Source organism: Kitasatospora sp. NPDC058048, from assembly GCF_042885555.1.
Lineage (GTDB): Bacteria > Actinomycetota > Actinomycetes > Streptomycetales > Streptomycetaceae > Kitasatospora > Kitasatospora lactacystinica.
In genome coordinates this window covers 1-57,671 of the sequence record NZ_JBHVRT010000013.1, presented here as the reverse complement: position 1 = coordinate 57,671, position 57,671 = coordinate 1, and the positions used below count along the sequence as shown (strand labels likewise).

Here is a 57,671-nt window from a genome sequence, read left to right as displayed (position 1 = left end):
TCGTGCAGGATGCCGCCCATCCGGGCCGGTCCGGCGTCGCCGAGGTCGAAGGCCCGGTACCGGAGGCCGGCCGGCTGCCGGACGTCGGTCTTGCCCATCTCCAGGAAGCGCCCGCCCTCGGCGAGCAGCCGCAGCGAGGCGTCGGTGAACTCCCCGGCCAGCGAGTTCAGCACCAGGTCGACCCCGCGCCCGCCGGTCGCGGTGCGGAACCGCTCCTCGAAGGCGAGGTCGCGGGAGGAGGCGATGTGCGCCTCGTCCAGCCCCAGTTCCCGCAGCGTGCGCCACTTGCCCGGACTGGCGGTGCCGAACACCTCCAGGCCGAAGTGGCGGGCGAGTTGGACGGCCGCCATGCCGACGCCGCCGGCCGCGGCGTGCACCAGCACCGATTCGCCCCGCTGCGCGTCGGCCAGGTCGCGCAGCCCGTAGTAGGCGGTGGCGAACACCAGCGGTACGGAGGCGGCCTGGGCGAAGGACCAGCCCTGCGGGACGCGGGCCAGCAGCCGCCGGTCGGTGACGGCCCGGACGGCCGCGCCACCGGCGAAGAAGCCGAAGACCCGCTCGCCCGGGGCGAGGTCGGTCACCCCTGCGCCGACCTCCAGCACGACGCCGGAGGCCTCGGAGCCCATCGCGGCCGTCCGGTCCGGGTACATGCCCAGACCGATCAGCACGTCCCGGAAGTTGACGCCCGCCGAGCGCACCGCGACCCGGACCTCGTCCGCGCCCAGCGGCGCGTCGGCGTCGGGCGCGGGGACCAGCGCCACGTCCTCCAGTCCGGCGCCCCGCCCCGCGAGGCCGAGCCGCCAGGCGCCCGCGGGCTCCGGCGGGGTCAGCCGGGCGACGGTGGCTTCCCGGACCAGTCGCGGCACCCTGATGTCGCCGCCGCGGACCGCGAGTTGGGGCTCCTCGCCGCCCACCAGCGCGGGCCAGCCGGCCCACGGGTCGGCCGCGCCGCCCTGCGGTTCGACGTCCACCAGCACGATCCGGTCGGGGTTCTCGGTCTGCGCGGAGCGGACCAGTCCCCACACGGCGGCGCCGGCCGGGTCGGCCTCGCCACCGGTGCCGGACCCGGCCGGGGTCGCCCCGCGGGTGAGCACCACCAGCCGGGAGTCGGCGAACCGCTCCTCGGCCAGCCAGGCCCGTACCTCGCCGAGCACCCGGGCGGTCGCCCCGTGCACGGCCTCGGCCCCGAGCGCACCGGCGGCGGCGTCGACACCGGCGGCACCGGCGGAGACGGCAGAGACGGCAGAGACGGCCAGGACGGTCACCGACGGTACGGCCGCGCCCTGTTCCAGGGAGGCGACCAGGGCCGCCAGGTCGGTGTGGCGGCGGGCCGGTCCGCCCTCGGGGGCCGTCTCGCCGACCGCGGCCCACGCGGTCAGGTCCGGCTCGGCCGCACCGGCCGCCGGGGGCACCGGCCGCCAGTCCACCGCGAACAGCGCGTCCGGTCTGGCATCGGCGGTGGCGCCGAGCGCCTCCGGGGACACCTCGCGCATCACCAGCGAACGCACGGTGGCCACCGGGCTTCCGGCGCCGTCGGCCAGCCGCAGCGCGACGCCCTCGGCGGTCCGGGTGATCCGCGCCCGCAGCACCGAGGCGCCCACCGCGTCCACCCGCACGCCGGTCCAGGCGAACGGCAGGGCGGTGCCCTCGACCTCGCTCCCGCCGGCGAAGCCGACGGCGTGCAGCGCCGCGTCCAGCAGCGCCGGGTGCAGGGCGAAGCCGGCGGCCTCGTCCGCCGCCTCCTCGGGCAGCGCGACCTCGGCGTAGACCGCGTCCTCGGCCCGCCAGACGGCGCGCAGGCCGCGGAAGGCCGGCCCGTAGCCGTAGCCGCTGTCGGCCAGGGTGTCGTAGAAGCCGTCCAGCGGCACCGGCTCGGCGGCCGGCGGCGGCCAGGCCGCCAGTTCGAAGGCCTCGGCCGGTGCGGCCTCGGTCAGCAGGCCGGTGGCGTGGCAGGTCCAGGGCGTCCGGTCACCGGTGTCGGGCCGGGCGTGGATCTCCAGCCGGCAGTCGCCGCCGTCGTCGGGCGCGGTCACCCGGACCTGGACCTGGGCCTCGCCCCGTTCGGGGAGGGCGAGCGGGGACCGCACCACCAGTTCGTCCAGCACCGTACGGCCGACCTGCTCGCCGGCCCGCAGCGCGAGTTCGACCAGCGCGGTGCCGGGCACCACGGTCCGGCCCAGCACCGCGTGGTCGGCCAGCCACGGGTGGCTCGCCGTGGACAGCCGTCCGGTCAGCACCGCGCCGCCGTCCCCGGCCAGGGCCAGGACGGCGCCCAGCAGCGGGTGCCCGGCGGGCAGTTGCCCGAGCGCCGCGACGTCGCCGGCGCCGGCGACCGGCCGGGGCCAGTAGCGCTCGCGCTGGAAGGCGTAGGTGGGCAGTTCCGCGTGCGGACCGGCCGGCAGGGCCGCCGCCCAGTCGACCTGGGCACCGGCCGTCCAGAGCCGGCCGAGGCCGTGCCAGAGCGTGTCCACCTGGTCCCGCCCGGCCCGCTGGAGCGGGGCGAGCACGGCGTCGGGGAGGGTCTGCTGGGTCAGCCCGCAGAGCACGCCGTCGGGGCCCAGCTCCAGGAGGCGGGTCACGCCGTGCTCGCCGAGGTGGGCGACGCCGTCGGCGAAGCGGACGGCCTCGCGGACCTGGCGCAGCCAGTAGTCGGGGGTGGTGAGCAGCCCGGGTTCGGCGAGCGTCCCGCTGACGTTGGACAACAGCGGAATGCGCGGCTCGGCGAAGGTCAACTCCGCCAGGACGCCCGAGAATTCGGCGAGCATCGGCTCCATCAGCGCCGAGTGGAAGGCGTGCGAGACGGTCAGCCGGCGGATCCGGCGGCCCTCGGCCTTCCACCGCCCGGCCAGCTCCTCCACCGCCTCGACCGGCCCGGAGACCACCAGCGAGGTCGGGCCGTTGACGGCCGCGACGTCCAGCCGCTCGCCGATCGCCTCGCGGACCTCGGCCTCGGTGGCCTCGACCGCCAGCATCGCGCCGCCCTCGGGCAGCGCCTCCATCAACCGCCCGCGCGCCGCCACCAGGGCGCACGCGTCCGGCAGCGAGAACACCCCGGCGACGTGAGCGGCCGCCACCTCGCCGATCGAGTGCCCGAGCAGGAAGTCGGGCGTCACGCCCCAGGATTCGAGCAACCGGAACGAGGCCACCTCGACCGCGAACAGCCCGGCCTGCGCCCACACCGTACGGTCCAGGTTCTCGACGCCCTCGAACACCACGTCCTTCACCGGCCGGTCCAGCAGCAGGTCCAGCTCCGCGCAGACCGCGTCGAAGGCGTCCGCGAAGGCGGGGAAGGCCTCGTACAGCTCCCGGCCCATCCCGACCCGCTGCGCACCCTGACCGGTGAACAGGAACGCCGTCCGCCCCTCGGCGACCGTACCGGTGACCGCGCCCGCGCCGGGCTCGCCGGCGGCCAGCGCCGCCAGCTCCCGGTCCTGCTCGGCCCGGTCCGCGCCGACCACCACCGCGCGGTGCGCCAGCGCCGTCCGGCCGGACAGGGCCCGGGCCACCTCGGCCGGTCCGTCCTCCGGGCGGTCCGTCAGGTGCTCGGCCAGCCGGGCGGCCTGGGCCCGCAGCGCCGCCGGGGTCTGCCCGGACAGCGGCCACGGCAGCGGACCGTGCGGCCGACGCCCGGCGGGCTCGGCCGGGGCGGGCTCGCCCTGTTCGATGATGACGTGGACGTTGGTGCCGCTCATGCCGAACGAGGAGACGCCGGTGCGGCGCGGCCGTCCGGCCCGCGGCCACGGCCGGGCCTCGGTCAGCAGTTCGACCGCCCCGGTGGACCAGTCGACGTGCGGGGTGGGCCCGTCCACGTGCAGGGTCGCCGGAAGCGTGCCGTACCGCATCGCCATGACCATCTTGATGATCCCGGCGATGCCGGCGGCGGCCTGGGTGTGGCCGATGTTGGACTTGATCGAGCCCAGCCAGAGCGGCTCCCCGTCCCGGCCCTGCCCGTAGGTGGCCAGCAGGGCCTTCGCCTCGATCGGGTCCCCGAGGCGGGTGCCGGTGCCGTGTGCCTCCACGGCGTCCACCTCGGCGGCCGACAGCCCGGCGTTGGCCAGCGCCTGCCGGATCACCCGCTCCTGCGAGGGACCGTTCGGGGCCGTCAGACCGTTCGAGGCGCCGTCCTGGTTGACCGCGCTCCCGCGCACGATGCCGAGCACCCGGTGCCCGTTGCGCCGGGCGTCGGACAGCCGCTCCAGCAGCAGGATGCCGACGCCCTCGCCCCAGCCGGTGCCGTCGGCCGCGGCGGCGAAGGCCTTGCACCGGCCGTCGGCGGCCAGGCCCAGCTGGCGGCTGAACTCCACGAAGGCCGACGGGGTCGCCATCACCGTGGCGCCGCCCGCGAGGGCCATGGTGCACTCGCCGCGGCGCAGCGCCTCGGCCGCCGAGTGCAGGGCGACCAGGGAGGAGGAGCAGGCGGTGTCCACCGTCATGGCCGGGCCCTCCAGCCCGAACACGTACGAGATCCGGCCGGAGAGCACGGCGGCCGCGGTGCCGGTGCCCCGGTGCCCCTCGCTGTCGGAGGGGCCGGAGAGCAGCGCCGCGTAGTCCTGGCCGTTGGTGCCGATGAACACGCCGGTGCGGCTGCCGCGCAGCGAGCGCGCGTCCACCCCGGCCCGTTCGAACGCCTCCCAGACGGTCTCCAGCAGCAGCCGCTGCTGGGGGTCCATGGCCAGCGCCTCGCGCGGGGAGATGGCGAACAGCGCCGGGTCGAAGTCGGCGACGCCGGACAGGAATCCGCCGGCCCAGGTGGCGTCCGCGCCCGCCTCGCCGGAGGGCGCGCCGAGCGGCGGCCAGCCGCGGTCGCCGGGCAGCCCGGAGACCGCGTCCACCCGGTCGGCGACCAGCCGCCAGAGCTGTTCGGGGTTCTCGACCCCGCCGGGGTAGCGGCAGCTCATCGCGACGATCGCGATCGGCTCCTCCACCGCGGTGGCCTCGGCCCGCACGGTCTCGGCCGCCGCCGCGGTGCCGAGCAGCTCGCCGCGCAGCTGGGCGGCCAGTTCGCGCGGCGTGGGGTGGTCGAAGACCAGGGTGGCGGAGAGCCGCAGCCCGGTCTCGGCCGCCAGGGCGTTGCGCAGTTCGAGCGCGGTGAGCGAGTCGAAGCCGAGGCCCTTGAACGGGACCTCCGGCGGGACGTCGCCCGCCTCGCGGTGGCCGAGCACGGCCGCCGCCAGCCGCCGGACCAGGTCGAGCAGGGTCCGTTCCTGCTCGGCGGGCGGCAGCGCGGCGAGCTTCCCGGCCAGCGGGGAGGCGCCCTCGGCCGGCTCGGCGGCCGGGGCCTCCAGGGCCCGGAGCACCTCGGGCAGGTCCTCGATCAGCGGACGGCGGCGGCTGGCCGTGAACGCGGGGGCGAAGCGCTCCCAGCGGACGTCCGCCACCGCCACGCAGGCCTCGTCCCCGGCGACGGCCAGGTCGAGCGCCCGCACGGCGAGGGCCGGGTCCAGCAGGGCGAGCCCGCGGCGGCGCAGGAAGTCCTCCGACTCCCCCTGCACGGCCATGCCGGCCTCCGCCCAGGGGCCCCAGGCGACGGCCAGCGCGGCCCGGCCGGCCGCCCGGCGCTGTTCGACCAGCGCCTCCAGGTAGGCGTTGGCGGCGCCGTAGACGGCCTGGGCGCCGGAGCCCCAGGTGGCCGAGATCGAGGAGAAGACGACGAACAGCTCCAGGTCCAGCCCGGCGGTCAGCTCGTCCAGGTGCGCGGCGCCGTCGGCCTTCCCGCCGAGCACGGCGGTGATCTCCGCGGCGGCGGTGTCCATCAGCAAGGTCGCCTGGCCGACGCCGGCCGCGTGCACCACGCCGGTCAGCGGGAACTCGGCCGGGATCGCGTCGAGCACCGCCGCCAGCGCCGCCCGGTCGGCGGCGTCGCAGGCGGCAACGGTCACCCGGGCACCGAGCCCGGTCAGCTCGGCCACCAGCGCGTCCACGCCCTCGGCCGCCGAACCGCGCCGACTGGTCAGCACGAGACGGGGAACGCCCCGGCCGGCCAGCCAGCGCGCCACCTCCGCGCCCAGCGCCCCGGTGCCACCGGTCACCAGCACCGTGCCCGAGGGCGGCCCGAGCGGTTCGGCACCGTCCGGTCGGGCGGCCCGCACCAGACGGCGGACGTACGTGCCGGCGCCCCGGACGGCGACCTGGTCCTCGGTGCCGGTCAGGACGGCGGCCAGCCGGGCGGCCGTCCTGGCGTCCTCGGCGGGCGGCAGGTCGACCAGCCCGCCCCAGCGTTCCGGCAACTCCAGGGCGGCGGCCCGGCCGAGGCCCCAGAGCTGCGCCGCCACCGGGTCGGACGGACCGTCGGAGCGGCCCACCGACACCCCGCCCCGGGTGGCCAGCCAGAGCGGGGCGTCGATGCCCGCGTCGCCGAGCGCCTGGATCAGCGCGACGGCCGCCGGGACCGGCTCGGGGTGCCGGGCCGGGCAGGCGACCACGCCGGCCGGGGTGGCCGCGAGCTCGCGCAGCCGGGCGGCCAGGGAGGCCCGGGTGGCCCCGGGGCCGAACTCCAGCAGGACCACGTCGGCGCCGGCGGTGGCCAGCAGCCGCTGGGCGTCGCTGTCCCCCGGGGCCGCGACGACCAGCCAGGTGCCGGTGAGCGTGCCCGCGGCGGGCGCGTCGGCGAGCGGCTTCCAGCGGACCCGGTAGCGCCAGGAGTCGATGACGGCCTCGTCCCGGCGGCGGCGCCGGAAGGAGGACAGCGCGGGCAGCACGGCCCGCAGCTCCCCCTGGTCCGCGTCCACGCCGAGGGCGCCGGTCAGTTCGGACACGTCCTCGCGCTCGACGGCGGCCCAGAACCGGCCCTCGGCGGTGCCCTCCGCTCCCTCGGCCGCAGCAGCGGGAGAAGCAGCGGGACGGGCCCAGTAGGACTGGTGCTGGAAGGCGTAGGTGGGCAGCGCGACCCGCCCCTCGCCACGGCCCGCGAAGGCCGCCGGCCAGTCCACGGCGGCACCCGCCGTCCAGAGCGCGCCGACGGCGGCGTGGAAGGTGCGCACGCCGTCGTGGCCGGAGCCACGCAGCAGCGGCGCGAAGGCGCCCTCGACGCCGGCGTGCTGGGCCATCCCGCACAGCACGCCGTCGGGGCCGAGCTCGGCGAAGCGGGTGACGCCCCGTCGGCCCAGGGCGTCGACGCCGTCGGCGAAGCGGACCGCCTCGCGGACCTGCCGCAGCCAGTAGTCGGGGGTGGTGAGCAGGCCGGGCTCGGCGATCCCGCCGGTCAGGTTGGAGACGACCGGGATCCGCGGCTCGGTGAAGGTCAACTCCGCCAGCACAGCGGCGAATTCGGCGAGCATCGGCTCCATCAGGGCCGAGTGGAAGGCGTGCGAGACGGTCAGCCGACGGGTCTTGCGGCCCTGGGAAGCCCACTCGACCGCGAACTCCTCGACCACCTCGACGGGGCCGGAAACCACCACCGAGGTCGGGCCGTTGACGGCCGCCACGTCCAGCCGGTCGCCGATCTCCGAACGCACCTCGGCCTCGGTGGCCTGCACGGCGAGCATCGCCCCGCCGCTCGGCAGCGCGTCCATCAGCCGGCCCCGCGCCGCCACCAGCGCACAGGCGTCCGCCAGCGAGAACACCCCGGCGCAGTGTGCCGCCGCCACCTCACCGATCGAGTGCCCGAGCAGCACGTCCGGAACCACGCCCCAGGATTCGAGCAGCCGGAACGACGCCACCTCGGCCGCGAACAGCCCGGCCTGCGCCCACACCGTACGGTCCAGATCCTCGACGCCGTCGAGGACGACCTCGCGCACCGACCGTCCGAGCCTCGCGTCCAGCTCCGCGCAGACCGCGTCGAAGGCCCCGGCGAACACCGGGAACGCCTCGTACAGGCCCCGGCCCATGCCGACCCGCTGCGAGCCCTGACCGGTGAACAGGAACGCCGTGCGGCCCTCGGTCGCCACCCCGGTCAGCACGTCCTGGGCGGAACGCCCCTCGGCCAGCGCCGCCAGCCCCTCGCCGAGTCCTGCGGCCGAGTCCCCGAGGACCACCGCGCGGTGCTCCAGCGCCGCCCGGGTGACGGCCAGCGCGCGGCCCGCGGCCGCCGGGTCGGGCCCGGTCGCCGCGAACTCGGCCAGCCTCGCCGCCTGTCCGCGCAGCCCCTCCGGGCTCTTGGCGGACACCGGCCAGAGCACCGGGCCGCCGTTCTCCACCGGTTCCGGTGCGGGCACCGGTTCCGGTGCGGGCACCGGTTCCGGTGCGGGCAGCGGGTCGCCCTGCTCCAGGATGACGTGGGCGTTGGTACCGCTGATGCCGAAGGAGGAGACGCCCGCCCGGCGCGGGCGGTCCGCCTCGGGCCACGGCCGGGCCTCGGTCAGCAGTTCCACCGCGCCCGCCGACCAGTCCACATGCGGCGTCGGCTGCTCGGCGTGCAGGGTGGCGGGCAGCAGGCCGTGCCGCATCGCCTGCACCATCTTGATGATGCCCGCGACACCGGCCGCCGACTGGGTGTGGCCGATGTTGGACTTGATCGAACCCAGCCAGAGCGGCTCGTCGCCGCGGTCCCGGCCGTAGGTCGCCAGCAGCGCCTGCGCCTCGATCGGGTCGCCGAGCCGGGTGCCGGTGCCGTGCGCCTCCACCACGTCCACCTCGGACGGGGCGAGCCGCGCGGAGGCCAGCGCCTGCCGGATCACCCGGCGCTGCGAGGGGCCGTTCGGCGCGGTCATCCCGTTGGAGGCGCCGTCCTGGTTGACCGCGCTGCCGCGCACCACCGCCAGCACCTCGTGGCCGTTGCGGCGCGCGTCCGACAGCCGCTCCAGCAGCAGCAGTCCGACACCCTCGCCCCAGCCGGTGCCGTCCGCGCCGGCGCCGAAGGAGCGGCACCGCCCGTCCGAGGCCAGGCCCTGCTGGGCGCTGAAGGCGTGGAAGACCTCCGCGTTGGTCAGCACGGTCACCCCGCCGGCCAGCGCCAGCGTGCACTCGCCGGCGCGCAGCGCCTGGACGGCCAGGTGCAGCGCCACCAGCGAGGAGGAGCACGCGGTGTCCACGGTGACCGCCGGGCCCTCCAGACCGAACACGTACGCCACCCGGCCGGACAGGACGCTGGTCGCTCCGCCGGCCAGGACGTACCCCTGGTCGGCGTCGGCCGCACCGACGCCGTAGCCGGAGGAGGTCGCGCCGACGAACACCCCGGTCCGGGTGCCGCGCACGGTGTCCGGCGCGATCCCGGCCCGTTCGAAGGCCTCCCAGCCGCTCTCCAGCAGCAACCGCTGCTGGGGGTCCATGGCGAGGGCCTCGCGCGGGGAGATCCCGAAGAACGCGGCGTCGAAGCGCTCGGCGCCGTCCAGGAACCCGCCCTGGGCGGCGAGGTCGCTCGCCGCGGCGTCCGCGCCGAGCCCGTCCGCCCTCCAGCCGCGCTGCTCGGGGAAGGGCGCGATCGCGTCGCCGGCCCGTTCGACCAGCCGCCAGAGGTCGTCCGGCGAGGAGACGTCGCCGGGGTAGCGGCACGCCATCGACACGATCGCCACGGGTTCGCTGACCGCGGCGGTCAGTTCACGGTTTCGGGCGCGAAGCTTCTCCGTCTCCTTGAGGGAAGCTCGCAACGCTTCGACATAGTCCTGGGTAGAGGCCATCGCAAGCTCCGTACTGCGGTCAGGAATCACGTTCGCCGAGGGCCAGCCTCAGCAGGCTTTCGCCGTCCATCTCGTCGATCGACTCGATGGCGGTCACGGGTGCGGCGTCCTCGGTGGCGGGCGCGGACTCCTGCGAGGCGAGCCGCAGCAGCGGCTCCAGCAGTCCGGACTCGCGCAGCCGGGACACCGGGACGGTGAGCAGGGCGCGGCGCGCCTGCTCCGCCTCGTCGGCGTCGAGGGCGTCGTCGCCGAGCAGTTCGGCCGTGATCTGCTCGGCCAGCGCCCTCGGGGTGGGGTGGTCGAAGATCAGGGTGGCGGGCAGGGCCAGCCCGGTGGCCGCGGTCAGCCGGTCGCGCAGTTCGACCGCGGTCAGCGAGTCGAACCCCAGGTCGCGGAAGGCCTTGTCGGCGACGACCGACCCGGCCGCGCTGTGGCCGAGGACCAGCGCGGCCTGCTGCTGCACGGTCTCCAGCAGCAGGGCGAGGCCGTCCTCACCGGACAGCCCGGCGAGGCGCTCGCGCAGCGCGGTGCCGTCCTGCGGGCCGCCGGCGGCGCCCCCGGCGAGGACCTGCCGCACCTCGGGGACGTCCTCGATCAGCGGCTGCGGGTGGTACGCGGTGAAGCCGGGCACGAAGGCCTGCCAGTCCACGTCCGCGACGGTCACGCAGACGTCGCCGGTCCGGATCGCCGTGTCCATCGCCTCCAGGGCGAGGTCCGGGGCCATCGCCCGCAGGCCGCGGCGGCGCAGGAACTCCTCGGCGTCGGCGCCGCCGGCCATGCCCTCGCCCGCCCACGGGCCCCAGGCCACGGAGGTGGCCGCCAGCCCGCGGGCCCGGCGGTCGACGGCGAGGGCGTCCAGCGCGGCGTTCGCCACCGCGTACGCGGACTGCCCGCCGCTGCCCCAGACGCCGGCGATGGAGGAGAAGAGCACGAAGTAGTCGAGGGGGGTGTCCCCCAGCAGCTCGTCCAGGCAGACCGCGCCTTCGGCCTTGCCGTCCACGATCGCCGCGAACCCGGCGCGCGCGGTGCTGCCGAACGGCGTCGGGTCGCCGACGCCGGCCGCGTGCACCACGCCGCTCAGCGGGAACTCCGCCGGGACGGCGGCCAGTACCCCGGCCATCCCTTCCCGGTCGGCCGTGTCGCAGGCGGCGACGGTCACCCGGGCGCCCAGCGCCTCCAGTTCCGCGACCAGCTCCGCCGCCCCCGGCGCCGTCGGGCCTCGGCGGGAGACGAGCACCAGGTGGGGAACGCCCTGCCCGGCCAGCCGGCGCGCCACGGCGGCGCCCAGCGCTCCGGTACCGCCGGTGACCAGGACGGTTCCGGTGGTGGGGGCGGGATCGGCCGTCACCGGCCTGGTTCCCGCCGGGACCAGCCGGCGGGCGAAGGTCCCGGTGGCCCGGACGGCGACCTGGTCCTCGGTTCCGGACAGCACCTCGGCCATCCGGTCACCGAGCACCGGCCCCGCCGGACCGCAGACGTCCACCAGCCCGCCCCACAGGCCGGGCAGCTCCAGGCCGACCACCCGGCCCAGGCCCCAGATCCGGGCGTGTCCGGGCCGGACGGTCTCCTCCTCGCGCACGGTCACCGCGCCGGAGGTGACCCACCAGAGCGGCACCCTCAGGTCCAGGGCGGTGAGCGCGTCGATCAGGTCCAGGGCGTCGGCGACGGGGTCGGCGTCCGGGGCCGTGCCGGGGAAGGCCAGCACCCCGGCCGGGTCGGCGATCCGGGCGAGGTCGTCCGCCAGCCGCTCGGTCGTGGTCCGCACCACCCGGGCGCCCGCCCGCTCGACGGCGGACAGGCAGGCCTCGGCCAGGCCGGGGTCCGGTTCGCCGGACTCCGCCGCCCCGGCGGGCAGCACCGCCAGCCAGCTGCCGGTCAGCAGCGGCGGAACGGCCGCGGTGGGCACCGGCTTCCAGGTGATCCGGTAGCGCCAGGCGTCGGATCGCTCCTCCGGCCGGGCGGGGTGACGCGCGACGGGCGGCTGCGCCCAGTAGTGCTGCCGGTCGAAGGCGTACCGGGGCAGCAGCGCCCGGTGCCCGCCCCAGTCGGCGTAGACGGCCGGCCAGTCCACGGCCGTCCCGGCGGTCCAGAGCGCGCCGAGCGCGGCCAGGGCGCTCTCCGTCTCGTCCCGCCCGCGGCGCAGCAGCGGCGCGAAGGTGCCCTTGGCGTCGGCCTGTCGGGCCAGGGCGGACAGCACGCCGTCGGGGCCGAGTTCGGCGAAGCGGGTCACGTCCTGGCCGCCCAGGGTGGCGACGCCGTCGGCGAAGCGGACGGCCTCGCGGACCTGGCGCACCCAGTAGTCGGGGGTGGTGAGCAGGCCGGGCTCGGCGATCCCGCCGGTCAGGTTCGACACGATCGGGACCTGCGGCTCGGCGAAGGTCAACCCGCCGAGCACGGCGGCGAATTCGGCGAGCATCGGCTCCATCAGGGCCGAGTGGAAGGCGTGCGAGACGGTCAGCCGACGGGTCTTGCGGCCCTGGGAAGCCCACTCGACCGCGAACTCCTCGACCACCTCGACGGGGCCGGAAACCACCACCGAGGTCGGGCCGTTGACGGCCGCCACGTCCAGCCGTTCGCCGATCTCCGAACGCACCTCCGCCTCGGTGGCCTGGACGGCGAGCATCGCCCCGCCCTCGGGCAGCGCGTCCATCAGCCGGCCCCGCGCCGCCACCAGCGCACAGGCGTCCGCCAGCGAGAACACCCCGGCGCAGTGCGCCGCCGCCACCTCACCGATCGAATGCCCGAGCAGCACGTCCGGGACCACACCCCAGGACTCCAGCAGCCGGAACGACGCCACCTCGACCGCGAACAACCCGGCCTGCGCCCACACCGTACGGTCCAGATCCGCCGCACCCGCGAAGACGACCTCCCGCACCGACCGCCCGAGCCTCCCGTTCAACTCCGCACAGACCGCGTCGAAAGCCCCGGCGAACACCGGGAACGCCTCGTACAGCCCCCGGCCCATCCCGACCCGCTGCGAGCCCTGACCCGTGAACAGGAACGCCGTCCGCCCCTCGCCGGCCGGGTCGCCCGCGGCCAGCGCGTCGAGCGCGGCGGTGAACTCCTCCTGGTCGCCGCCGAGCAGGACCGCGCGGTGCTCCATGACGGTACGGGCGAGCAGCCCGCGCCCGACGTCCACCGGTCCGGCCTCCGGCGTGGCGGCCACGAAGGCCCGCAGCCGGCGTGCCTGGGCCCGCAGGCCGTCGGCCGTCCGGGCCGAGAGCGGCCAGGGCACGAGGGCCGGGGCGCTCGCCGGTTCGGGGGCCACGAGGGCCTCGCCCTGCTCGATGACCACGTGGGCGTTGGTGCCGCTCACCCCGAAGGAGGAGATCGCCGCCCGGCGCGCCCGGTCCGCCTCCGGCCACGGCCGGGCCTCGGTCAGCAGTTCCACCGCGCCCGCCGACCAGTCCACCAGCGGTGTCGGCTCGTCCACGTGCAGGGTGGCCGGCAGCACGCCGTGCCGCATCGCCAGCACCATCTTGATCACGCCCGCCACCCCGGCCGCGGCCTGGGTGTGGCCGAGGTTGGACTTCACCGAGCCGAGCAGCAGCGGACGGCCTTCGGGCCGGCCCTGGCCGTACGTGGCGAGCAGCGCCTGGGCCTCGATCGGGTCGCCGAGGCGGGTGCCGGTGCCGTGCGCCTCGACCGCGTCCACCTCGGCGGGCGAGAGTCCGGCGGCGGCCAGGGCCTCCCGGATCACCCGCTGCTGGGACGGCCCGTTGGGGGCCGTCAGCCCGCTGGAGGCGCCGTCCTGGTTGACCGCGCTGCCCCGCACCACCGCGAGCACCTCGTGCCCGAGCCGCCGGGCGTCGGAGAGCCGTTCCACCAGCAGCACGCCGGCGCCTTCGGCCCAGCCCATTCCGTCGGCGGCGGCGGCGAAGGACTTGCAGCGGCCGTCCGCGGCCACGCCCTGCCCGCCGCCCAGCGAGCCGAACACCTCGGGCGCGGCCATCACGGTCACCCCGCCGGCCAGCGCCAGGTCGCACTCCCCGCCCCGGAGGGCCTGCACGGCCAGGTGCAGGGCGACCAGCGAGGAGGAGCAGGCGGTGTCCACGGTGACGGCGGGGCCCTCCAGGCCGAGGGCGTAGGCCACCCGGCCGGAGACCACGCTGCCCGCGGTGGCGGTGCCGAGGTAGGCCTCGGCGCCCTCGCCCCCGCCGGGGAGGTAGTCGTGGTACATCATCCCGGCGAACACCCCGGTCCGGCTGCCGCGCAGCCGCTCCGGGTCCAGTCCGGCGTACTCGAAGGCCTCCCAGGAGGCTTCGAGGAACAGCCGCTGCTGCGGGTCCATCGCCAGCGCCTCGCGCGGCGAGATCCCGAAGAACGCCGGGTCGAACCAGCCCGCCTCGTGCACGAAGCCGGCCTGCCGCGTGCCGTCGCCGCCCAGGGCCGCGAGGTTCCAGCCGCGGTCGGTGGGCAGTCCCGACTGGCCCTCGCCGCCGGTGGCGACCAGCCGCCACAGCTCCTCCGGGGTGGCGATCCCGCCGGGCAGCCGGCAGGCCATCCCGACGATCGCGATCGGCTCCCGGGCCTTCTCGTGCACCTCGCGCAGCTCCTGGCGGGCCTCCTGCAACGCGGCCGTGGCCTGGCGCAGGTACCGGAGCAGCTCTTCTTCCCTGGTCACGCTCATGTCGTCTCCCCCGGATCTCACTGCGACTGGTCGAGGATCTGGAACAGCTCCTCCGCGGTCGCCGTCTCCAGGCTCGCCGCACTGTCGGTGGTGCCGAACTCGCCGAATCGGGCGGCCAGTTCGCGTAGCCGTCGGCCGACCTCGGCCCGCTCGGAGCCGTCGGTTCCGACGTTCTTCAGGACTTCCTCGAACCTGGCCAGCTCGTCCAGGGCGCTCGCGGCCGGGGCGGTCGGCGCCGGGGCGAGCTCGTCCCGGAGGTGACGCGCCAGGTCCAGCGGCGTGGGGTAGTCGAAGATCAGCGTCGCCGGCAGCCGCAGCCCGGTGGCCAGGGCCAGCCGGTTGCGCAGCTCGACGCCGGTGAGCGAGTCCATGCCGACCTTCAGGAAGCCCCGCTCGGCACCGACCGAGCCCGCCGAGTCGTGGCCCAGCACCGTGGCGGCCTGGGTGCGCACCAGGTCGAGCAGCGCCTCCAGCCGCTCCCGGTCGGAGAGGCCGGCCAGCCGCTCGGGCAGGTGCGCGTCGCGGGCCGCGGCCCCGGTCCGACCGCCCGCCCCGGACGCCGTCGGCGCCGCGGGGATCAGACCGCGCAGCAGCGGGGGCAGCAGCCCCTGGGTCCGCAGCGCGGCGGTGTCCAGGTTGATCGGCACGACCACGGCGGTACCGGCGGCCAGGCCCGCGTCGAACAGCGCCAGGCCCTCCGCGGTGGACACCGGCGTCATGCCGAGCCGGCGCACCCGGTTGACGTCCAGTTCGGTCAGGTTCCCGGTCATCCCGGTCGGCTGCGCCCACGGGCCCCACGCGAAGGAGACCGTGTCGAGCCCCTCCGCCCGGCGGGCCTGGGCGAAGGCGTCCAGGAAGGCGTTGGCCGCGGCGTAGTTGGCCTGGCCCGCGCCGCCGAAGGTGCCGGCCGCCGAGGAGAAGAGGTGGAAGCCGGACAGTCCGGTGCCGCGGGTCAGCTCGGCCAGGTGCAGCGCACCGCCGACCTTGGCGTGCAGGACCCGGTCGACGCGCGCCGGGTCGAGCCCGACGAGCACGCCGTCGTCCAGTTCGCCGACCGCGTGCACGACAGTGCGCAGCGGGGCGTCGGCCGGGATGCCGGCCAGCAGCGCGGCCGCCGCCGTGCGGTCGCCCACGTCGCAGGCCGCGATCTCGGCCTCGGCGCCCAGGGCGGCCAGTTCGGCGACCAGTTCGGCGGCGCCGGGGGCCTGCGGCCCGCGCCGGCCGGCCAGCACCAGGTGCCGGACGCCGTGCTCGGTCACCAGGTGCCGGGCCAGCGCCTGGCCCAGGGTGCCGGTGCCGCCGGTGATCAGCACGGTGCCGTCCGGGTCGAACACCGGGGTGTCCGGCCGGGCCGGTACGGCCAGTCGGGCCAGCCTCGGCACCCGCACGGCGCCGGACCGCAGCGCGGCCTGGGGCTCGTCGGTGCCGAGCGCGGCGAGCAGGGCGGCGGCGGTGTCCTCGTGGCCGTCCTCGTCGAGCAGCACGAACCGGCCGGGGTGCTCGGACTGGGCGGACTTCAGCAGGCCCCAGGCCGCCGCCGCGGGCAGGTCGGCGGGGGCCTCGGCCGGGTCGGCCGCGACGGCGCCCCGGGTGACCAGCACCAGGCGGGAGGAGCCGAAGCGGTCGTCGGCGAGCCACTGCTGGGCCAGCGCCAGCGCCGTGTGGGTGGCGGTGCGGACCGCCTCGGCCGGGTCGCCGCCGGTGGCGCCGGCGAGCGGGACCAGGACGGTCGCGGGCTCGTCGGTCCCGGTGAGCGCCGCCGCCACGGCGGCGAGGTCCCGGTGGCGCTCGGGCGGGGCGCCGGCGGCGGTGAGCCGCTCGGCGAGCCCGGACGGGTCGTCACCGGCCAGCAGCAGGCGGCCGGGCCGGGTGTCCCCGGCCGGGGCGGCCCCGGTCCACTCGACGTGGAACAGCGACTGTCCGGGGGCCGGGGCGGTGCCGAGGCCGTCCGGCACCGGCCGGGAGACCAGCGCCTCGACCGAGGCGACGGCGAGCCCGGTGTCGTCCGCGGCCTGGAGGGTGATCCCGTCCGCCTCGGCGAAGGCCAGCCGGACCCGCAGCGAGGTGACGCCCCGCTGGTGGCAGCCGACCCCGCGCCAGGCGAACGGCAGCTCGGCCCGGGCCCGTTCGCCGCGCTCGGACTCGCGCAGCGCCCGCAGCATGCCGATGCCGTGCAGCGCCGCGTCCAGCAGCGCCGGGTGGACGCCGAAGCGCTCGGCGTCCGGGCCCGGCTCCGGCAGGGACACCTCGGCGAAGATCTGCTCGTCCCGGCGCCAGGCGGCGCGCAGGCCCTGGAAGGTCGGGCCGTACGCGTAGCCGCGCGCCTCCAGCTCCTGGTAGAAGCCGCCGAGGTCGATCGGCTCGGCGTCCCGCGGCGGCCACTGGGCGAGGTCGAACGCCGGGGCGGGCGGCTCCGGGGCCAGGGTCGCGGTGGCGTGCCGGGTCCAGCCGTCGGTGCCGGCGGCGGCCGTGCCGTCGTCCGGCCGGGAGTAGACGCTCAGCATCCGGCGTCCCGCGGCGTCCGGGGCCTGGACGACGGCCTGCAGGCGTACCGCGCCGTGCTCCGGCAGGAGCAGCGGGGTCTCCAGGGTGAGCTCCTCGACGTGGTCGCAGCCGACCTGCGTGCCGGCCTGCACCGCGATCTCGACGAAGGCGGTACCGGGCAGCAGGACGGTGCCGAGCACGGCGTGGTCGGCCAGCCAGGGCTGGGAGCGGCGGGAGAGCCGGCCGGTCATCAGGACGGCGTCCAGCCCGGCGAGGTCGGCGGCGGCGCCGAGCAGCGGGTGCCCGGTGGCGCCGAGCCCGGCCGTGGCGGCCTCGGCCGCGCCGGAGCCGGCGCCGGAGCCGCCGAGCCAGTAGCGCCTGCTCTGGAAGGCGTAGGTGGGCAGGTCGACGGTGCGGGCGCCGAGGCCGCCGAGCAGCCGCGCCCAGTCCACGGCGAGGCCGCGCACGTGCGCCTCGGCGGCGGAGGTCCACAGCCGGTCCAGGCCGCCCTGGTCGCGCCGCAGCGAGCCGACCACGGCGCCGCCGCCGGTGACGGCCTCGTCCAGGTCGTCCAGGGTCTCCTGGATGCCGACGGTGTGCATCGGGTGCGGGCTGGCCTCGACGAAGTGCCGGTAGCCCTCGGCCGCGACGGCGCGCACGGCCTGCTCGAAGCCGACCGTGTTGCGCAGGTTGCGGTACCAGTACCCGGCGTCCAGCTCGGCGGAGTCCGTCCAGCGGCCGAGCGCGGTGGAGTAGAAGGAGACCGCGGAGGAGCGCGGGGTGATCCCGGCGAGTTCCGCGACCAGCCGCTCCTCGACGGCCTCGACCTGGGCCGAGTGCGAGGCGTAGTCGACTGCGATCCGGCGGACCCGGACCCCGTCCGCCTCGCAGCCGGCGAAGAACTCCTCCAGGGCCCCGGTCTCGCCCGAGACCACCACGGAGGAGGGCCCGTTGACGGCGGCGACGGAGAGCCGCCCCGCCCACGGGGCGATCCGTTCCCCGGCCTTCGCGGCGGGGAGCGCGACCGAGACCATGCCGCCCTTGCCGGACAGCGCGGTGATCGCCCGGCTGCGCACGGCCACCACCCGGGCGGCGTCCTCCAGCGACAGCGCGCCGATCACGCAGGCGGCCGCGATCTCGCCCTGCGAGTGGCCGATCACCGCGTCCGGTTCGACGCCCCAGGAGCGCCAGACCGCGGCGAGCGAGACCATCATCGCCCACAGGGCCGGCTGGACCACGTCGACCCGGTCCAGCGCGGCCGCGCCCTCGACGCCGCGCACCACGTCCACCAACGACCAGTCGGTGTACGGGGCGAGCGCCTCGTCGCAGGCGGCGATGTGCTCGGCGAAGACCTCCGAGGAGTCCATCAGCCCGGCGGCCATGCCGGCCCACTGGGCGCCCTGGCCGGCGAACACGAACACGGTGCGGCCGTTCACGGCCGAGCCGGTCGGGGTGCCTTCGGGGGTCTGCCCCGCGGCCAGCCCGGCGAGGCCGCCGCGCAGTTCGGCCCGGTCGGCGGCGAGCACCACGGCGCGCTCGGCGAACGGGGTGCGGGTGGTCGCCAGCGAGTAGGCGAGGTCGCCGAGGTCCGCCGCGGGCTCGGCGTCCAGGTGCGCCAGCAGCCGTTCGGCCTGCTCGCGCAGGGCCTGCGGGCCGCGGGCGGAGAGCACGAAGGGCAGCGCGCCGGCCTCGCGCTCCGCGCGCGGCTCCTCCTCGGGCTCCGGGGCCTGCTCCAGGACGGCGTGGGCGTTCGTGCCGGTCCCGCCGAAGGAGGAGACGCCGGCCCGGCGCGGGCCCTCGGTGCTCGGCCAGGGGCGGGCCTCGGTCAGCAGCTCGACCCGGCCCGCGCTCCAGTCGACGTGCGGGGTCGGCTCCTCGGCGAACAGGGTCGGCGGCAGGACGCCGGCGCGCAGCGCCATCACGGTCTTGATCACGCCGGCGACGCCGGAGACGGACTGGGTGTGCCCGATGTTGGACTTCAGCGAGCCGAGCCCGACCGGCCGGTCCTCGGGGCGGTCCTGACCGTACGTCGCGATGACGGCCTGGGCCTCGATCGGGTCGCCGAGCGAGGTGCCGGTGCCGTGCGCCTCGACCAGGTCGATGTCGCTCGGCCGCACCCCGGCGCTGGCCAGCGCCTGGCGGATGACCCGCTGCTGGGACGGCCCGTTGGGCGCGGTCAGGCCGTTGGAGGCGCCGTCCTGGTTGGTCGCCGATCCGGTGTACAGGGCGAGCACGGGGTGGCCGTTGCGGCGCGCCTCCGAGAGGCGCTCCAGGACCACCACGCCGACGCCCTCGCCCCAGTTGGTGCCGTCGGCGTCGGCGGCGAACGCCTTGCAGCGGCCGTCCGGCGCCAGGCCGCGCTGGCGGCTGAACTCGGTGAAGGAGACCGGGGTGGGCAGCACGGTGACGCCGCCGGCCAGGGCCAGCGTGCACTCGCCGTTGCGCACCGCCTGCCAGGCGAGGTGCAGCGCCACCAGCGAGGAGGAGCAGGCGGTGTCCACGGTGACCGCCGGGCCCTCCAGGCCGAGCGTGTACGCGAGCCGCCCGGACACCGCGGCGGTGCCCGTCCCGGCCAGGAAGAAGCCCTCGGAGGCGGCGATGCCGTCCTGCGCGTCCACGCCGTAGCCCTGGAAGGAGGTGCCGACGTAGACGCCGGCCTTGGCGCCGGCCATCGTCGCCGGGTTGATCCGGGCCCGCTCCAGGGCCTCCCAGGCCGCCTCCAGCAGCACCCGCTGCTGGGGGTCCAGGGTGATCGCCTCGCGCGGGCTGATGCCGAAGAACTCGGCGTCGAAGTGGCCGGCGCCCTCCAGGAAGCCGCCCTCGCGGACGTAGGTGGTGCCGGGCCGGTCCGGGTCGGGGTGGTAGAGCGCGTCCAGGTCCCAGCCGCGGTCGGTGGGGAACGGGGTGACGGCGTCCTGGCCGGCCAGCACCAGCTCCCACAGGTCCTCCGGGGAGCGGACGCCGCCGGGGAAGCGGCAGCCGATGCCGACGATGGCGATCGGGTCGTCGTCCGCGGGCACCGCGCCGTGCTCCGGCGCGGGGGCCGCGGTGGCCGGGGCGCCGAGCAGCAGGGTGGCCAGGTGGTCGGCGACGGCGGCCGGCGTCGGGTGGTCGAAGACCATGGTGGCCGGCAGCCGCAGCCCGGTGGCGGTGCGCAGCCGGTTGCGGACCTCGACCGCCATGATCGAGTCCAGGCCGACCTCGCGGAACGCCCGGGCGGGCTCGACGTCCCCGGGTCCGGGGTAGCCGAGCACGGCGGCGGTGTGGGTGCGGACCAGGTCGAGGACGACCCGGCCGCGCTCGCCCGCGGGGAGGGCGGCCAGCCGCTGGGCGAACTCGCCCTCGCCCGCGGGCGCCGCGGTCGGCGGCCCGGAGTCGGCGAGCGCCTCCCGGGCCTCGGGGATCTCGTCGACCAGCGGCCGCTCGCGGGCGGCGCTGTAGGCCGGGGCGAAGGCGGCCCAGTCGATGTCGGCGACGGTCAGCAGGGTCTCGTCGTCGGCGAGCGCCTGGCCGAGCGCGGTGACCGCGAGCTGCGGGTCCATCAGGGCCAGGCCCCGCCGGCCGAGGACGGCCATCGCCTCGTCGGTGGCCATGCCGCCGCCGGCCCAGCCGCCCCAGGCGACCGAGGTGGCGCGCAGCCCGAGCGAGCGCCGGTACTGGGCGAGCGCGTCCAGGCGGGCGTTGGCGGCCGCGTAGGCGGCCTGGCCGCTGCCGCCCCAGACGGCCGCGCCGGAGGAGAACAGGACGAAGGCCTCCAGGCCGTCCCCGGCGAGTTCGTGCAGGTGGACGGCGCCGGCGACCTTGGCCTCCAGGGTGGCGGCCAGTTCCGCGACGTCGGTGTGCAGCACGGGCGTGCTCTGGGCGACGCCGGCCGCGTGCACGACGGCGGTGAGCTCCGGCAGCCGCGCCAGCAGGGCGGCGACGGCGGAGCGGTCGGTGACGTCCACGGCCTCGATCCGGACCTCGGCGCCGAGCGCGGTCAGCTCCGCGGCCAGTTCCGCGGCGCCGGGGGCGGCCGGTCCGCGCCGGCCGGCCAGCACCAGCCGTTCGGCGCCGGCCCGGGCCAGCCAGCGGGCCACGTGGCCGCCGACGGCGCCCGTCCCGCCGGTGACCAGGACGGTGCCGCGGGGCTGCCAGCCGTCCGGGCCCGCGGCGTCCTCGCGCGGGGCCCGGACCATCCGGCGGCCGAAGACGCCGGCGGCCCGCAGGGCCACCTGGTCCTCGCCGGTGGCGCCGTGGAGCACGGCGGCCACCCGGGCGAGGGTGCGGTCGTCCGGGTCGGCGGGCAGGTCGAGCAGGCCGATCCGACGGCCGGTGAGCTCCAGTCCGGCGGTCAGACCGAGGCCCCAGGCGCCGGCCTGCTCCGGGCGGGTCAGCGGGTCGGCGGCCCCGACCGAGACCGCGCCCCGGGTGGCGATCCAGAGCGGTGCCGTGCCGCCGGCCGCCTCCACGGCCCGGACCAGGGCGAGGGTGCGGGCCAGCCCGCGGGAGAGCACCGGGTGGTCCGGGTGGGTCTCCTCGTCCAGGGCCAGCAGGGAGAGCACGCCGGCCGGCCCCTCGGCCACCGCCTCGGCGATCCGCTCGCCGAGGCCGTCGCCGGACGGGTCGTCGGCGGCGGGCGAGACGGTCACCACGCGGGCCCCGTGCTCGCCGAGCGCCCGGGCGCAGAACGCGGCGGTCCCGTCGTCCTCGCCGCCCGGGACGACCAGCAGCCAGGTGCCGGAGAGTTCGGCGCCCTCGGTGCGGGCGATGCGCCGCCAGCGCACCCGGTAGCGCCAGTTGTCGATGGTGGAGCCGTCCCGGCGGCGCGCCCGCCAGGAGGAGAGCACCGGCAGCGCGGGCGCGGCGGCGGCCAGCGCGGCGCGGGCGTCCGGGTCGTCCACGCCGAGCGCCTCGGCCAGCCCGGCCGGGTCGGCCTCGGAGACCGCCGCCCAGAACCGCTCCTCGGCCGGGTCGCGCAGGGCGTCGCCGGCCGCGGCGCCGTGCGCCGCCGGCAGGTCGAGCCAGTAGCGCTGCCGCTGGAACGCGTAGGTGGGCAGCTCGACGGGGGTGGCCGGGGCGCCGCCGAGGACCGTGGACCAGTCCGGGCGGGCGCCGTGGACGTGCGCCTCGGCGAGCGAGCGCAGGAACCGGGCCGGGCCGCCCTCGTCGCGGCGCAGGGTGCCGACCACGGTCACCTCGCCGGTGCCGGGGAGCTCCTCGGCGGCCTCCTGCACGCCGGGGCCCAGCACCGGGTGCGGGCTGGACTCGACGAAGGTGCGGTAGCCGTCCTCCAGCAGGGAGCGGACGGCGTGGGCGAACCGGACCGGCTCGCGCATGTTGCGGTACCAGTAGGCGGTGCCCAGCTCGGTGGTGTCGAGCGCACCGCCGGTCACGGTGGAGTAGAAGGCCGTCCGGGCGGGCCGCGGCTCGATGCCGGCCAGCGCCTCCAGCACGGCCTCGCGCAGCGGCTCGACCTGCGGCGAGTGGCCGGCGCCGTTGACCCGGACCTTGCGCACCCGCACGTCCTCGGCGGCCAGCGCCTCGACGAACCCGTCGACCGTCCCAGGGTCCCCGGCGACCACGATCGAGCGCGGGCCGTTGACGGCGGCGATGTGCAGTTCGCCCGGCCAGGCCTCGATCCGGGCGGCCACCTCGTCCTCGGGCAGCGAGACCGACGCCATGGCGCCCTGCCCGGCGAGCGCCAGGAGCAGCCGGCTGCGCAGCGCGACGATCCGCATCGCGTCGGACAGCGTGAGCGCGCCCGCGACGTGGGCCGCCGCGATCTCCCCCTGGGAGTGCCCCACCACGGCGGCGGGGGTGATGCCGTGCGAGCGCCAGAGCGCGGCCAGCGACACCATCATGGTGAACAGCACGGGCTGGACGACGTCCATCCGCTCGATCGGCGGGGCGTCCACGGCGCCGCGCAGCACGTCCTCCACCGACCAGTCGGCGTACTGGGCCAGGGCGGTGTCACAGGCCCGGACGGAGTCGCGGAAGACCTCGGAGGCCTCCAGCAGACCGGCGGCCATGCCGGCCCACTGGGTGCCCTGGCCGGGGAAGACGAACACGGTGCGGCCCCCGGCGGCGGCGACGCCGCGCACCAGGCCCTCGGCCGGCCGGTCCTCGGCGAGCGCCGTCAGCAGCTCGGTGAAGGACTCCCGGTCGTCGGCGAGGAGCACCGCGCGGTGGTCGAAGGCGGAGCGGCCGGACGACAGCGCTCCGGCGATCTGACCGTCCGTCAGTTCCGGCCGGGTGGCGAGGTGTTCGCGCAGCCGCTCGGCCTGCGCGCGCAGCGCGGCCTCGCCGCGGGCGGACAGCAGCCACGGGGTGGGGGCGCCGTCCAGGGACGGGGCGGCCGGCCCCGCCGGGGCCTCGGCCCGCTCCGGCGCCTCCTCCAGGATCACGTGGACGTTGGTGCCGCTCATACCGAACGAGGAGACGCCCGCCCGGCGGGTGCGACCGCCCCGCGGCCACGGCACCGGTTCGGTGAGCAGGCGCAGCGCGCCCGCCGACCAGTCCACGTGCGGGGTCGGCTCGTCCACGTGCAGGGTGGCGGGCAGCAGGTCGTGCCGCATCGCCTGGACCATCTTGATCACGGCGGCGACGCCGCCCGCGGACTGGGTGTGCCCGATGTTGGACTTGACCGAGCCGAGCCACACCGGGCGGTCGGCCTCCCGGTCCCGGCCGTAGACGGCCTGGAGCGCCCGTGCCTCGATCGGGTCGCCCAGCTCGGTGCCGGTGCCGTGCGCCTCGATGGCGTCGACGTCGCCGGGGGCGAGCCGGGCGGCGCTCAGCGCCTGCCGGATGACCCTCTGCTGGGCCCGGCCGCTGGGGGCGGTCAGCCCGTTGCTGGCGCCGTCGTGGTTGACGGCGGTGCCGCGGACCAGGGCCAGCACCCGGTGGCCGTTGCGGCGGGCGTCGGAGAGCCGCTCGACCAGCAGCATGCCGGCGCCCTCGCCCCAGCCGGTGCCGTCGGCGGCGGCGGCGAAGGCCTTGCAGCGGCCGTCAGTGGAGACCGCACCGCCCTGGGTGCCCTCGACGAACATGGTCGGCACGACCATCAGGGTCACGCCGCCGACCAGGGCGAGCGAGCAGTCGCCGCGCCCGAGCGCCTCGCCCGCCGTGTGCAGCGCCACCAGCGAGGAGGAGCAGGCGGTGTCGATGGACAGCGCCGGGCCCTCCAGGCCGAGGCTGTACGCGACCCGGCCGGAGGTGACGGAGGCGGCGGTGCCGAGCATCAGGTGCGGGCCGATGCCCTCGGGCACCTCGGTGGCGCCGACGCTGTAGCCGGTGGTGGCGTTGCCGACGAAGACGCCGGTCGGGCTGCCGTGCAGCGTGGTCGGGTCGATCCCGGCGCTCTCGATCGCCTCCCAGGCCGTCTCCAGCAGCAGCCGCTGCTGCGGGTCCATCGCCAGGGCCTCGCGCGGGCTGATGCCGAAGAAGGCGGGGTCGAAGTCGGCCAGGCCGTCGACGAAGCCGCCGTCGAGGCCGTCCGCGAAGCCCTCCGGGAAGGCGCCGAGGTCCCAGCCGCGGTCGGTGGGCACCGGGGTCATGGCGTCCACGCCCTGGCTGACGATCCGCCACAGCCCCTCGGGGGTGTCGGCGCCGCCGGGCAGTCGGCAGCTCATGCCGATGATCGCCAGCGGGTCGTCGGCCGGGCCGGTGGCGGCCACCGGGGCCGGGCCGGCGGTGGCGGTCCCGGACGCGGGCTCGGCCTCGGTCTCTCCGAGCAGTTCGCGACCGAGTTCCTCGGCGAGCAGCGCCGGGGTCGGGTGGTCGAAGACCAGGGTGGCCGGCAGCCGCAGGCCGGTGACGGCGGAGAGCCGGTTGCGCAGCTCGACCGCGGTCAGCGAGTCGACCCCGAGCTCCTTGAACGCCCGGTTCGGGTCGACCGGTTCGGGCCCGGCGAAGCCGAGCACGGCGGCGGCCTGGCCGCGCACCTGCTCCAGCAGCAGCCGGAGCCGGTCCTCCGCGCCGAGTCCGGCCAGCCGGCGGCCGAGGGTCGAACCGGCGGCGGCCGGGTCGGCGCCGGAGACGCGCCGGGTGCCGCCGCGGACGAGTTCGCGCAGCAGCGGCGGCAGCGACCCCGCGCCGGCGGCCAGGGCGGCCTGGTCCAGCCCGGTGGCGACCAGCGCCGGGTGGGGCAGGGCGAGCGCCGCGTCCAGGGCCGCGAGGCCGCGCTCGACGGAGAGCGGCGGGAAGGCGGAGCGGGCGATGCGCTCGCGCTCGGCCCCGGTGAGCCGGCTGGTCATGCCCGCGGTGTCCTGCCACGCGCCCCAGGCCAGCGACAGCGCGGGCAGCCCGGCGGCGCGCCGGCGGTGGGCGAGGGCGTCGAGGTAGGCGTTGGCGGCGGCGTAGCCGGCCTGCCCGGCGCTGCCCAGGGTGCCGGCGGCGGAGGAGTAGAGCACGAAGGCCGCCAGGTCGGCGTGCCGGGTCAGCTCGTCCAGGTGCGCGGCGGCGTCCGCCTTGGCGCGCAGGACGGCGGCGGCGCGCTGCGGGGTCAGGCCGGTGACCACGGCGTCGTCCACCACGCCGGCCAGGTGGAACACCCCGGTCAGCGGGCGGGTGAGCCCGGCCAGCACCGCGGCGAGCGCGTCCCGGTCGGCGGCGTCGCAGGCGAGCAGTTCGACCTGCGCGCCCCGTTCGGCCAGCGCCTCGGTGAGCGCGGCAGCGCCCTCGGCGGCGGGCCCGGTACGGCTGAGCAGGGTGAGGTGGCGGACGCCGTGGGCGGTCGCCAGGTGCTCGGCGAGGACCCGGCCGAGGCCGCCGGTGCCGCCGGTGACCAGGACGGTGCCGTCCGGGTCGAAGGCGCGCGGCAGGGTGAGGACGACCTTGCCGATCTGGCGGGCCTGGCCGACGTGGCGGAACGCCTCGGGGGCGGTGCGCACGTCCCAGGCGCGCAGCGGCGGCAGCCGCAGCTCGCCGGCGCGGAACAGCTCCAGCAGGCTGGCGAGGATCTCGCCGATCCGCTCGGGGCCGGCCTCGATCAGGTCGAAGGCCTGGTAGCGCACGCCGGGGTGGCGGGCGGCGACCTCGCCGGGGTCGCGGACGTCGGTCTTGCCCATCTCGATGAAGCGGCCGCCGCGCGGCAGCAGGTCGAGCGAGGCGTCGACGAACTCGCCGGCCAGGGCGTCCAGCACCACGTCCATGCCGCGGCCGTCGGTGGCCTCGGCGAAGCGCCGGGCGAAGCCGGTGTCCCGGGAGGAGGCGATCCGGTCGGCGGCGACGCCCAGGGCGCGCACCGCCTCCCACTTGGCCGGGCTGGCGGTGCCGTAGACCTCGGCGCCCAGGTGCCGGGCGACCTGGACGGCGGCGGTGCCGACGCCGCCCGCGGCGGCGTGGATCAGCACCGACTCGCCGGCCCGCAGGCCGGCCAGGTCCACCAGGCCGTAGTAGGCGGTGGCGTAGGCGATCGGGACGGCCGCGGCCTCGGCGAAGGACCAGTGCGCGGGCATCGGCGCGAGCAGCCGGTGGTCGGTGACGGCGACGGGGCCGAACGCGGCCGGGCAGAGGCCGAACACCCGGTCGCCCGGGCGCAGGCCCTCGACGTCCGGTCCGACCTCCAGCACCACGCCGGCGGCCTCGCCGCCGAGCACGACCTCGCCCGGGTACATGCCGAGCGCGCCCAGCACGTCGCGGAAGTTCAGGCCCGCCGCGCGCACGCCGAGCCGCACCGCGCCGGAGGCCAGCGGGGCGGCCGGGTCGACCGGCAGCAGTTCGAGGGCCTCCAGGGTGCCCGGGGCGCGGGTGTCCAGCCGCCAGGCCCCGGCTCCGGCCGGGGCCGGCAGGCCGGCGGGCACGGCCGCGCGGACCAGTCGGGCGGCGGCGAGTTCGCCGTCGCGCAGCGCCAGTTGGGGTTCGCCGCAGGCGACGGCGGCGGTCAGCACCTCGGTCGGCACCGGCGCCCCGGCGGGGGCGTCCAGCAGGACGAAGCGGTCGGGGTGCTCGGTCTGCGCGGTGCGCACCAGGCCCCAGGCGGCGGCGCCGGCCGGGTCGGCGACCGGGTCGCCGGGGGCGGCGGCGACCGCGTCGCGGGTGAGCACCACCAGGCGGGCGGGTGTGAAGCGGTCGTCGGCCAGCCAGTCCTGAAGCACCGTCAGCACCCGGGCGACGGCCTCCCGCGCCGAGCCGGCCGGGCATGGCAGCACCACGATTCCGGGCACGTGGCCGTCCTCGTCGACGGCCGCGGCCAGGGCGTCCTCGGCGTCCAGCAGCGCGAGGTCCGCGGGCACGGCGACCTCGGTGCCGCCGTCCGCCGGGCGCCGCCAGTCGACCCGGTACAGCCCGGCCGGGTCGGCGGACGGACCGGCGGGGGCGGCCGCGCGCAGCACGAGGCGCTCGACGGTGACGACCGGCCGGCCGTCGCCGTCCCAGGCCACCAGGGAGAGCGCGTCCTCACCCAGCGGGGTGATCCGGGCGCGGAGGCCGGGGGCGCCGGAGGCGCGCAGGGCGACCCCGGTCCAGGAGAACGGCAGTCCGGCGGTGAGCGGGGTGCCGTCGGCTCCCCCGTCGGCCGTCGAACGGACCGCGAGGGCGTGCAGGACGGCGTCCAGCAGCGCCGGGTGCAGGCCGTAGCGGCGGGCCTCGTCGGGGTCTTTGGCCCGGGCCTCCAGCAGGATCGCGTCACCGTGGCGCCAGGCGGCGGCCAGGCCGCGGAAGGCCGGGCCGTACGCCAGTCCGGCCGTGTCCAGCAGCTCGTACACGGCGTCCACGTCGGCCGGGGCGGCGTCGGCGGGGGGCCACTGCTGCGGCGCCCGCTCGGCCGCCGCGCCGTCGGCGGTGGGGGCCAGCACGCCGGTCGCGTGCCGGGTCCAGGGCCGGTCCGGCCAGTTGTCGTCGGCCCGCTCCTCGGGCCGGGCATGCACCGTGACGGTGCGGCGGCCGTCCGGGCCGGCGGCGCCGACCGCCACCTGGACCTGGACCGCGCCGCGGTCGGGCAGCGCCAGCGGGGCCTCCAGGACCAGTTCGTCGAGGTCCCCGCAGCCGGCCTGGTCGCCCGCGTGGACGGCGAGTTCGACGAAGGCGGTGCCCGGAACGACGACCCGGCCGTGCACCCGGTGGTCGGCCAGCCACGGGTGGGCGTCGGCGGACAGCCGTGCGGTGAACAGCAGTTCGTCCCCGCCGGCGAGCGAGATCCCGGCGCCGATCATAGGGTGGCCGATGGCGCTCAGGCCCGCCGCGGTGACGTCGCCGCGCCAGGAGGCGGTGTTGGGCCAGTACGGCGCGGTCTCGAAGGCGTAGGTCGGCAGGTCCAGCAGGCGTCCGTCACCGAAGACGGCGGCCCAGTCGACGGCGCCGCCGTGCACGTGCAGGCCGGCCAGCGCGGTGGCGACGCTCAGCGGCTCGGGCCGGTCGCGGCGCAGCAGCGGGGCCAGGAAGACGGTGTCCTCGCGGTGGGCGAGGCTCTCCCGGGCCATGGCGGTGAGCACGCCGTCGGGCCCGAGTTCGAGGTAGCGGGTGACGCCCTGCCCGTCGAGGTGCCGGACCCCGTCGGCGAACCGGACGGTCTCGCGGACCTGCCGGACCCAGTGGTCCGGGTCGGCCAGCTGCTCGGCGCCGACGGGGGCGCCGGTGAGGTTGGAGACCACCGGGATCACCGGCGGCCGGAACGCGAGCCCCGCGACGACCTCGCGGAACTCCGCCAGCATGCCGTCCATGTGCGGCGAGTGGAAGGCGTGCGAGACCCGCAGCTCGCGGGTGCGCAGGCCGCGTTCGCGCCAGGTGGCGGCGAGCGCCAGGACCGCTTCGCGGTCGCCGGAGACGACCGTCGAGGCCGGCCCGTTGACGGCGGCGACGGCGACCCGGTCGGCCACCGCGGCCAGGTCCTCGCGGACCCGCGCCTCGTCCGCGCCGACGGCGAGCATCGCGCCGCCCTCGGGCATCGCCTGCATCAGCCGGCCGCGCGCGGCGACCAGGGTGCAGGCGTCGTCCAGCGGGAGCACGCCCGCGACGTGGGCGGCGGCGACCTCGCCGACCGAGTGGCCGAGCAGGAAGTCGGGGGCCGGGCCGAAGGCGGTCGCCAGGCGGTACAGCGCCACCTCGACGGCGAACAGCGCGGCCTGGGTGTAGGCGGTCCGGTCGAGCAGCGCGGCGGTGTCGCTGCCGGGCTCGGCGTCGAGCACGGCGCGCAGCGGCGGGTCGAAGTGCGGGTCCAGCCGTTCGCACACCTCGGCCAGGGCCTCGGCGAACACGGGCTGGGCGGCGGCCAGTTCGGCGCCCATCCGGGCGCGCTGGGCGCCCTGGCCGGTGAACAGGAAGGCCAGCTTGCCGCTCCTGCGGGCGGCGGCGCCGCGCACCACCCGGCCGCTCTCGGTGCCGTCCTCCAGGGCGGCCAGGCCGGCCAGCAGGCCGGCGCGGTCGGCGGCGACGACCACCGCGCGGTGGCTCAGCGCGGCGCGGGTGACGGCCAGCGAGCGGCCGAGGTCCGCCGGGTGCACCGCCGGGTCGGCCGTCAGCAGGGCGCGCAGCCGCGCGGCCTGGCCGCGCAGCGCGGCCTCGCTCTTGGCGCCGAGGACGAAGGGGAGTTCCCCGCCGGCCGGGCCTGCCGCGGCCTCCGCCGCCCCGGGCTCCGCGGCCGCCGGCTCGTCGGCCGCGGGCTCGTCGGCCTCCTCCAGGATGATGTGGGCGTTGGTGCCGCTGATGCCGAACGAGGAGACGCCCGCACGGCGCGGCTCGGCGCCGCGCGGCCAGGGCCGGGACTCGGTGAGCAGTTCCACCGCGCCGGCCGACCAGTCCACGTGCGGGGTCGGTCCGTCGACGTGCAGGGTGGCCGGCAGCACGCCGTGCCGCAGGGCCATCACGGCCTTGATCACGCCGGCCACGCCGGCCGCGGCCTGGGCGTGCCCGATGTTGGACTTGACCGAGCCGAGCCACAGCGGACGGTCCTGCGCCCGGCCCTGGCCGTAGGTGGCCAGCAGGGCCTGGGCCTCGATCGGGTCGCCCAGCTCGGTGCCGGTGCCGTGCGCCTCGACCAGGTCGACGTCCCCGGTGGACAGCTTGGCGCCGGCCAGGGCCTGCATGATGACCCGCTGCTGGGACGGCCCGTTGGGGGCGGTGAGCCCGTTGGAGGCGCCGTCCTGGTTGGCCGCCGAGCCGCGCACCACGGCGAGCACCGGGTGCCCGAGCCGGCGCGCGTCGGAGAGCCGCTCCACCAGGAGCACGCCGACGCCCTCGGACCAGCCGGTGCCGTCGGCCGCGGCGGCGAAGGACTTGCAGCGGCCGTCCCCGGCCAGCCCGCGCTGCTTGCTGAACTCGGTGAACACGCCCGGGGTGGCCATCACGGTGACGCCGCCGACCAGTGCCAGCGAGCACTCGCCCTGGCGCACCGAACGGGCGGCCAGGTGGAGCGCGACCAGGGAGGAGGAGCAGGCGGTGTCCACGGTGATCGCGGGGCCCTCCAGGCCCATCGCGTAGGAGACCCGGCCCGAGATGACGGCGCTGGCGCCGCCGGTGAGCAGGTAGCCCTCGCCGCCCTCGTGCGGCGCCCCGGCGACCAGCGCGGTGTACTTCTGGTCGCCGGCGCCGATGAAGACGCCGGTGTCGCTGCCGCGCAGCGAGGTGGGGTCGAGGCGGGCGCGCTCGACGGCCTCCCAGCACGCCTGGAGCAGCAGCCGCTGCTGCGGGTCCATCGCCAGCGCCTCGCGCGGCGAGATGTCGAAGAACCCGGGGTCGAACTCGGTGGCCCCGGTGACGAAGCCGCCCTCGCGCACGTAGCTGGTCGCGGCCCGGTCCGGGTCGTCGTCGAAGAGGTGGTCGAGGGCCCAGCCGCGGTCCTCCGGGAAGGGGCCGATGGCGTCGGCGCCGTCGGCCACCAGCCGCCAGAGGTCCTCCGGTGAACGGACGCCGCCGGGGAACCGGCAACTCATCCCGATGATCGCCAGCGGTTCGGCGTCCGCCGCCTCGAAATCGGCCAGGCGCTGCCTGGTCCGGTGGAGATCGGCGGTGACCCGCTTCAGATAATCGCGAAGCGTATCCTTATCAACCATCTGGTGAAACCCTCTTCCACGGATGGCGCGACGAATAGACGGAGACGACCGGCCGGCCCGTTACGGGAATTCCTGGACTTTCGCCGCCGCCGCGTGCACCAGCCGCCCAATTCACCGGTCCCGCCCGACGCAGGCTAATCGCGGCCCGGCACCGTCAACCACCCCTAGCCTCAAGGATTCCCCCTTAACCAGCACGCCGCCGGGAAGGATAGGGGTTGACCCCTCATCACCGCCCGCCGGAGCCTGGGGGAAAAATTTCCTCGCGATGATTGGCCGGGTCATGGTGGAGCGGCAAAGGACCAGGGTTCTCTTCGACCTCAACGATCCGCAGCTCCATAGGAACAGATACGCCTACTATCGGCGGCTGCGCGAGACGGAACCCATTCACCATTCGCCGTACGGATTCTGGACGCTCAGCCGGTACGACGACGTGGACGCGTTCCTGCGCTCCCCGCAGGCGTCCTCCAGCGTCACCACGGATCCGGCGTTCGCGGAGCAGCGCGGCGGTCCCGACAGCCCGGCGATGCGCAGCCTGAGCCGCTGGATGCTGGTGAAGCACGGCGAGGAGCACCGCAAGCTGCGCCGCATCATCGCCCGGGCGGTGACGCCGCGCGCCGTGCAGCGCCTGGAGCCGGAGATCCTGCGCATCGTCAACCGGCTGATCGACGACATGGGCGAGGGCGAGGTCGACCTGATCGAGCAGCTCGCCGCCCCCGTCCCGGTCGCGGTGATCTGCGGTCTGCTGGGCATTCCGATCGAGGACGCGGACAAGTGCCTCAAGTGGACGAACGCGATCGCCAACATCATCGACCCGCTGATCACCCCGCGGATGCGGGACGCGATGAACCAGGCCGAGCCGGAGTTCAGCGCCTACATCCGGCACCAGATGGAGCTGCGCCGGGCCGAGCCCCGGGACGACGTCCTGACCATGCTGATGGCGAAGGACGAGGACGGCGAGGGGCTCAGCGACGAGGACGTGATCGCCCAGGTGCTGCTGCTGTTCAACGCCGGGCACGAGACCACGATCAACGTCATCGGCAACAGCCTGCACGCCCTGCTGACCAACCCCGACCAGCTGGAGCTGCTGCGGGCGAACCCGGGGATGATGGGCGACTGCTTCGAGGAGCTGGCCCGCTACAACTCCACGGTGCAGGTCATCCTGCGGCACCTGACCGACGACCTCGTCGTATCCGGGCAGCGCATCCCGGCCGGCGACGTCGTCCTGGCGATCCTCGGCGCCGCCCACCGCGACCCGGCGAGGTTCCCCGACCCGGACCGCCTGGACCTGCGCCGCGAGGGCGTGAAGTCGCTCGCCTTCGGCTCCGGGCCGCACTACTGCATCGCCGCGATGCTCGGCCGGACCGAGGTCTGCCTGACCATCACCGAGCTGCTGCGGCGCTACGGGAGGATCGAGCTGGCCTCCACGGAGCTGGAGTGGCACACCCGGTTCAACTTCGTGCTGGGCCTCAAGCGCCTGCCGCTGCGGGTCGCGTACCGCGCCTGAGCCGGCGGCCCGCGGACGGAACCGCCCGGGAGCGTACGAGACGCTCCCGGGCGGTTCCGCGTCCGGTCACCCTTCGGCGGCCCGCGCACCACCGGGCTCGACCAGGGTGTCCAGCCACTCCCGGACGGCCGCGGCGGTCGTGGCGCCGTGCTCCATCATCACCGTGAAGTGGTTGCCGGGGACGTCCACCGTACGGTGCGGCCGGTCCCAGGTGGCGCGCCAGTCGTCCTCCCGGGTCCACTCGCCGATCGGGTCCGAGGCCCGGACCACCAGGGTGGCGGCGGCGACCTCCTCGGCCCGGAAGCCGAGGTACATCCGGCCGTACCAGGCCTGCGCGGTGAGCCGGGTGTCGGTCATCGGTACGGCCAGCTCCTCACGCCCGAAGGTGCCCTCGGTCAGCTCCGACAGCCACTCCTGGTGCATCGGACGGTCCATCGGATAGGTGTCCACCAGGACCACGCCGGCCACCGGCACGCCCATCGCCTCCAGCCGGCGGGTCAGCGCGTGGGCGAGCAGCCCGCCGCCGGAGTGCCCGAGGAGCACGAACGGAGCGTCCCCGGCGACCTCGACCAGTGCCCTGGCCTGCCAGTCCAGCGAGGCCTCCAGGCCGGCCGGCAGCTGCTCCCCGTCCCGGTAGCCGGGCAGCGGCAGCGCGATCACGTCGTGGCTGCCGTTGAAGGAGGCGGCGAAGCGGGCGAACTCGTGCACGCCGCCCAGCGCCGACATGCCGGTGTGGCAGACCACCCGCGGCCGCTTCGGCCCGCGCGCCAGGAAGACCGGCGCGGGCGGCTCGGTGACCTCCTCGGGCGAGTCGAACATCGGCCGGTAGGAGGCCGCGTCGGACAGGAACTCCATGTACTTGTGGAGCTTGTTCTGCCGCATCGACTCGGCGTACAGGGTCCGCAGGATCCCGGTCCGCTCCTGCGGCTCGGCGGCGGCGGACCCGCCGAGGGCCGCCAGGACCCGCCGGGCCAGCTCGGCCGCGGTCCCGCTGTCGAACACCACGGTGCTCTCCAGCGGCACCCCGACGGCCGTCCGGAGCCGGTCGCGCAGCTCGATCGCGCTGAGCGAGTTGACGCCCAGTTCCAGGAACGGCCGCTCCGGTGCGACCGCCTCGGCGCCGTCGTGCCCGAGCACGCCGGCGGCGTGGGCGCGGACCAGGTCGAGCACGGCCCGGTGCCGCTCCTCGTCCGGCAGCCCGGCGAGCCGCTCGCGCAGCGCCGCCGCGTCCGCCGGCACGGGCTCGTCGGCCGTGCCGGCGGTGCGCCGTGCGGCCGGGACCCCGTCCAGCAGCCGGCGCGGCCGGCTGAGCGTGTACGAGGCGGCGAAGCGCTCCCAGTCGACGTCCGCGACGGTGAGGCAGGCCTCCCGGGGCAGACGGGCGAGCAGGTCGAGCGCCGCGTCCGGGTCCAGCGCCCGCAGCCCGGTGCGGGCCAGCAGGCCGGCGGCGTCGGCGGTCAGCCCGTCGGCGGCGGCCCACGGCCCCCAGGCGATCGAGGTGGCCGCCAGGCCGGCGGCCCGGCGGGCCTCGGCCAGCGCGTCCAGGTAGGCGTTGGCCGCCGCCCGGGCGGGCTGGGCGGCACCCCAGACCCCGGCCACCGAGGAGAACAGCACGAAGGCGCTCAGGTCCAGACCCGAGGTCAGCTCGTGCAGGTGGCGGGCGCCGTCCACGGTGGGCCGCAGCACCTCGGCGATCCGCTCCGGGGTGAGCGCGTCGGCCGTGGTGTCGTCGCCGACCCCGGCCGCGTGCACCACCGCGGTGAGCGGGTGCTCGGCGGGGACCGCGGCGAGCAGCCCGGCGAGCGCCGCCCGGTCGGCGACGTCGCAGGCCGCCACCGTCGCCTCGGTTCCGGCCGCCCGCAGCTCGGCGAGCAGGTCGGCGACGCCGGGCGCCCGCTCACCGCGCCGGCCGACCAGCAGCAGGCGCGGCACGCCCAGGTCGGCCAGCCGGCGGGCGACCCGCCGGCCGAGCGCCCCGGTGCCACCGGTGATCAGGACGGTGCCGGTGTCCGGCCACCGCACCTGCCCGGCCGCCGCCCCGGCCGGGGCCGGGACCAGCCGGCGGGCGAGGACCCGCCCGTCGCGGATCGCGGCCTCCTGCTCCGGTCCGGTGAGCGTCTGCGCGAGGCGGTCCCAGGCGGCGGCGTCCCGGCGCACCGGGAGGTCGACGATTCCGCCCCAGCAGTCCGGACCGGCCAGGTCGAGGCCGCGGCTGAGGCCCCAGACGGTGGCCTGGCCCGGGTCGGCCGGCGGGTCCGCCGGGCCGGTCGACACCGCACCGGCGGTGATCGCCCACAGCGGGGCGGTCAGACCGGTGTCGTCCAGGGCCTGGGCGAGCGTCGCCAGCTCGGCGACCCGGTCGCCGGGCACCGCGAGCACGCCGGCGAGCGCACCGGCCCCGTCGAGCACGGTCCGCAGCCGCGCGGCCAGCGCCGCGCGGTCCGTCCCGTGGGTTCCGTGGGTTCCGTGGGTTCCGTGGGTTCCGTGGGCTCCGTCGCCCGCGTCGCCCGCGTCGCCGTCGACGGCCAGCCGCAGCGTCCGGGCCCCGGCGGCGACCAGGCTGCTCTGCGCCTCGGCCGCCAGCTCCTCGCCCTCCGGGGCGACGACCAGCCAGGTCCCGTCCAGCACGGCCCGGCCGGACGGCGCGGCGGCCGGCTGCCACAGCACCCGGTGGCGCCAGGCGTCGGTGCGGGCGTCCTGGCGACGGCGGCGACGCCAGGAGGACAGCGCGGCCAGCGCCGTCCCGACGGCCTCCGGCCGGGCGTCCAGAGTCTCGGCCAGCTCGCCGAGGTCCTCGCGCTCGACCGCCTCCCAGAACCGTTCCTCCGCCGGGTCGACGGGCTGCGCCGCCGCCGTCGGCTCCGGCCAGTAGCGGTCCCGCTGGAAGGCGTAGGTCGGCAGGTCCACCCGCCGGCCACCGGGCAGCACGGCCGCCCAGTCCACCGGCACGCCGGCCGTCCAGAGCCGCCCGACGGCGGACGGCACGTGGTCCCGTCCCTCGCGCAGCAGCGGCACGCCGACGGCGTCCGGGACGATCCGGGCCACCAGCGCGGACAGCACGCCGTCGGGGCCCAGTTCGGCGAACCGGGTCAGGCCCTGGCCGTGCAGGGTCTCGACGCCGTCGGCGAAGCGGACGGCCTCGCGGACCTGGCGCACCCAGTAGTCGGGGGTGGTGAGCAGGCCGGGCCCGGCGATCCCGCCGGTCAGGGCGGAGACCACCGGGATGCCCGGCTCGCTGAAGGCCAGGCCCTTCAGGACGGCCGCGAAGTCGTCCAGCATCGGCTCCATCAGGGCCGAGTGGAAGGCGTGCGAGACGGCCAGCCGGCGCGTCCTCACCCCGGCCGCCGACCAGCGCGCGGCGAACTCCTCGACCACCTCGACGGGGCCGGAGACCACCACGGCGGCCGGGCCGTTGACGGCGGCGACGTCCAGGCGGCCGCCGATCGCCTCGCGGACCTCGGCCTCGGTGGCCTGGACCGCCAGCATCGCCCCGCCCTCGGGCAGTGCCTCCATCAGCCGGCCGCGCGCGGCCACCAGGGCGCAGGCGTCCGGCAGCGGGAACACCCCGGCGCAGTGCGCCGCGGCGATCTCGCCGATCGAGTGGCCGAGCATCGACTCCGGGACCACGCCCCAGGATTCGAGCAGCCGGAACAGCGCCACCTCGACCGCGAACAGACCGGCCTGCGCCCACACCGTACGGTCCAGGTCCTCGGTGCCCTCGAACACCACGTCCTTGACCGAGCGGTCCAGCAGCAGGTCGAACTCCGCGCAGACCGCGTCGAAGGCCTCCGCGAACACCGGGTGGCGGGCGTGGAGGTCACGTCCCATCCCGGCCCGCTGCGCACCCTGGCCGGTGAACAGGAACGCCACCCGGCCGTCGCCCGCGCGCTCGGAGACCACGGCCGCGCTCGGCGCGCCGTCGACGACGGCGGCCAGCCCGCGCAGCAGTTCCTCGCGGTCGGATCCGACGACGACCGCCCGGTGCTCCAGCGCGGCGCGGGTGGTGGCCAGGGCGCGGCCGACGTCCCGGAGGTCCGTCGTCCCGTGCTCCCGCACGTGCTCGCGCAGCCGTTCGGCCTGGCCGCGCAGCCCCTCGGCGGTGCGGGCGGACAGCGCCCACGGGACGGGGCCGGAGCCGGCCCCCGCCACCGGCGCGGGCACCGGCCCGGGCTCGGGGCGCTCGATGATCACATGGGCGTTGGTGCCGCTGATGCCGAAGGAGGACACGCCCGCGCGGCGCGGCCGGTCCAGCTCGGGCCAGGAGCGCGCCTCGGTGAGCAGTTCCACCGCGCCCGCCGACCAGTCCACCTCGGCGCTGGGCTCGTCCACGTGCAGGGTCGCCGGGAGCACCCCGTGGCGCATCGCCTGCACCATCTTGATCACACCCGCCACACCCGCGGCGGCCTGGGTGTGCCCGATGTTCGACTTCACCGAGCCGAGCCAGAGCGGCTCGCCGTCGCGGCCCCGGCCGTAGGTCGCCAGCAGCGCCTGGGCCTCGATCGGGTCGCCCAGCACGGTGCCCGTGCCGTGCGCCTCGACCGCGTCCACCTCGGCGGCCGACAGCCCGGCACTCGCCAGCGCCTGCCGGATCACCCGCTGCTGAGCCGGACCGTTCGGCGCGGTGAGGCCGTTGGACGCGCCGTCCTGGTTGACCGCGCTGCCCCGGACCACCGCCAGCACCTCGTGCCCGTTGCGGCGCGCGTCCGAGAGCCGCTCCAGCACCAGAAGACCGACGCCCTCGCCCCAGCCCGTACCGTCCGCACCGGCCGCGAAGGCCTTGCAGCGGCCGTCGGCGGCCAGGCCGCCCTGGCGGTCGAACTCGCCGAACACCCCGGGGGTGGCCAGCACGGTGACACCACCGGCCAGCGCGAGCCCGCAGTCGCCCTCGCGCAGCGCCTGCGCCGCCCAGTGCAGGGCCACCAGCGAGGAGGAGCAGGCCGTGTCCACGGTGACGGCCGGACCCTCCAGACCGAAGGCGTACGCCACCCGGCCGGAGATCACGCTGTTCGCCGTCCCGGCCAGCACATGGCCCTGGACCTCCTCCAGGCCGCCGGCGGCACCGTAGCCGGAGCTGGAGGCTCCGACGAAGACGCCGATCTGCTCGCCGCGCACCGAGCGCGGGTCGATCCCGGCGTCCTCGAAGGCCTCCCAGGAGGCCTCCAGCAGGATCCGCTGCTGCGGGTCCATCGCCAGCGCCTCGCGCGGCGAGATCGCGAACAGCCCGGCGTCGAACTCCGTGACGCTCTCCACGAAGCCGCCGCGCGCCGCCGCGGCGCCGACCGCGTCGAGCGGCCAGCCGCGGTCGGTCGGGAAGCCGGTGACCCCGTCGGCTCCGGCCGCGACCAGCTCCCACAGCTCGGCCGCCGACCGCACCCCGCCCGGATAGCGGGCGCTCATGCCCACGATCACCACCGGGTCCTCAGCGGCGGACACCGCCGCGCGCGGCAGCTCCGCGGCCACCGCCGCCTCGGGCACCGACTCCAGCAGTTCCTCGGCCAGATGCCGCGCCAGCACCACCGGCGTCGGATAGTCGAACACCAGCGTGGCCGACAGCGGGAGCCCGGTCTCCTTCACCAGCAGGTTGCGCAGGGCCACCGCCGTCAGCGAGTCGAAGCCGAGGTCGCGGAACGCCTGACCGGCGTCCACCGCCTCCATCGAAACGTGCCCGAGGACGGCGGCCGCACCGGTCCGGACCAGGTCCACCAGCATCCGCTCCCGGTGCCCGGCCGCGGTCTCCGCCAGCCGCTCCCGGAACTCCGAGGACCGCCCCACGGCCTCGACCACCGGCGCCTGCGCGCCGACGGCCTCCGGCAGCTCCGCCAGCAGCCGGCTGGTGCGCACGGCCGTGAAGGCCGGCGCGAACAGCTGCCAGTCCACGTCCGCGACGGTCACACAGACCTCGTCCGCGTCCACCGCCCGTGCCAGGGCCGACACCGCCAACTCCGGGTCCATCACGGCCAGGCCACGACGGCGCAGCTGGTCGGCGGCGTCTCCCTGGGCGGCCATGCCCTCACCCGCCCACGGCCCCCAGGCCACCGACGTGCCCCGCAGACCCCGCGCCCGGCGCCGCTGCACCAGGGCGTCCAAGTGGGCGTTGGCCGCCGCGTAGGCGCCCTGACCACCACTGCCCCAGGTCGCCGCGACCGAGGAGAAGACCACGAACAGATCGAGCTCCGGACCGGCCGTCAGCTCGTCCAGCAGATCGGCGCCGCCGACCTTGCCGGCGAAGACCGGCTCGAACCGCTCGACCGTCTCGCCGTCCAGCACGCCGTCGTCCACCACGCCCGCGGTGTGCACCACGCCCGTGAGCGGCAGCTCGGCGGGCACCGCGGCCAGGACGGCGGCGACCGCGTCACGGTCCGCCACGTCACAGGCGGCGACCGTCACCCGGGCACCCAGACCGGTCAGTTCGGCCACCAGCTCGGCGGCGCCCGGCGTCCGCTCGCCACGACGGCCGGTCAGCACCAGGTGCGGCACCCCGCGCCCGGCCAGCCAACGCGCCACCTCCGCACCCAGCGCACCCAGACCGCCGGTCACCAGCACCGTCCCGGACGGGGTCCAAACGCCGCCGCGGCCGCTCCGCTGCGCGGCCCGCACCACCCGGCGCCCGTAGACGCCCGAGGAGCGCACGGCGACCTGGTCCTCGGCACCGCCGAGCACCGCCACCAGCCGGCGGCCGGCCCGCTCGTCCAGCACCGGCGGAAGGTCGACCAACCCGCCCCACAGGTCCGGCAGTTCCAGTGCGGCCACCCGGCCCAGACCCCAGATCTGCGCCTGCGCCGGGCTCACCGACCGGTCCGCCCGGCCCACCGACACCGCACCGACGGTCGCCGACCACAGCCTGGCCCGGACGCCCGCGTCGCCCAGTGCCTGGACCAGCGTCAGCGTCCCGGCCACGCCGGAGGACACCTGCGAGCCCGGGCCCTGCGGCTGCTCGGCCACGGCGAGCAGGGAGAGCACGTTCACCGGCTCGCCCTCGGCGGCCGACTCGCGGACACGGTCGGCCAGTTCCTTCCGGCCGAGGCCCTCGCCGGCCAGCGTCACCACGTCCGCGCCGGCGGCCCGCAGTGCCGCTTCGACGGCCTCCACGGGTGCCCCCTCGGCCGTCACCAGCAGCCAGCGCCCCGACAGGAGGGTCTCCGTGAGGCCGGTCAGCGGCTTCCAGACCACCTCGTAGCGCCAGGAGTCCACCACCGAGTCGACCTGGCGGCGCTGCCGCCACGAGGACAGCACCGGCAGGACGGACTCCAGCTCCTCGGGTGCCCGGCCGATCTCCAGCGCCTCGGCCAGCCCGGCCAGGTCCTGGTTCTCGACCGCCCGCCAGAACCGGGCCTCGGCCGGGTCGGCCACGAGGCTCCCCAGGTCGATGGACCGGGGCCAGTAGCGCTCGCGCTGGAAGGCGTACGTCGGCAGGGCGACGCGCCGGCCGGCGGGCAGCACCGCGGACCAGTCGATCGCGGCGCCCGCCGTCCAGAGCGCGGCCAGGGCGGCCAGAGCGCTCTCGTGCTCGTCCCGGTCCTTGCGCAGCAGCGGCGCGCCCACGGCGTCGGGTACCAACGGGGCGGCGAGAGCGGTCAGTACGCCGTCCGGGCCGACCTCCAGGAAGCGGGTCACGCCCCGGCCGTGCAGGGCCTCGACGCCGTCGGCGAAGCGGACGGCCTCGCGGACCTGGCGCACCCAGTACTCCGGCGTGGTCAGCAGACCCGGCTCGGCGGGCGAGCCGGTCAGCGTCGACACGATCGGTACCTTCGGCTCGGCGAAGGTCAAGTCGGCCAGAACGGAGGCGAATTCGGCGAGCATCGGCTCCATCAGGGCCGAGTGGAAGGCGTGCGAGACGGCCAAGCGACGGGTCTTGCGGCCCTCGGCCGACCAGCGCGCCGCGAACTCCTCGACCACCTCCGCCGGCCCCGAAACCACCACCGAGGCAGGCCCGTTGACGGCCGCGACGTCCAGCCGGTCGCCGATCGCCTCGCGGACCTCGGCCTCGCCGGCCTGCACCGCCAGCATCGCCCCGCCGCTCGGCAGCGCGTCCATCAACCGGCCCCGCGCCGCCACCAGCGCACAGGCGTCCGCCAGCGAGAACACCCCGGCACAGTGCGCCGCCGCCACCTCACCGATCGAGTGCCCGAGCAGCACGTCCGGGACCACGCCCCAGGACTCCAGCAGCCGGAACAGCGCCACCTCGACCGCGAACAGCCCGGCCTGCGCCCACACCGTACGGTCCAGGTCCGCCGCACCCGCGAAGACGACGTCCTTCACCGGACGGTCCAGCAGCAGGTCGAACTCCGCGCAGACCGCGTCGAAGGCCTCGGCGAACACCGGGAACACCTCGTACAACCCGGCACCCATGCCGACCCGCTGCGCGCCCTGACCGGTGAACAGGAACGCCGTCCGGCCCTCGGCCGTGACGCCCGCGACCACCCGCGCCGACGGCTCGCCCGCCGCCAGCGCCGCCAGACCCTCCAGCAGCGCCGCCCGGCCGTCGCCGAGCACCACCGCGCGGTGGGCCAGCCCGGCCCGCCCGGTCGCCAGCGACCACGCCACGTCCTGCGGACGGGCGTCGGTGTCCAACGCCCCGGCCAGCCGCGCCGCCTGGGCCTTCAGCGCCCCGGCGCTCTGCGCCGACACCACCCACGGCGTCGGCCCGGCGGCCTCCTCGACCGGCGCCGTCTCCTCGACGGGCGGCGCCTGCTCCAGCAGGACGTGGGCGTTGGTCCCGCTGATCCCGAAGGCGGACACGCCCGCCCGGCGCGGGCGTTCGCCCGGCGACCACGGCCGGGCCTCGGTGAGCAGTTCCACCGCGCCCGCCGACCAGTCCACCTGCGGCGTCGGCTCGTCCACGTGCAGGGTGGCCGGCAGCACGCCGTGCCGCAGCGCCTGCACCATCTTGATCACACCCGCGACACCGGCCGCGGCCTGGGTGTGCCCCAGGTTGGACTTCACCGAGCCCAGCCGGAGCGGCTCACCGGCCCGGTCCCGGCCGTAGGTCGCCAGCAGTGCCTGCGCCTCGATCGGGTCACCCAGCCGGGTGCCGGTGCCGTGCGCCTCCACCGCGTCCACGTCCGATACCGCCAGCCCCGCGTTGGCGAGGGCCTGTCGGATCACCCGCTCCTGCGAGGGACCGTTCGGCGCGGTGAGGCCGTTCGACGCACCGTCCTGGTTGACCGCGCTGCCTCGGACCACCGCGAGCACCTGGTGCCCGTTGCGCCGGGCGTCCGACAGCCGCTCCAGCACCAGCACACCGACGCCCTCGCCCCAGCCCGTACCGTCCGCACCGGCCGCGAAGGCCTTGCAGCGGCCGTCCGAGGCCAGGCCGCCCTGCCGGTTGAACTCGCCGAACGCGCCGGCGTTCACCATCACGGCGACGCCGCCGGCCAGCGCCATGCCGCACTCGCCCACCCGCAGCGCCTGCACCGCGAGGTGCAGCGCCACCAGCGAGGAGGAACAGGCCGTGTCCACCGTGACCGCCGGACCCTCCAGGCCGAACACGTACGAGACGCGGCCCGAGATCACGCTGTTGGCGGTGCCGGACAGCACGTGCCCCTCGACCCCGTCGAGCAGCTGGCCGTGGCCGTAGCCCGAGGACGAGGCGCCCGCGAAGACGCCCGTCCGGCTGCCGCGCACCTCGTGCGGATCGATGCCGGCGTCCTCGAAGGCCTCCCAGGAGGCCTCCAGCAGCAGCCGCTGCTGCGGGTCCATCGCCAGCGCCTCGCGCGGCGAGATGCCGAACAGCCCGGCGTCGAACTCGGTGGCGTCGTCCACGAAGCCGCCGACGGCGCTGTCCACGCCCGGCACCCGGTCCGGCCAGCCGCGGTCGACGGGGAAGGAGGACAGCGCGTCGGCGCCGTCGGCCACCAGGGTCCACAGGTCCTCGGGCGAGCGGACGCCGCCGGGGAAGCGGCAGCCGATGCCGACGATCGCGATCGGCTCGTCCAGGCCGGCCGGGACCGCCGCCGGCTCGGCGCCGGCCGGGACCGCCTCGGCACCGAGGTCCAACTCCCGTTCCAGGTAGGCCACCAGGGCGGTCGGCGTCGGGTGGTCGAACACCATGGTCGCGGGCAGCCGCAGGCCGGTCTCCCGGTTCAGCCGGTTGCGCAGCTCGACCGCCGTGAGCGACTCGAAGCCCAGGTCCTTGAACGTCCGCGCGGCCTCGACGGCCCGGACGTCCGGGTGCTTGAGCACCGCGGCGACCTCGGTGCGGACCAGGTCCAGCAGGATCTGCCGGCGCTGCGCCTCGGGCAGCGGGGCGAGCCGGCGGCCGAGGTCCGGGCGCCGGTCCTCCCCGGCCGGCTCCTCGTCCGCCGTCCGCGCCTCGGGGAGGTCGGCCAGCAGCGGGCTGACCCGGGTGGCGGTGAAGGTGTCGACGAAGCGGGGCCAGTCGATGTCGGCGACGGTCAGGCAGTCCTCGCCCGCGTCGACGGCCCCGGCCAGCGCCTCGATCGCCAGGTCCGGGTCCATCGGCACCATGCCGCGCTCGCGCAGGTGGTCGCGGACGGCGTCGGTCGACACCATGCCCACCTCGCCCCAGGCGCCCCAGGAGACCGAGGTGCCGGGCAGGCCTTCGGCCCGGCGCCGGAGGACCAGCGCGTCCAGGTAGGCGTTCGCGGCCGCGTAGGCCGCCTGGCCGCCGCTGCCCCAGATGCCGGCGCCCGAACCGAAGGTGACGAACATCCGCAGGTCCAGGCCCCGGGTCAGCTCGTCCAGGTGCAGCGCGCCGGCGACCTTGCCGCCGAGCACCTCGGCCAGCTCCGCCGGGCCGGTGCGGTCCAGCATCATGGCCTGGCCGACGCCGGCCGCGTGCACCACGCCGACCAGCGGGAACTCCGCCGGGATCCGCGCCAGCACGCCGGCCAGCGACTCCCGGTCGGTCAGGTCGCAGGCGGCCACGGTCACCCGGGTGCCCAGTGCGGTCAGCTCCGCGACCAGGTCCGCCACGCCCGGCGCCGCCGTGCCGCGCCGGCCGAGCAGGGTCAGGTGCGGCACGCCGCGGCCGGCCAGCCAGCGGGCGACGACCGCGCCGAGCGCGCCGGTACCGCCGGTGACCAGCACCGAGCCGGGCAGTTCGAGCGTCGTCCCGGCCGCGCGCGGGGCGCGGGCCAGGCGGCGGGCGAACACCCCGGAGCCGCGTACGGCGAGTTGGTCCTCGCCCCCGGCGGCGCCGCCGAGCAGCGCCACCAGCCGGGCTCCGGCCCGGGCGTCCAGGACGGCCGGAAGGTCGATCAGACCGCCCCAGCGGCGCGGGTACTCCAGCGCGGCGACCCGGCCGAGGCCCCAGGCCAGCGCCTGGACGGGGCTGCGCAGCGGGTCCGCCCGGCCGATCGACACCGCGCCGCCGGTGAGCGACCAGAGCGGCGCGTCGAGGTCGGCGTCGCCGAGGGCCTGGAGCAGGGTGACGGTCGCGGCCGGCCCGGCCGGGGCCTGCGGTGCGTCCCCGGCGCTCGCCAGCAGCGAGACCACACCCGTGGCGGAGCCGGCGGCGCCCAGCCGTTCGGCGAGCTCCGTACGGTCGGCGTCGGCGGCGACGGTCAGCTCGACCACCTCGGCCCCGGCCGAGCGCAGCAGCTCGGCGACCTCCCCGCCGTTCCCGCCCGCCGGGAGGGCGAGCAGCCAGCGGCCGCCCAGCCGGGGGTGCGCGGGCAGGTCGGGGACGGGGGTCCAGGTGACCCGGTAGCGCCAGGAGTCGACGGTCGCGCCCCGGCGGCGGCCGCGGTGCCAGCCGGCCAGCGCGGGCAGCACCGCGTCCAGGACCCCGGGCGCCTCGTCCAGCCGCAGGGTGGCGGCCAGTTCCTCGGCGTCGCCGCGCTCGACGGCGTCCCAGAATCCGCTCTCGGCGGGGTCGCCGCCCCCGGCCGCCCGCGCCGGGGCGGGCAGCGGGTCGGGCCAGTAGCGGCGGCGCTGGAAGGCGTACGTGGGCAGCGCGGTGCGCGTGCCGCCGGCGAAGGCCGCCGACCAGTCGACGGCGACCCCGGCGGTCCACAGCTCGGCGGCGCCCGCCAGGAGGCGGTCCGGGCCGCCGTCCTCGCGGCGCAGCGTGCCGGTGACCGTCACCGGGGTGCCCACCTGGTCCGCGGTGTCCTGGATGCCGATGGTGAGCACCGGGTGCGGGCTGCTCTCCACGAACACCGAGCGGCCGTCGGCCAGCAGGGCGCGGGTGGCCTGCTCGAAGCGGACGGTGGAGCGCAGGTTGTCGTACCAGTAGCCGGCGTCCATCCGCGCGGTGTCGATGGGCGCGCCGGTGACGGTCGAGTAGAAGGCGATGCCGCTGGAGCCGGGGGTGATCGGCGCGAGGTCGGCGAGGATGCGCTCGCGCAGCTCCTCGACCTGCGGGGAGTGCGAGGCGTAGTCCACCGGGATGCGACGGGCGCGCACCTCCCGGGCCTCGCAGAGCGCCAGCAGCTCCTCGACGGGGCCGGCCTCGCCGGAGACCACGGTGGAGGCGGGGCCGTTCTCCGCCGCGACGCAGAGGCCCTCGCCCCAGGGGGCGATCAGCTCGGTGGCCCGCTCCCGGCCGACGGGCAGCGAGACCATGCCGCCGCGGCCGGCGAGGGCGGCGAGCGCCCGGCTGCGCAGCGCCACGACCCGGGCGCCGTCCTCCAGCGTCAGGCCGCCGGCGACGCAGGCCGCCGCGATCTCGCCCTGGGAGTGGCCGACGACCGCGGCCGGGCGGACGCCGACCGAGCGCCAGGCCTCGGCCAGCGACACCATGACCGCCCAGAGCACCGGCTGGACGACGTCCACCCGGCTCAGGTCGGGGGCGTCCGGCGCGCCGCCCAGCACCTCGGACAGCGACCAGGGGACGTACGGCGCGAGCGCCGCCCCGCACTGCTCCAGCCGCTGTCGGAACGCCGGTGAGGCGTCCAGGAGTTCACGGGCCATCGCGGCCCACTGGCTGCCCTGGCCGGGGAAGACGAAGACCACCCCGGTGCCGCCGGCGGCCTCGCCGCGCACCAGGTTGGCCGCCGACTCCCCGTCGGCCAGCGCCTGCAGGCCGGCCAGCAGTTCCGCGCGCTCGGCGCCGAGCACCACGGCGCGGCTGGGCAGCGCGGCCCGGGTCAGCAGGGAGCGGGCGACGTCCACCGGCCGCGGGGCGTCGTCCGCGGTCATGGCGTCGCGCAGCCGGACGGCCTGGCCGCGCAGCCCGTCCGCCGTCTTCGCGGCCAGCGGCCACGGCAGCGGGCCGGCGGTGAGCGCGGGCCCGGTGCCCTCGGCGGGGGCGGTGCCCTCGGGGGCGGCGGCGGGCTCGACGGGCTCGGGCTCCGGGGCCTGCTCCAGGATGACGTGGGCGTTGGTGCCGCTCATCCCGAACGAGGAGACCGCCGAGCGGCGGGGCCGGTCGGCGGCCGGCCACGGCCGCGGCTCGGTCAGCAGCCGGACCGTGCCGGGCGACCAGTCGACCTGGGCGGACGGCCGTTGCGCGTGCAGCGTGGGCGGCAGGGTGCCGTCGCGCATCGCCATGACCATCTTGATCACGCCCGCCACCCCGGCGGCGGACTGGGTGTGGCCGATGTTGGACTTGATCGAGCCGAGCCAGAGCGGGCGTTCGGCGGAGCGGCCGCGCCCGTAGGTCGCCAGCAGCGCCCGGGCCTCGATCGGGTCGCCGAGCCGGGTGCCGGTGCCGTGGCCCTCCACGGCGTCCACGTCCTCGACGCTCAGCCGGGCGTTGGCCAGCGCCCGTCGGATCACCCGTTCCTGTGCCGGGCCGTTCGGGGCGGTGAGGCCGTTGGAGGCGCCGTCCTGGTTGATCGCGCTGCCGCGGACCACCGCGAGCACCTGGTGGCCGCGGCGCCGCGCGTCGCTGAGCCGTTCGACCAGCAGCAGGCCGATGCCCTCGGACCAGCCCGCGCCGTCGGCCTCGTCGGAGAACGCCTTGCAGCGGCCGTCCGAGGCCAGACCGCCCTGGCGGCCGAACTCGACGATCTGCATCGGGGTGGTCATCACCGTGACGCCGCCGACCAGCGCCAGGTCGCAACCGCCCTCGCGCAGCGACTGGACAGCCAGGTGCAGCGCGACCAGGGAGGAGGAACAGGCGGTGTCCACGGTGACCGCCGGGCCCTCCAGGCCGAAGGTGTACGACACCCGGCCGGAGGCGATGCTGGAGGCGGTGCCGGTCATCAGGTGGCCGGCCACGTCCTCCGGCAGGTCCATCCCGGGGCCGTAGCTGACCGAGGTGACGCCGACGAAGACACCGGTGCTGGAGCCCCGCAGCGACAGCGGGTCGAGCCCGGCGTCCTCGAAGGCCTTCCAGGAGGTCTCCAGCAGCAGCCGCTGCTGCGGGTCCATCGCCAGCGCCTCGCGCGGCGAGATGCCGAACAGGTCCGCGTCGAACTCCCCGGCGTCCTCGACGAATCCGCCCGCCCAGGACGGCTCGTCGGCCGGCGAGAGGTCCCAGCCGCGGTTCGCGGGCAGCGGACCGATCGGGTCCTGGCCGGTGCTGACCAGCCGCCACAGGTCGTCCGGGGAGCGCACGTCGCCCGGGTAGCGGCAACTCATCCCGACGATGGCGATCGGCTCGCCCGCCGCGGACTCCAGGTCCCGGACCCGCCGGCGGGTGTGTTGCAGCTCGGCGACCACCCGGGTGAGGTAGTCGCGGAGCCGCTGGGCGTCGTCCGCCATCGGCCGCGCATCATCTGCCATCGAAACTGCCGCCTTCCAAGATTGTCCCCGGCCACCACGCACCCCTGCTCACGAGAGGCCGAGATCCCGGTCGATCACGTCGAAGAGCTCTTCGTTGCTGGCCCTGCTGAGCTGGTCCCGCAGGTCGTCGAAGGCGACCGGGTCGTCGCCGCCCGCGCCCCGGTGGCGGGTGAGCAGCGCCTCCAGCCGCAGGACCACCCGGACCCGGTCCACGTCGTCCTCCGCCCGGGCCAGCAGCGCCTCTTCGAGCAGGTCCAGCTCCGCCGTGGAGGGCAGGGCCGCCGCCGCGTCGTCGGGCAGCGCCTCGCCCAGCAGGTGGGCGGCCAGCATCGCGGGCGTCGGGTGGTCGAACACCACGGTGGCGGGCAGCGGCAGGCCGGTGGCCTCGCCGAGCCGGTTGCGCAGTTCGACGGCGGCCAGCGAGTCGAAGCCGAAGTCCCGGAACGGCCGGTCGACGTCGATCGCGGCCGGGCCGTCGTGCCCGAGCACCACGGCCGCGTGGGTGCGGACCAGGTCCAGCAGGACGGGCTCGCGGTCGGCGCCCGGCAGGGCGGCCAGCCGCTCGCGCAGGGCGGCGAGCCGGTTCCGGTCCTCGCCCTCGGTGACGGTGACCGCGGCGAGCGCCCGGACCGCGGGCAGTTCGGCGAAGAACCGGTTGGGCCGCAGCGCGGTGAACGCGGGGACGAACTGCTCCCAGGCGATGTCGGCGACGGTGACCGCTCCGGTGTCCAGGTCCAGCGCCCGCTGCAGGGCGTGCATCGCCCGGTCCGGCGCCAGCAGCGAGATGCCGCGCCGGCGCATCGGCTCCTTGATCGCCTGGTCGACCATGCCGCCGCCGTCCCACGGCCCCCAGGCGACGGCCAGCGCGCGCACGCCCTCGGCGTCGCGCCGCTGCGCCAGGGCGTCGAGGTAGGCGTTGGCGGCCGCGTAGCAGGCCTGTTCGCCGACGCCCCAGACGCCCGCGATGGAGGAGAAGTGCACGACCGCGTCCAGCCGGCGCTGGTCGAGCAGTTCGTCCAGGTGCCGGGCGCCCGCGACCTTGCCGGCCGCGGTCCGGTCGAGTTCCTCGAAAGTGGTGTCGGCGAGCGGCGCCGAGGCGCTGACCCCCGAGGCGTGCACGACGGCCCTCAACTTCGGTTCCATCGCGTCGAGTTCGGCGACCAGCCGGGCGGCGTCCGCGCGGTCCGACAGATCGCAGGCGACCACCGTGACCCGGGCGCCGAGCTCCGTCAGCTCGGCCTCCAGCCCGGCCAGCCCGGGGGCGCCGCGGCCGCCCCGGCTGACCAGTACCAGGTGCTCGGCGCCGCCGGCGGCCAGCCACCGGGCCACCTGCCCGCCGAGCGCGCCGGTGCCGCCGGTCACCAGGACGGTGCCGCGCGGCTGCCACGCGGGCGCCTCCGGGTCGGCCGTCGGGGCGGGCAGCAGTCGGCGGGCGAAGACGCCCTCCGGGCGGACCGCCAGCTGGTCCTCGCCGTCGGCGGCGGTCAGCAGGCCGGCCAGCGCGTCGAAGTCCTCCTCCTCGGCCCCGGCGGGGAGGTCGATCAGACCGCCCCACAGCTGCGGGTGCTCCAGGGCGGCGACCCGGCCCAGGCCCCAGACCGGCGCCTGGCCCGGCTCGGCGGGCGGCTCGTGGTCGCCGGTGGACACCGCGCCCTCGGTCACGCACCACAGCGGGCCGTCGATCCCGGCGTCCAGCAGCGCCTGGACGAGCAGCAGCGTGGTGGCCGTGCCCCCGGGGAGCGCCGGCACCTCGGGGTGCGGCCCGGTCTCCAGCGCCAGCAGGGAGAGCACTCCGGCGGGCCGCCGCCCGTCGCCGACGGCCTGCCGCAGCCGGACGGCGAGGTCGGTCCGGTCGGCGGCGTCCGCCGCGACCGGCACCGTCACCACCGAGGCGCCGTGCCGGGTCAGGCCGTCCCGGTGGGCGCGCACCCGCTCGTCGTCGGCCGGCGCGGCGGGCACGACCAGCAGCCAGTCGCCGGTGAGGGCGGGGGCCGGGGCGTCCGGGACGGGCTCCCAGCCGACGTGGTAGCGCCAGCCCGCGACCTCGGCCTCCTCGCGGTCGCGCCGGTGCCAGTCGGACAGCAGCGGCAGCGCGGTGCGCAGCGAGGCCCGGACCCCGGGGTCGGTCACGTCGAGCCGGTCGGCGATCGCGTCGGCGTCCTCGCCGGCCAGCGCCGCCCACAGGCCCGGGTCGACGGGCCCGCCGGCCGGCGCGGCCACCGGGTGGAGCCAGTACTTCTCGTGCTGGAAGGGGTAGACCGGCAGCTCGACCCGGCGGCCGTGGCCGTCGAAGAGCACCTGCCAGTCGACCGCGGTGCCGCGGGTCCACAGGTCGGCGAGCGCGGTGACGAACACCCCGGTGTCGTGCCAGCTGCTGCGCAGCGCCGTCGTGGTGAGCGCCGACTCGGGCAGGCTCTCGCGGGCCATCGCCGTGAGCACGCCGTCGGGGCCGAGTTCCACGAACCGGCCGACCCCCTGGGCCTTGAGGCATTCGACGCCGTCGGCGAAGCGGACGGTCTCGCGGACCTGCCGCGCCCAGTAGTCGGGGGTGCGCAGCAGCTCGTCCTCCACCGCGCCGGTGAGGGTGGAGACGATCGGGATGCGGGGCTCGGCGAAGGAGAGCGTCGCGAGGACGGCCCGGAACTCGTCCAGCATCGGCTCCATCAGGGCCGAGTGGAAGGCGTGCGAGACCGTCAGCCGACTGGTCTTGCGGCCCTCGGCCGTCCAGTGGGCGGCGAGTTCGTCGATGGTGTCCGCCGTGCCCGAGACCACCGCCGAGCCGCGGCTGTTGAGCGCGGCCACGTCCGCGGTGCCGGTGACGGCCGCGAGGGCCGCCGTCACCTCGGGCTCGGTGGCCTGCACGGCGAGCATCGCCCCGCCGGCCGGGAGCGCCTGCATCAGCCGACCGCGCGCGGCGACCAGCGCGCAGGCGTCCGCCAGGGTCAGCACCCCGGCGCAGTGCGCCGCCGCCACCTCGCCGATCGAGTGGCCGAGCAGGAAGTCCGGCAGCACCCCGAAGGACTCGAACAGCCGGAACAGGGCCACCTCCAGCGCGAACAGCCCGGCCTGGGCCCACACCGTCCGGTGGAGGTCCCGGCTCCCGCCGAACACCACGTCCTTGACGGAGTGCTCCAGTCGCGGGTCCAGCTCGGCGCAGACCGCGTCGAAGGCCCGCTGGAACACCGGGAAGGCCTCGTACAGCTCGCGGCCCATCCCGGTCCGCTGGGCGCCCTGGCCGGTGAACAGGAAGGCGCTGCGGCCCTCCCCCGCCACCCCGGTGACCACGGCCTTGTCGGGCAGGTCCCCGGCCAGCGCGGCGAGCGCGTCGGCCAGGCGGTCCCGGTCGGCGCCGAGCACGACGGCGCGCCGCTCCAGCGGCGCCCGGGAGAGCAGCGAGCGGCCGACGTCGACCGGGTCGGGCTCGGTGTCGGCGACGAAGGCGTGCAGCCGACCGGCCTGGGCGCGCAGCGCCTCGGTGGTGCGGGCCGCCAGCAGCCAGGGCACCACGCCGGGGGCCGGCTGCCCGGGATCGGCCGGGGCCTCGGCCTCCGGGGCCTGCTCCAGGACGACGTGGGCGTTGGTGCCGCTGATGCCGAAGGAGGAGACGCCGGCGCGGCGCGGCCGGTCCAGCTCGGGCCAGGGCTCGGCCTCGGTCAGCAGCCGCACCGCGCCGGCCGACCAGTCGACCTGCGGGGTCGGCTGCTCGGCGTGCAGGCTGCGCGGCATGGTGCCGTGGCGCATCGCCTGCACCATCTTGATCACGCCCGCCACGCCGGCGGCGGCCTGGGTGTGCCCGAGGTTGGACTTCACCGAGCCCAGCCGCAGCGGCCGGTCCTCGGGCCGGTCCTGGCCGTAGGTCGCCAGCAGGGCCTGGATCTCGATCGGGTCGCCCAGCCGGGTGCCGGTGCCGTGGCCCTCGACGACGTCCACGTCCAGCGTGGTGAGCCGCGCACTGGCCAGCGCGTCCTCGATGACCCGCTGCTGGGCGGGGCCGTTGGGCGCGGTCAGGCCGCTGGAGGCGCCGTCCTGGTTGACCGCGCTGCCCCGGACCACCGCGAGCACCTGGTGGCCGAGCCGCCGGGCGTCCGAGAGCCGCTCCAGCAGCAGCATCCCGACGCCCTCGGCCCAGCCGGTGCCGTCCGCGCCGGCGCCGTAGGACTTGCAGCGGCCGTCCGAGGAGAGCCCGCCCTGCCGGGCGAAACCGGTGAAGGTGTCCGGGGAGGCCATCACGGTGGCGCCGCCCGCGAAGGCCATCGTGGTCTCGCCGGAGCGCAGCGACTGGCAGGCCAGGTGCAGGGCGACCAGCGAGGAGGAGCAGGCGGTGTCGATGGTGACCGCCGGGCCCTCCAGGCCGAGGGTGTAGGAGATCCGGCCGGTGGCGACGCTGCTCATGTTGCCGATGCCGAGGTAGGCGTCCACCCCCTCGGGGACGTCGATCATGCGGGCCGCGTAGTCCCGGTACATCAGCCCGGCGAACACCCCGGTGCGGCTGCCGCGCAGCGCGTACGGGTCGACGCCGCCGCGCTCGCACGCCTCCCAGCAGGCCTCCAGCAGCAGCCGGTGCTGCGGGTCCATGGCGGTCGCCTCGCGCGGCGAGATGCCGAACAGCGTCGGGTCGAAGCCGTCCGCGTCGTGCAGGAAGCCGCCGCTGCGGGCGAATCCGGCGTCCTCGCCGACGTCCCAGCCGCGGTCCTCGGGGAAGGCGGAGACGGCGTCCACGCCCTCGGACACCAGCCGCCAGAGCGCGTCCGGGCTGTCCACTCCGCCGGGCAGCCGACAGGCCATGCCGACGATCGCGATCGGCTGGCGGTCGGCCGCCTCGGCGGACTGCAGCCGTTGCCGGGCCTGGTGCAGTTCGGCCGTGACGCGCTTGAGGTAGTCGCGCAGTTTCTGCTCGTCCGCCATGTCAGGCCTCACAGGGTGTCGGGTAGGGGTTCGGCAGCAGGGTCACGAGGCGCCCAGTTCCTTGTCGATGAAGTCGAAGAGGTCGTCGTCGGTGGCGGTGTCCAGACCGGCCACCACGTCCGGCGACCCGGCCGCGGGAGCGCCGTCCTCGAAGCGGGCCAGCAGCGCCTGGAGGCGCCGGACCACCGTGATCCGCTCCGCCTCGGCCGCCTCCGCCAGCTCGGCCTCGATCCGCTCCACCCGGTCGGTGAGCGAGGCGGCCGAGGTGCGCGGCGGGGCGATCCGCCCGGTCAGGTACTCGGCGACCCGGGCGGCCGACGGCTGGTCGAACACCAGCGTCGCGGGCAGCCGCAGCCCGGTGCGGGCGGACAGCCGGTTGCGCAGTTCGACCGCGGTGAGCGAGTCGAAGCCGAGGTCGACGAAGCCCCGGTCGGGCGCGACGGCCTCCGCCGTGGCGTGCCCGAGGACCTGCGCGACGTCCGCCCGGACGGCGTCCAGGACGATCCGGGTCTGCTCCGCGGGGGTGCGGCCGGCCAGCTGCCTCGGCAGCGAGGGGCCGTCGGCGGCCGCGCTCGCCCGGCGCGGGCCGCCGGGCAGCAGTCCGCGCAGCAGGGCCGGGACGGCGCTGTCGGCGGTGCCCGGCCGGGCCGGTAGGTCGAGCCGGACCGGCACCAGGTGGGCGCGGTCGGTGGCCAGCGCCGCGTCCAGCAGCGCGAGGCCCTGTTCCGCGGTCAGCCCGTCGCCGAGCCGGGCGGCCCGGTCGCCGAGGTGCCCGGTCATCGCGCTGGCCTCCGCCCAGACGCCCCAGGCGAGCGAGAGGCCCGGCAGCCCGAGCGACCGGCGCCGCGCCGCGAGGGCGTCCAGGAAGGAGTTGGCCGCCGCGTAGTTCGCCTGGCCGGGCGAGCCGAAGGTGCCGGCCGCCGAGGAGAACAGCACGAACAGCTCCAGGTCCGTCCCCGCGGTCAGCTCGTGCAGGTGCACGGCCGCGTCGGCCTTGGGACGGAACACGGTGGCGACCCGGTCGGGCGTCAGCGACTCGACGACGCCGTCGTCCAGCACGCCGGCGGTGTGCACCACCCCGCGCAGCGGGCGCTCCGCCGGGATCGCGGCGAGCACCCGGGCCAGCGCGTCGCGGTCGGCGGCGTCGCAGGCCACCACCTCGGCGCGAGCGCCGAGTGCGGCCAGTTCCGCCGTCAGTTCGGCGGCTCCGGGGCTGTCCGCACCGCGCCGGCTGAGCAGCAGCAGGTGCCGCACGCCGTACGCCGCGGCCAGGTGGCGGGCCACCAGTCCGCCGAGCACGCCGGTGCCGCCGGTGATCAGGACGGTGCCACCCGGCTCGGCCGGCGCTCCCGGGCCGGGGCGCGCCGCGGTGTCGGCCTGCGCCCGGGCCAGACGGGGCACCAGCACCCGCCCGTCCCGGACCGCCAGCTGCGGTTCGGCACCGGTCGCGTACGGGTGCCAGGCGTCGTCCCCGGGGTCCGCGTCGACCAGGACGAACCGGTCCGGGTGCTCGGACTGGGCCGAGCGCAGCAGGCCCCAGACCGCCGCGCCGGGCAGGTCGCGCACCCGGCCGGCCGGGTCGACGGCGCCGGAGGTCAGCACCACCAGCCGGGAGGAATCGAACCGCTCGTCGGCGAGCCACTGCTGGACGGTCGCCAGCGTCTCGGAGGCCGCCCGAAGCGCGGCACCCGCGTCGCCGACGGTGTCGGCGGCATCGGTGTCGGTGTCGGCGGCGGGACCGGCCACCAGGGGCAGCACCACCACCGGGGGTGCCTGCGCCCCGGCGGGCAGCCCCGCCAGCGAGTCGATCCGCTCGCCCGGCACCCCGGCCACGGCCGGCGTCCCGTCCCCGGCGAGCACCCACCACGCGGAGGCGTCCACCGGCGGCAGGGCCGGCACGGGCGTCCACTCGACCGCGAACAGCCAGTCCCGACCGGGCTGTCGACCGGTCTCCGGCAGCTGCTCGACGGCGGTCTCGCGGAGCACCAGCGAGTCGACGGAGGCCACCGGCGCGCCGATCCCGTCGGCGGTCCGGATCAGCACGCCGTCCTCGGTCGGGGTGACCGCGACGCGCAGCACCGTGGCGCCGGTGGCGTGCAGCCGGACCCCGGTCCAGGCGAACGGCACACGGGGCACCGGGCCGCCGGCCTCGACGAAGCCGATCACGTGCAGCGCCGCGTCCAGCAGCGCCGGGTGCAGCCCGAACCCGGGCGCGGCCGCGGCCGCCTCCTCGGGCAGTGCCACCTCGGCGTAGACCGTCGTGCCGTCGCGCCAGGCCGCCCGGACCCCCTGGAAGGCCGGCCCGTAGCCGTACCCGCCCTCGGCGAGGGCCGGGTAGAAGCCGTCCAGCGCCAGTGGTTCGGCGCCCGGCGGCGGCCAGGCCGCGAGGTCGTACTCCTGCGCGGCGAGGTCGTGTTCCCGCACCGCGCCCCCGGCGCCCAGGACGCCGGTCGCGTGGCGCACCCACGGCACCTCGCCCTCGTCCGGCCGGGCGTGGATCTCCACCCGGCGGTCGCCGTTCTCCTCCGGGGCGGCCACCCGCACCTGGACCTGCACCCCGCCGGTGGCCGGCAGGGGCAGCGCGGACTGCACGAGCAGTTCGCGCAGGATCGTCGAGCCGACCTGCTCCCCGGCCCGCAGCGCCATCTCCACGAACGCCGTCCCGGGCACCAGCACCCGGCCGAGGACGGCGTGGTCCGCCAGCCAGGGCTGGGTGGCGAGCGAGAGCCGTCCGGTCAGCAGCACCTCGTCCCCGCCGGCCAGCGCGACCGTCGCGCCGAGCAGCGGGTGGTCCGCCGCGCTCTGGCCGACGCCGCCCACGTCGCCCACGCCGGTGGCGGGCTCCAGCCAGAACCTGGTCCGCTGGAAGGCGTAGGTCGGCAGCGGCACCCGGCGTCCGGCGGGCAGCACGGCCGGCCAGTCGACCTCGACGCCGGCCGCCCAGAGCCGGCCGAGCGCGCGCAGCGCCGTCCCGGCCTCCTCGGGTTCGCCGCGGCGCAGCACCGGGACGAACACGCCCTCGGTGACGGACTGCTGGGCCATGCCGCAGAGCACGCCGTCCGGGCCGAGCTCCAGGTGGCGGGTGACGCCCCGGCCGAAGAGGTACGCGATGCCGTCGGCGAACCGGACGGTGCCGCGCACATGGCGGGCCCAGTACCCGGGCGTCCGGATCTCCTCGGGGTCGACCACCACGCCGGTCAGGTTGGAGACGATCGGGATCCGCGGCTCGTTGAAGGTCAACCCGGCCAGCACCTCGGTGAATTCGGCCAGCATCGGCTCCATCAGGGCCGAGTGGAAGGCGTGCGAGACGGTCAGCCGGCTCGTCCGGCGGCCCTCGGCCGCCCAGCGCCCGGCGAACTCCTCGACCACCTCCGTCGGACCCGAAACCACCACCGAGGTCGGGCCGTTGACGGCGGCGACATCGAGCCGGTCGCCGATCTCCGCCCGCACCTCGGCCTCGGCGGCCTGCACGGCGAGCATCGCGCCGCCCTCGGGCAGCGCCTGCATCAGCCGGCCGCGCGCGGCCACCAGGGCGCAGGCGTCGGCCAGCGAGAACACGCCCGCCGCGTGGGCGGCGGCCACCTCGCCGATCGAGTGGCCCAGCAGGAAGTCCGGGACCAGGCCGCAGGACTCCGCCCAGCGGTACAGGGCGACCTCGACGGCGAACAGGCCGGCCTGCGCCCACATCGTCCGGTCCAGGCCGACGCCCTCGAAGACCACGTCCTTGACCGGCCGGTCGAGCCACCGGTCCAGCTCCGCGCAGACCGCGTCGAAGGCCGCCGCGAACACCGGGGAGGCCTCGTACAGCCCCCGGCCCATCCCGGCCCGCTGCGCGCCCTGCCCGGTGAAGAGGAAGGCGAGTCGCCCGGGGCCGCCCGCGGCCGCCGGTGCCTCCTCCTCGGCCGCGAGCCGGTCGAGCTGGCGCAGCAGGTCCGCGCCGTCCCGTCCGACGGCGACGGCCCGGTGCTCCAGTTCGGCCCGGGTGGTCGCCAACGACCAGGCCACGTCGGCCGGTTCGGGTGCGGACGCCGCCGCCAGGTGGGCGCGCAGGGAGCGCGCCTGCTCACGCAGGGCGGCCGGGGTCCCACCGGAGAGCGGCCACACCACCGGGCCCTCGCCCGTGGTCGTCGGCCCCGCCGGTCCGCGGCCCGCGCCGATCGGCTCCATCGGGCCGTGGCCCGTGGTGGTCGGCCCGGCCGGGCTCGGGGCGGACTCCAGGATGATGTGCGCGTTGGTGCCGCTGATGCCGAAGGAGGACACGCCCGCCCGGCGCGGCCGGTCGGCCTCGGGCCAGGGGCGCGCCTCGGTCAGCAGCTCGACCGCCCCGGCCGACCAGTCCACGTGGTGGGTCGGCTCGTCCACGTGCAGGGTGGCGGGCAGGACACCGCGGCGCATCGCCTGCACCATCTTGATGACGCCCGCCACACCGGCCGCGGCCTGGGTGTGGCCGATGTTGGACTTGATCGAGCCCAGCCACAGCGGCCGGTCGGCCGGCCGGTCCTGGCCGTAGGTCGCCAGCAGCGCCTGGGCCTCGATCGGGTCGCCCAGACTGGTGCCGGTGCCGTGCGCCTCGACCACGTCCACCTCGGCGGCGAGCAGCCGGGAGTCGGCCAGCGCCTGGCGGATCACCCGCTGCTGGGACGGCCCGTTGGGGGCGGTGAGCCCGTTGGAGGCGCCGTCCTGGTTGACCGCACTGCCGCGGATCACCGCGTGGATCTCACGGCCGTTGCGCAGCGCGTCGGAGAGCCGCTCCAGCACCAGCACCCCGACGCCCTCGGACCACGTGGTGCCGTCCGCCGCCGAGGCGAAGGGCTTGCACCGGCCGTCGGAGGCCAGTCCGCCCTGCCGGTCGAACTCGGCGAAGATGTTCGGACCGGCCAGGACGGCCACGCCGCCGGCCAGCGCCAGCTCGCACTCGCCGCGCCGCAGCGCCTGCGCGGCCAGGTGCATCGCCACCAGGGAGGAGGAGCAGGCGGTGTCCACCGTGACGGCCGGGCCCTCCAGGCCGAAGGTGTACGCCACCCGGCCGGAGACCACGCTCATCGAGGTCCCGGTCAGCAGGTAGCCCTCCGCGCCGGGCGGGAGCTGGGCGCCCACACCGTAGGTCGAGGCGTACGCCCCGACGAACACACCGGTCGGGGAGCCGCGCAGCTCCGGGGCGACCAGGCCGGCGGCCTCGAAGGCCTCCCAGGAGGCCTCCAGCAGGATGCGCTGCTGCGGGTCCATCACCAGGGCCTCGCGCGGGGAGATCCCGAACAGCTCGGCATCGAAGCCCGCGACGTCGTCCAGGAAGCCGCCGCGCGGGGCGTAGGACGCGTCCCCGACCCGCCAGCCGCGGTCCGCCGGGAACGGGGTCACCCCGTCGAAACCCTCGGCCAGCAGGCGCCACAGCTGCTCGGGGTCGTTGGCGCCCCCGGGGTAGCGGCAGCTCATGCCGACGATCGCGATCGGCTCGTCGGCGTTCGCGGCGAGGACGGGCGCGGTCGGGGCGGGGGCCTGCGCCACCCGCTCGGACAGCGCCTCGGCGAGGTGGTCGGCCAGCGCGTCCGGGGTCGGGTAGTCGAAGACCAGGGTCGCGGGCAGCCGCAGCCCGGTGACGGCGTTCAGCCCGTTGCGCAGCTCCACGGCGGTCAGCGAGTCCAGCCCGAGGTCCTTGAAGGCCTGCTTCGCACCGACCGCGTCCACCCCGGCGTGGCCGAGCACGGTCGCCACATGGGCCCGCACAAGGTCCAGCAGTCGGGCACGGCGCTGCTCGGCGTCCAGGCCCCGCAGTTGCTCCAGCACCGCGGCCCGGCCGCCGGCACCGCGCTCGGCGGCGCGGCTCCTCGGGGCCCGCACCAGGGCGCGGAACAGCGGGGGGATCCCGCCCGTCCGGGGCGCCCGGAGGTCGAGGGTCACCGGCAGGAGGTGCGGTACGGGCAGGGTGATCGCCCGGTCGAACAGGGCCAGCGCCTGCGCGGTCGGCAGACCCGAGCCACTGCGTGCCGAGGAGA

The 57,671-nt window shown here is 77.0% G+C and carries 7 protein-coding genes (1 of these 7 running past the window's edge); 1 reads left to right on the top strand and 6 read right to left on the bottom strand.

Translation table 11 applies throughout. The features are described 5' to 3' along the window. The 3 genes in view from ACFVVA_RS16235 to ACFVVA_RS16225 are tightly spaced (at most 23 nt apart) and all read right to left on the bottom strand, a layout consistent with a single transcriptional unit that may run on beyond the window. Positions 1-9,554: the 5' portion of a type I polyketide synthase gene (locus ACFVVA_RS16235; protein WP_387689959.1), read on the bottom strand. Its footprint begins 1,441 nt before the window's first position; only the first 9,554 of its 10,995 coding nucleotides appear in the window; its start codon is at positions 9,552-9,554; its stop codon lies beyond the left edge, outside the window. A 19-nt stretch (positions 9,555-9,573) separates the two neighbouring features. Further along, complete coding sequence (locus ACFVVA_RS16230; protein WP_387690098.1) at positions 9,574-14,178, bottom strand: SDR family NAD(P)-dependent oxidoreductase; 4,605 nt, start codon at positions 14,176-14,178, stop codon at positions 9,574-9,576. A 23-nt stretch (positions 14,179-14,201) separates the two neighbouring features. Beyond that, on the bottom strand, positions 14,202-30,635 hold the full coding sequence (locus ACFVVA_RS16225) for a type I polyketide synthase (protein ID WP_387689957.1): 16,434 nt from the start codon (positions 30,633-30,635) through the stop codon (positions 14,202-14,204). 280 nt (positions 30,636-30,915) lie between these two features. Between ACFVVA_RS16225 and ACFVVA_RS16220 the strand changes: the two genes are divergently transcribed. Further along, positions 30,916-32,139, top strand: coding sequence for a cytochrome P450 (locus ACFVVA_RS16220; protein ID WP_387689955.1), 1,224 nt, complete (start codon positions 30,916-30,918; stop codon positions 32,137-32,139). 66 nt (positions 32,140-32,205) lie between these two features. Here the strand turns inward: ACFVVA_RS16220 and ACFVVA_RS16215 are convergent, their stop codons facing one another. The 3 genes from ACFVVA_RS16215 to ACFVVA_RS16205 form a co-directional block, all read right to left on the bottom strand. Then, a complete protein-coding gene (locus ACFVVA_RS16215) occupies positions 32,206-46,773 on the bottom strand; it encodes a type I polyketide synthase (protein WP_387689953.1) in 14,568 nt (4,855 codons plus the stop codon). Positions 46,774-46,821: 48 nt separating this feature from the next. Continuing rightward, positions 46,822-51,678, bottom strand: coding sequence for a type I polyketide synthase (locus ACFVVA_RS16210; protein WP_387689951.1), 4,857 nt, complete (start codon positions 51,676-51,678; stop codon positions 46,822-46,824). 42 nt (positions 51,679-51,720) lie between these two features. Beyond that, a partial coding sequence (locus ACFVVA_RS16205; protein ID WP_387689950.1) for an SDR family NAD(P)-dependent oxidoreductase occupies positions 51,721-57,671 on the bottom strand: 5,951 nt, incomplete at its 5' end.

What these genes read in the sequence shown, in the direction of transcription:
- ACFVVA_RS16225 (WP_387689957.1), bottom strand. Translation starts at nt 30,635, where the DNA reads ATGGTTGATAAGGATACGCTTCGCGATTATCTGAAGCGGGTCACCGCC.
- ACFVVA_RS16220 (WP_387689955.1), top strand. Translation starts at nt 30,916, where the DNA reads ATGGTGGAGCGGCAAAGGACCAGGGTTCTCTTCGACCTCAACGATCCG.
- ACFVVA_RS16215 (WP_387689953.1), bottom strand. Translation starts at nt 46,773, where the DNA reads ATGGCAGATGATGCGCGGCCGATGGCGGACGACGCCCAGCGGCTCCGC.
- ACFVVA_RS16210 (WP_387689951.1), bottom strand. Translation starts at nt 51,678, where the DNA reads ATGGCGGACGAGCAGAAACTGCGCGACTACCTCAAGCGCGTCACGGCC.